General features: G+C 64.8%; 55 protein-coding genes and 1 pseudogene (2 of these 56 running past the window's edge). 32 read left to right on the top strand and 24 right to left on the bottom strand.

Going from position 1 to position 56,002, the window contains the following annotated elements:
• Both mmsB and ABLE85_RS05575 read right to left on the bottom strand, forming a co-directional pair.
• On the bottom strand, nt 1–166 hold the 5' end (the start) of the coding sequence (gene mmsB / locus ABLE85_RS05580) for a 3-hydroxyisobutyrate dehydrogenase (RefSeq protein ID WP_348791714.1). It extends 719 nt beyond the left edge of the window; only the first 166 of its 885 coding nucleotides appear in the window; it begins with the start codon at nt 164–166; its stop codon lies beyond the left edge, outside the window.
• A 25-nt stretch (nt 167–191) separates the two neighbouring features.
• Nucleotides 192–1,358, bottom strand: a complete 1,167-nt coding sequence (locus ABLE85_RS05575; protein ID WP_348791713.1) for an isobutyryl-CoA dehydrogenase — start codon at nt 1,356–1,358, stop codon at nt 192–194.
• 210 nt (nt 1,359–1,568) lie between these two features.
• Between ABLE85_RS05575 and ABLE85_RS05570 the strand changes: the two genes are divergently transcribed.
• The gene (locus ABLE85_RS05570; RefSeq protein ID WP_348791712.1) at nt 1,569–2,177 is read left to right on the top strand and encodes a dimethylsulfonioproprionate lyase family protein; all 609 of its coding nucleotides are present in this window, start codon (nt 1,569–1,571) and stop codon (nt 2,175–2,177) included.
• Nucleotides 2,177–3,646: a cobyric acid synthase gene (locus tag ABLE85_RS05565; protein WP_348791711.1), complete on the top strand. Its 1,470-nt coding sequence runs from the start codon at nt 2,177–2,179 to the stop codon at nt 3,644–3,646. The genes ABLE85_RS05570 and ABLE85_RS05565 overlap by 1 nt, the downstream gene beginning before the upstream one ends.
• On the opposite strand, the gene ABLE85_RS05560 is transcribed toward ABLE85_RS05565, so the two are convergent.
• The 7 genes from ABLE85_RS05560 to ABLE85_RS05530 form a co-directional block, all read right to left on the bottom strand.
• Nucleotides 3,647–4,081, bottom strand: coding sequence for a VOC family protein (locus ABLE85_RS05560; protein ID WP_348791710.1), 435 nt, complete (start codon nt 4,079–4,081; stop codon nt 3,647–3,649).
• Between the two features lie 102 nt (nt 4,082–4,183).
• A complete protein-coding gene (locus ABLE85_RS05555) occupies nt 4,184–4,969 on the bottom strand; it encodes a TSUP family transporter (protein ID WP_348791709.1) in 786 nt (261 codons plus the stop codon).
• 85 nt (nt 4,970–5,054) lie between these two features.
• Complete coding sequence (locus tag ABLE85_RS05550) at nt 5,055–6,680, bottom strand: dipeptide ABC transporter ATP-binding protein (protein ID WP_348791708.1); 1,626 nt, start codon at nt 6,678–6,680, stop codon at nt 5,055–5,057.
• Complete coding sequence (locus tag ABLE85_RS05545; protein WP_348791707.1) at nt 6,677–7,549, bottom strand: ABC transporter permease; 873 nt, start codon at nt 7,547–7,549, stop codon at nt 6,677–6,679. The genes ABLE85_RS05550 and ABLE85_RS05545 overlap by 4 nt, the downstream gene beginning before the upstream one ends.
• Nucleotides 7,546–8,493: an ABC transporter permease gene (locus ABLE85_RS05540; RefSeq protein ID WP_348791706.1), complete on the bottom strand. Its 948-nt coding sequence runs from the start codon at nt 8,491–8,493 to the stop codon at nt 7,546–7,548. Before ABLE85_RS05540 ends, ABLE85_RS05545 begins: the two co-directional genes overlap by 4 nt.
• 79 nt (nt 8,494–8,572) lie before the next feature.
• A complete protein-coding gene (locus tag ABLE85_RS05535; protein ID WP_348791705.1) occupies nt 8,573–10,057 on the bottom strand; it encodes an ABC transporter substrate-binding protein in 1,485 nt (494 codons plus the stop codon).
• A 133-nt stretch (nt 10,058–10,190) separates the two neighbouring features.
• Nucleotides 10,191–11,471 (bottom strand): acetylornithine deacetylase/succinyl-diaminopimelate desuccinylase family protein, encoded by a 1,281-nt coding sequence (locus ABLE85_RS05530; RefSeq protein ID WP_348791704.1) that lies wholly within the window; start codon nt 11,469–11,471, stop codon nt 10,191–10,193.
• Between the two features lie 324 nt (nt 11,472–11,795).
• On the opposite strand from ABLE85_RS05530, the gene ABLE85_RS05525 reads away from it, so the two are divergent.
• The 4 genes from ABLE85_RS05525 to ABLE85_RS05510 all read left to right on the top strand — a co-directional run bounded on the left by ABLE85_RS05525 (nt 11,796) and on the right by ABLE85_RS05510 (nt 16,908).
• Nucleotides 11,796–12,221, top strand: a complete 426-nt coding sequence (locus tag ABLE85_RS05525) for a L,D-transpeptidase (protein ID WP_348791703.1) — start codon at nt 11,796–11,798, stop codon at nt 12,219–12,221.
• A 149-nt stretch (nt 12,222–12,370) separates the two neighbouring features.
• Nucleotides 12,371–15,217, top strand: a complete 2,847-nt coding sequence (locus ABLE85_RS05520; protein WP_348791702.1) for a molybdopterin oxidoreductase family protein — start codon at nt 12,371–12,373, stop codon at nt 15,215–15,217.
• Nucleotides 15,214–15,981 (top strand): 4Fe-4S dicluster domain-containing protein, encoded by a 768-nt coding sequence (locus tag ABLE85_RS05515; protein ID WP_348791701.1) that lies wholly within the window; start codon nt 15,214–15,216, stop codon nt 15,979–15,981. Before ABLE85_RS05520 ends, ABLE85_RS05515 begins: the two co-directional genes overlap by 4 nt.
• Before the next feature lie 3 nt (nt 15,982–15,984).
• The gene (locus ABLE85_RS05510; protein WP_348791700.1) at nt 15,985–16,908 is read left to right on the top strand and encodes a DmsC/YnfH family molybdoenzyme membrane anchor subunit; all 924 of its coding nucleotides are present in this window, start codon (nt 15,985–15,987) and stop codon (nt 16,906–16,908) included.
• Nucleotides 16,909–16,926: 18 nt separating this feature from the next.
• On the opposite strand, the gene ABLE85_RS05505 is transcribed toward ABLE85_RS05510, so the two are convergent.
• The 7 genes from ABLE85_RS05505 to ABLE85_RS05475 all read right to left on the bottom strand — a co-directional run bounded on the left by ABLE85_RS05505 (nt 16,927) and on the right by ABLE85_RS05475 (nt 22,854).
• A complete protein-coding gene (locus tag ABLE85_RS05505; protein ID WP_348791699.1) occupies nt 16,927–17,094 on the bottom strand; it encodes a hypothetical protein in 168 nt (55 codons plus the stop codon).
• An 83-nt stretch (nt 17,095–17,177) separates the two neighbouring features.
• Entirely contained in the window at nt 17,178–18,158 is a 981-nt protein-coding gene (locus ABLE85_RS05500) for a lipid A biosynthesis lauroyl acyltransferase (RefSeq protein WP_348791698.1), read from the bottom strand.
• A gap of 8 nt (nt 18,159–18,166) precedes the next feature.
• Nucleotides 18,167–19,195, bottom strand: a complete 1,029-nt coding sequence (locus tag ABLE85_RS05495; protein WP_348791697.1) for a zinc-binding dehydrogenase — start codon at nt 19,193–19,195, stop codon at nt 18,167–18,169.
• A gap of 136 nt (nt 19,196–19,331) precedes the next feature.
• Nucleotides 19,332–20,603, bottom strand: coding sequence for a beta-ketoacyl-ACP synthase (locus tag ABLE85_RS05490; RefSeq protein WP_348791696.1), 1,272 nt, complete (start codon nt 20,601–20,603; stop codon nt 19,332–19,334).
• A gap of 13 nt (nt 20,604–20,616) precedes the next feature.
• Entirely contained in the window at nt 20,617–21,810 is a 1,194-nt protein-coding gene (locus tag ABLE85_RS05485) for a beta-ketoacyl-ACP synthase (protein ID WP_348791695.1), read from the bottom strand.
• Nucleotides 21,811–21,850: 40 nt separating this feature from the next.
• The gene (locus ABLE85_RS05480) at nt 21,851–22,135 is read right to left on the bottom strand and encodes an acyl carrier protein (protein ID WP_348791694.1); all 285 of its coding nucleotides are present in this window, start codon (nt 22,133–22,135) and stop codon (nt 21,851–21,853) included.
• Between the two features lie 161 nt (nt 22,136–22,296).
• Nucleotides 22,297–22,854 (bottom strand): histidine phosphatase family protein, encoded by a 558-nt coding sequence (locus ABLE85_RS05475; protein WP_348791693.1) that lies wholly within the window; start codon nt 22,852–22,854, stop codon nt 22,297–22,299.
• A gap of 144 nt (nt 22,855–22,998) precedes the next feature.
• On the opposite strand from ABLE85_RS05475, the gene ABLE85_RS05470 reads away from it, so the two are divergent.
• From ABLE85_RS05470 to ABLE85_RS05460, 3 genes are all read left to right on the top strand, one after another.
• Complete coding sequence (locus tag ABLE85_RS05470) at nt 22,999–23,949, top strand: AEC family transporter (protein ID WP_348792111.1); 951 nt, start codon at nt 22,999–23,001, stop codon at nt 23,947–23,949.
• Between the two features lie 202 nt (nt 23,950–24,151).
• Nucleotides 24,152–25,609 (top strand): NAD-dependent succinate-semialdehyde dehydrogenase, encoded by a 1,458-nt coding sequence (locus ABLE85_RS05465; protein ID WP_348791692.1) that lies wholly within the window; start codon nt 24,152–24,154, stop codon nt 25,607–25,609.
• A 67-nt stretch (nt 25,610–25,676) separates the two neighbouring features.
• Nucleotides 25,677–26,696 carry an aldose epimerase family protein gene (locus ABLE85_RS05460; protein WP_348791691.1) on the top strand — a complete coding sequence of 340 codons (1,020 nt, stop codon included), beginning with the start codon at nt 25,677–25,679 and terminating at the stop codon, nt 26,694–26,696.
• A gap of 8 nt (nt 26,697–26,704) precedes the next feature.
• On the opposite strand, the gene ABLE85_RS05455 is transcribed toward ABLE85_RS05460, so the two are convergent.
• Nucleotides 26,705–27,625 (bottom strand): sugar kinase, encoded by a 921-nt coding sequence (locus ABLE85_RS05455; RefSeq protein WP_348791690.1) that lies wholly within the window; start codon nt 27,623–27,625, stop codon nt 26,705–26,707.
• Between the two features lie 151 nt (nt 27,626–27,776).
• Between ABLE85_RS05455 and ABLE85_RS05450 the strand changes: the two genes are divergently transcribed.
• Nucleotides 27,777–28,217 (top strand): FixH family protein, encoded by a 441-nt coding sequence (locus ABLE85_RS05450; protein ID WP_348791689.1) that lies wholly within the window; start codon nt 27,777–27,779, stop codon nt 28,215–28,217.
• The gene (locus ABLE85_RS05445) at nt 28,214–29,428 is read left to right on the top strand and encodes a cytochrome c peroxidase (RefSeq protein WP_348791688.1); all 1,215 of its coding nucleotides are present in this window, start codon (nt 28,214–28,216) and stop codon (nt 29,426–29,428) included. Before ABLE85_RS05450 ends, ABLE85_RS05445 begins: the two co-directional genes overlap by 4 nt.
• On the opposite strand, the gene ABLE85_RS05440 is transcribed toward ABLE85_RS05445, so the two are convergent.
• On the bottom strand, nt 29,429–29,878 hold the full coding sequence (locus ABLE85_RS05440; RefSeq protein WP_348791687.1) for an Lrp/AsnC ligand binding domain-containing protein: 450 nt from the start codon (nt 29,876–29,878) through the stop codon (nt 29,429–29,431).
• 142 nt (nt 29,879–30,020) lie between these two features.
• Between ABLE85_RS05440 and putA the strand changes: the two genes are divergently transcribed.
• The 3 genes from putA to ABLE85_RS05425 all read left to right on the top strand — a co-directional run bounded on the left by putA (nt 30,021) and on the right by ABLE85_RS05425 (nt 34,702).
• Nucleotides 30,021–33,647, top strand: coding sequence for a bifunctional proline dehydrogenase/L-glutamate gamma-semialdehyde dehydrogenase PutA (putA, locus tag ABLE85_RS05435; RefSeq protein WP_348791686.1), 3,627 nt, complete (start codon nt 30,021–30,023; stop codon nt 33,645–33,647).
• 160 nt (nt 33,648–33,807) lie between these two features.
• Nucleotides 33,808–34,233, top strand: coding sequence for a DoxX family protein (locus tag ABLE85_RS05430; RefSeq protein WP_348791685.1), 426 nt, complete (start codon nt 33,808–33,810; stop codon nt 34,231–34,233).
• Nucleotides 34,234–34,285: 52 nt separating this feature from the next.
• Entirely contained in the window at nt 34,286–34,702 is a 417-nt protein-coding gene (locus ABLE85_RS05425) for a VOC family protein (RefSeq protein WP_348791684.1), read from the top strand.
• A 12-nt stretch (nt 34,703–34,714) separates the two neighbouring features.
• Here ABLE85_RS05425 and ABLE85_RS05420 read toward each other — a convergent pair whose 3' ends face one another.
• The 4 genes from ABLE85_RS05420 to hemB all read right to left on the bottom strand — a co-directional run bounded on the left by ABLE85_RS05420 (nt 34,715) and on the right by hemB (nt 38,208).
• The gene (locus tag ABLE85_RS05420; RefSeq protein WP_348791683.1) at nt 34,715–35,611 is read right to left on the bottom strand and encodes a DMT family transporter; all 897 of its coding nucleotides are present in this window, start codon (nt 35,609–35,611) and stop codon (nt 34,715–34,717) included.
• A gap of 55 nt (nt 35,612–35,666) precedes the next feature.
• On the bottom strand, nt 35,667–36,425 hold the full coding sequence (locus ABLE85_RS05415; RefSeq protein ID WP_348791682.1) for an arginyltransferase: 759 nt from the start codon (nt 36,423–36,425) through the stop codon (nt 35,667–35,669).
• Between the two features lie 148 nt (nt 36,426–36,573).
• The gene (locus ABLE85_RS05410; protein ID WP_348791681.1) at nt 36,574–37,044 is read right to left on the bottom strand and encodes an RDD family protein; all 471 of its coding nucleotides are present in this window, start codon (nt 37,042–37,044) and stop codon (nt 36,574–36,576) included.
• Nucleotides 37,045–37,176: 132 nt separating this feature from the next.
• Nucleotides 37,177–38,208, bottom strand: coding sequence for a porphobilinogen synthase (gene hemB / locus ABLE85_RS05405; protein WP_348791680.1), 1,032 nt, complete (start codon nt 38,206–38,208; stop codon nt 37,177–37,179).
• A 177-nt stretch (nt 38,209–38,385) separates the two neighbouring features.
• Between hemB and ABLE85_RS05400 the strand changes: the two genes are divergently transcribed.
• The 12 genes and pseudogenes from ABLE85_RS05400 to ABLE85_RS05345 all read left to right on the top strand — a co-directional run bounded on the left by ABLE85_RS05400 (nt 38,386) and on the right by ABLE85_RS05345 (nt 48,625).
• Nucleotides 38,386–39,429, top strand: a complete 1,044-nt coding sequence (locus ABLE85_RS05400; RefSeq protein ID WP_348791679.1) for an enoyl-CoA hydratase/isomerase family protein — start codon at nt 38,386–38,388, stop codon at nt 39,427–39,429.
• Nucleotides 39,426–39,857 carry a DUF6163 family protein gene (locus ABLE85_RS05395; protein WP_348791678.1) on the top strand — a complete coding sequence of 144 codons (432 nt, stop codon included), beginning with the start codon at nt 39,426–39,428 and terminating at the stop codon, nt 39,855–39,857. The genes ABLE85_RS05400 and ABLE85_RS05395 overlap by 4 nt, the downstream gene beginning before the upstream one ends.
• Before the next feature lie 166 nt (nt 39,858–40,023).
• Nucleotides 40,024–40,539 (top strand): winged helix DNA-binding protein, encoded by a 516-nt coding sequence (locus tag ABLE85_RS05390; protein WP_348791677.1) that lies wholly within the window; start codon nt 40,024–40,026, stop codon nt 40,537–40,539.
• Between the two features lie 394 nt (nt 40,540–40,933).
• The gene (locus ABLE85_RS05385; RefSeq protein ID WP_348791676.1) at nt 40,934–42,187 is read left to right on the top strand and encodes a L,D-transpeptidase family protein; all 1,254 of its coding nucleotides are present in this window, start codon (nt 40,934–40,936) and stop codon (nt 42,185–42,187) included.
• 262 nt (nt 42,188–42,449) lie between these two features.
• Complete coding sequence (gene glyA, locus ABLE85_RS05380; protein WP_348791675.1) at nt 42,450–43,763, top strand: serine hydroxymethyltransferase; 1,314 nt, start codon at nt 42,450–42,452, stop codon at nt 43,761–43,763.
• Nucleotides 43,764–44,035: 272 nt separating this feature from the next.
• Entirely contained in the window at nt 44,036–44,515 is a 480-nt protein-coding gene (gene nrdR, locus ABLE85_RS05375) for a transcriptional regulator NrdR (RefSeq protein WP_348791674.1), read from the top strand.
• Complete coding sequence (gene ribD / locus ABLE85_RS05370; RefSeq protein ID WP_348791673.1) at nt 44,502–45,623, top strand: bifunctional diaminohydroxyphosphoribosylaminopyrimidine deaminase/5-amino-6-(5-phosphoribosylamino)uracil reductase RibD; 1,122 nt, start codon at nt 44,502–44,504, stop codon at nt 45,621–45,623. The genes nrdR and ribD overlap by 14 nt, the downstream gene beginning before the upstream one ends.
• Nucleotides 45,623–46,231 (top strand): riboflavin synthase, encoded by a 609-nt coding sequence (locus tag ABLE85_RS05365; protein WP_348791672.1) that lies wholly within the window; start codon nt 45,623–45,625, stop codon nt 46,229–46,231. Before ribD ends, ABLE85_RS05365 begins: the two co-directional genes overlap by 1 nt.
• A pseudogene (locus tag ABLE85_RS05360) lies at nt 46,232–46,348 on the top strand (type II toxin-antitoxin system RelE/ParE family toxin); the annotation flags it as partial.
• 95 nt (nt 46,349–46,443) lie between these two features.
• Nucleotides 46,444–46,899 carry a 6,7-dimethyl-8-ribityllumazine synthase gene (gene ribH / locus ABLE85_RS05355; protein WP_348791671.1) on the top strand — a complete coding sequence of 152 codons (456 nt, stop codon included), beginning with the start codon at nt 46,444–46,446 and terminating at the stop codon, nt 46,897–46,899.
• A gap of 2 nt (nt 46,900–46,901) precedes the next feature.
• Nucleotides 46,902–47,402, top strand: coding sequence for a transcription antitermination factor NusB (gene nusB, locus ABLE85_RS05350; protein WP_348791670.1), 501 nt, complete (start codon nt 46,902–46,904; stop codon nt 47,400–47,402).
• On the top strand, nt 47,399–48,625 hold the full coding sequence (locus ABLE85_RS05345; protein WP_348791669.1) for an MFS transporter: 1,227 nt from the start codon (nt 47,399–47,401) through the stop codon (nt 48,623–48,625). Before nusB ends, ABLE85_RS05345 begins: the two co-directional genes overlap by 4 nt.
• Nucleotides 48,626–48,965: 340 nt before the next feature.
• On the opposite strand, the gene ABLE85_RS05340 is transcribed toward ABLE85_RS05345, so the two are convergent.
• Nucleotides 48,966–49,286, bottom strand: a complete 321-nt coding sequence (locus tag ABLE85_RS05340; protein WP_348791668.1) for a hypothetical protein — start codon at nt 49,284–49,286, stop codon at nt 48,966–48,968.
• On the opposite strand from ABLE85_RS05340, the gene ABLE85_RS05335 reads away from it, so the two are divergent.
• Both ABLE85_RS05335 and ABLE85_RS05330 read left to right on the top strand, forming a co-directional pair.
• Nucleotides 49,279–49,773: a DUF2165 domain-containing protein gene (locus ABLE85_RS05335; RefSeq protein WP_348791667.1), complete on the top strand. Its 495-nt coding sequence runs from the start codon at nt 49,279–49,281 to the stop codon at nt 49,771–49,773. The two genes, ABLE85_RS05340 and ABLE85_RS05335, sit on opposite strands and share 8 nt — an antisense overlap.
• A gap of 255 nt (nt 49,774–50,028) precedes the next feature.
• Entirely contained in the window at nt 50,029–52,173 is a 2,145-nt protein-coding gene (locus tag ABLE85_RS05330) for a sodium-translocating pyrophosphatase (RefSeq protein WP_348791666.1), read from the top strand.
• 123 nt (nt 52,174–52,296) lie between these two features.
• On the opposite strand, the gene ABLE85_RS05325 is transcribed toward ABLE85_RS05330, so the two are convergent.
• Nucleotides 52,297–52,806, bottom strand: coding sequence for an outer membrane protein assembly factor BamE (locus ABLE85_RS05325; RefSeq protein WP_348791665.1), 510 nt, complete (start codon nt 52,804–52,806; stop codon nt 52,297–52,299).
• Between the two features lie 125 nt (nt 52,807–52,931).
• Here ABLE85_RS05325 and ABLE85_RS05320 point away from each other — a divergent pair, with 125 nt between their 5' ends.
• From ABLE85_RS05320 to ABLE85_RS05305, 4 genes are all read left to right on the top strand, one after another.
• Nucleotides 52,932–53,465: a ubiquinol-cytochrome C chaperone family protein gene (locus ABLE85_RS05320; RefSeq protein WP_348791664.1), complete on the top strand. Its 534-nt coding sequence runs from the start codon at nt 52,932–52,934 to the stop codon at nt 53,463–53,465.
• A gap of 21 nt (nt 53,466–53,486) precedes the next feature.
• Nucleotides 53,487–54,047, top strand: coding sequence for a DUF177 domain-containing protein (locus ABLE85_RS05315; protein WP_348791663.1), 561 nt, complete (start codon nt 53,487–53,489; stop codon nt 54,045–54,047).
• 107 nt (nt 54,048–54,154) lie between these two features.
• Nucleotides 54,155–55,219 carry a phosphate acyltransferase PlsX gene (gene plsX, locus ABLE85_RS05310; protein WP_348791662.1) on the top strand — a complete coding sequence of 355 codons (1,065 nt, stop codon included), beginning with the start codon at nt 54,155–54,157 and terminating at the stop codon, nt 55,217–55,219.
• 8 nt (nt 55,220–55,227) lie between these two features.
• Nucleotides 55,228–56,002, top strand: the 5' portion of a protein-coding gene (locus ABLE85_RS05305; protein ID WP_348791661.1) for a beta-ketoacyl-ACP synthase III. 197 nt of this gene lie beyond the right edge of the window; the window shows 775 of its 972 coding nt (coding positions 1–775); it begins with the start codon at nt 55,228–55,230; the stop codon falls past the right edge of the window.

Raw genomic sequence — 56,002 nt, 5'->3', positions numbered from 1 at the left:
TCACCGCCGCATCGGCATCTGTCACCACAGTCACGCCATGCTCGCGCGCGGTGGTCAGGTTCTCGGCAATCAGGTCGAAACCCTGCACCTTGTGCCCCGCCTTGACGAGATTGGCGGCCATGGGGTTGCCCATATTGCCGAGGCCGATGAAGGCGATGGTGGTCATGCGTTCCTCCCGCTTTATGTGCCCGTTACCGCCCGATCAGGGCGCGTGCGATGATGACGCGCATGATCTCGTTGGTGCCTTCCAGGATCTGGTGGACACGCAGGTCGCGCACCAGCTTTTCCACGCCGTAGTCGTGCAGATAGCCATAGCCGCCATGCAACTGCAGCGCCTCGTTGGCCACGTTGAAGCCGGTGTCGGTGACGAAGCGTTTTGCCATGGCCGACCATTTTCCGGCGTCGGGCGCCTTGCGGTCGAGCTTGGAAGCGGCGGTGTAGAGGAAGATGCGCGCCGCCTGCAGCTCCGTCTCCATGTCGGCGAGCCGGAATTGCAGCGCCTGGAACTGGTTGATCGCGTGGCCGAAGGCCTTGCGGTCGGCGGTGTAGGCAAGCGCCTTTTCTAGCGCAGCCTGTGCCCCGCCCAGCGAGCAGGCGGCGATGTTGAGGCGTCCGCCGTCCAGCCCCGCCATGGCGATGCGGAAGCCCGCGCCCTCGTCGGAAAGCAGGTTCTCGGCCGGCACCTTGCAGTCGTCGAAGATCACCTGCCTTGTGGACTGCATGTGCCAGCCCATCTTGTGCTCCTGCGTGCCGAAGGAGAGGCCGGGCGCATCCTTGGGCACCACCAGTGTGGAAATGCCCTTAGGGCCTTCCTGGCCGGTGCGCACCATGGTCACGTAGATGTCGCTGTCGCCCGCGCCGGAGATGAATTGTTTGGCCCCGTTCAGCACATAGTCGCCGCCGCTTTTCACCGCGCGCGTCTTCAGCGCCGCCGCGTCCGAGCCGGAGCCCGGTTCGGTCAGACAGTAGCTTGCCAGCCACTCCATCGAGGTCAGCTTCGGGAGGAAACGCTGGCGCTGTTCCTCGTTGCCGAAAGTGTCGATCATCCACGCGCCCATATTGTGGATGGAGATGAAGGACGAAAAAGCCGGGCAGGCCTTGGACAGCGCCTCGAACACCAGCACGGCATCGAGCCGTTTCAGCGCCGAGCCGCCGACATCGTCCCGCACATAGATGCCGCCGAAGCCAAGCTGGCCGGTCTCGCGGATCACGTCGGCGGGGAAATGATGGTCGCGGTCCCATTCCAACGCGTGGGGTGCTACGCGGTCCTGCGCAAAGGCGTTCGCCATTTCCTGGATGGCGCGCTGTTCCTCGTTGAGTTCGAACTGGCCGGCGTCCGGTTCCGCAGCGGCGTCCATGGCGTGCTCCTGAAATTCCCTCCGACACCGGAAGACCGAATGGCCTGCGAGCGTCGAAAATGTTCGTTTTGCCGCGCGACCCGATCCGAAAAGTCTGCGACTTTCGCGGCCCGGGTCTAGGCATGCGGACCAATCTAGACCAATGATGCCCCCGCGCAACCCGACCTTGTGCGGAGCGGCTGTGCAGCAAATGTTCGACAGAGGGCGCGGGTGACGACGATTTTCGAAGAGCTGCTGGGCAGGTTCCGCAATGCTCTGGCAGCGGTCGAGGACGAACGCCTGCAAGACTTCAGGGCACCACTCGATTGGTCGATGCCGCAGCGCCCATTGGAGCCGCACGAGCTCGCTTGCCTGAGCCATCTCGACCGTACCGTTGAGCTGGCTCCCGAATCGTTCCGGCCGCTCGTCGCCCTTGTCGCAAAGCATCGCCATGAACTGCGCTGGGGCCAGACCTACACGCCGGCCGACTTCGGCCAGAACTTCATCGACAATTACGGCTGGCTGGAAGTGTTCGGCACGCGCGGCCACTTCGCCAACGACCAGATGGCCGGTGGGCTTCTGGTGCTGGGGGTCAACATCGTCTATCCCGACCACCATCATGTGGCCGAGGAAATCTACATTCCGCTCACCGGCGGCGCCGAGTGGCGCAAGGGCGAGGGCGGTTTTGTGCCGCGCGCGGCGGGCGAGGTCATTCACCATCCCTCCAACGTCAATCATGCCATGAGGACCGGGGCCGAACCGTTGCTGGCGCTCTATCTGTGGCGCGGGGGGCCGCTCGCCGCGCGCTCCACCATCACCGGCAAGGCGGAGTCAGCATAATGGCCAAGGCGATCATGCTCCAGGGCACGGGCTCGGATGTCGGCAAGACGGTGCTGGTCGCCGGCCTGTGCCGGGCGGCGAAGAAGCGCGGGCTGAGCGTGCGGCCGTTCAAGCCCCAAAATATGTCCAACAACGCCGCCGTGGCCGATATTCCCGGCGAGACAGGCGGCGGCGAGATTGGTCGCGCGCAGTGGCTGCAGGCGATTGCCTGCGGCGTCGCACCCTCCATCCACATGAACCCGGTGCTACTCAAGCCGCAGAGCGATGTCGGCTCGCAGGTCGTCGTGCAGGGCAAGGTGTTCGGCCAGGCCAAGGCGCGCGACTACCAGGCCATGAAGCCGCATCTGATGGGTGCGGTGCTCGATTCCTGGCAGAAGCTCGGCGAGGATGCCGACCTTATCATCGTCGAAGGCGCCGGCTCGCCCGCCGAGATCAACCTGCGCCCGCGCGACATCGCCAATATGGGCTTTGCCACGCGCGCCGACGTGCCGGTCATCCTCGTCGGCGACATCGACCGTGGCGGCGTCATCGCCTCGGTTGCCGGCACGCATCTGATCCTGCCCGACGAAGACCGGCGCATGGTCGTCGGCTATCTCATCAACAAGTTCCGCGGCGACATCACCCTGTTCGACGACGGCATAGCGGCCATCGACCGCTTCACCGGCTGGCCCTGTTTCGGCGTGGTGCCATGGCTGAAAGCGGCAGCCCTGCTGCCCTCGGAGGATTCCGTGGTCCTCGAACGCATGACGGCCGGCGAGGAGAAGGCGCTGAAGGTCGCCGTGCCGATGCTTGGCCGCATCTCCAATTTCGACGATCTCGACCCGCTGCGCGCCGAACCGCAGGTGGAAGTAATTTTTGTCCCGCCGGGTCAGAAGCTACCGGCCGATGCGGGCCTCGTGGTCATTCCCGGCTCGAAATCGACCATCGCCGATCTTTTGGCCTTCCGCGAGAACGGCTGGGACCGTGACCTGGCGGCACATCGCCGCCGGGGCGGCCATGTCGTCGGCATCTGCGGCGGCTACCAGATGCTCGGCCGCGTGGTGCGCGACCCGCACGGCATCGAAGGCTCAGTGAAGGAGGCCGAAGGGCTCGGCCTGCTCGACGTCGAAACGGTGATGGAGCCGGAAAAGACGGTACGCAACGTGACCGCGCGCTCGGTGCATTTCGATACGCCGCTCGAAGGCTATGAGATCCATCTCGGCGTCACCAGCGGGCCGGACTGTCTGCGCCCCGCCGCCATCATCAACAATGCTGACGACGGCGCCACCTCGGCTGACGGAAAAGTGTTCGGAACCTACATGCATGGGCTGTTCGGCGCCGACGCTTTCCGTGCCAGATTCCTTGAAAGCCTCGGGATCAAGGGCGCGGGGATAGATTATCGCGGCGAGGTCGAACGGGCGCTGGACGAAATCGCGGCGCATCTGGAAACGCATCTCGACGTCGATGCGATCCTTGCCGCCGCAAGGTGATCAGTCCGCCGGCTCGTAGGCCTTCGGCCAATAGGTGCCGAAGGACCAGATGTTGCCCTCCGGGTCGGCGCAAATGAATTCTTTGCTGCCATAGCTGCGCTCGACCACGCCTTCCAGGATCTTTGCCTGCGCGGCCTCGGCGCGGGCGTGCATCGCCTCGACGTCGTCCACGGCGATATAGGTCGCCTTGCCGCCATTCGGCCCCGGCGCGCCGACCAGATTGCCGAATCCGTCATCGCGCGCCGTGCCGACCATGATCATGGACGACCCCAGCGCCAGTTCGGCATGTTGCACCACGCCCTTGTCGTCATCGTAACGGGCGTGGACGATGAAGCCGAAGGCGTCGACCAGCCAGTCGATCATGGTGGCGGCGTCTCGGTAACGAAAGGTCGGATAGATGCGTGGCGGCTCGACAGGTGTCGTGGCGGCAGTCATGGCGTCCTCCGGTTGCCTATCACGGATAAGTCATGGTGCCGGAGCGTCGTTCCCCGGTCATGCGAAACGTAGCAGGCTGTCAAGCTCCTTGCCAGAGTAGGGTCAGACCCCCACCATCACCCGCAGCGGATGCGCCGGGTCCATCAGCAGCTTCACGGCGAGCGCGATGCAGGTGACGACCAGCAGCGGCTTGATCAGCTTTGCGCCGTTCCGGATGGCCATATGTGCGCCCACGCGCGCGCCCAGAAACTGCGCCACGCCCATCACGATGCCCACCTTCCACGAAATCACGCCGACGAAGGCGAAGGCGACGAAGGCGCCGATATTGGAGGCGAAGTTGAGCAGTTTGGTGTGGGCCGTGGCTTTCAGCACGCCGTAGCCGGCCAGTGCTACGAAGGCGAGCATGAAGAAGGATCCTGCCCCCGGGCCGAACACGCCGTCATAGAAGCCGATGGCCGGCACGATGACGAGGCCGAACAGGAACGGCGACAGCCGTTCGTGGCGGTCGACATCGTTCATGTTCGGCTTCAGCGCGAAATAGAGCGCTATGGCGACCAGAATGAAAGGCAGAGCGAGGCTGAGCAGCTTGCCCGGCAGGACTGTGGCCAGCAGCGCGCCCGCCACACTGCCCAGGCACGACATGAAGGCGGAAGGCAGTTGTCGGCGCAGGTCGACATGGCCCTTGGCGGCATAGGTGATGGTGGCCGAGCCGGAGCCGAACAGGCCCTGCAGCTTGTTGGTGCCCAACGCCTCGACCGGCGAAAAGCCGGCGAGCAACAGTGCTGGCACGGTGATCAGCCCGCCACCACCTGCAATCGAATCCACGAAGCCGGCAACGAAGGCGGCGGTGGCAAGGAAGGCGATGGTGTTGGTGGCGAGATCGATCATGGGACCTGTCGGTCGGGGCGGGACGATCCGGCGGTTCGACCACAGGCGGGGGCAATGCGCAAGGCGGAATTCGCGACGGCGGCCCCTATCCCTGCGCCTGCAGCCGTTTGGCAATTGCCCGGCGCAGGTCGGGTGAGGCCGAGACGAGCGCCTTGGCCGCTTCCGATTGCGGGTTGTCGAGCACGTCCGAAGTCCTGCCGCGCTCGACGATTTTGCCGTCATGCATCACCATCACGTCGTCGGTGATGGCACGGGCAACCGACAGATCGTGGGTGATGAATAGATAGGCCACGCCCAGCCGCTGGTTGAGGTCGGCGAACAGGTCGAGGATCTGTGCGCGGATCGAAACGTCCAGCGCCGAAACCGGTTCGTCGGCCACCACCAGTTTTGGGCGGGTGATGATGGCCCGGGCGATCGACAGGCGCTGGCGCTGGCCGCCCGAAAATTCGTGCGGATACTTGTCCATGTCGGCCGGCTTCAGCCCGACCTCGTGCAGGGCGCGCGCGACCAGTTCGCGGCGCTCAGGCCCTTGCGGCTGCTTCTCCAGCGTATGCAGCGGTTCTGCCACCAGCCGCTCGACCTTGTGGCGCGGGTTGAACGAAGCGTAGGGGTCCTGGAAAACCACCTGCATGTTGCGCCGCGCCGGCTTCAGCGCGGCCTCGTAGCGCCCGGTCAGCGCCTCGCCCATGAAGCGGATGGCGCCGCCGGTCGGCTGGTCGAGCGCCAGGATCATGCGCGCCAGAGTCGACTTTCCGCAGCCCGAGCGGCCGACCAGCGCGGTCGACTGGCCTTCCTTCATCGAGAAGGACACATCGTCCACCGCGCGCATCGGCTCGGGCTTGCGAAACAGGGAGGTGCGGTGGCCGGGATAGTCGCGCGTCACAGCCTCGACCTGCAAAAGGTCGTGCGTCGGCTGTTCGGTCCCACGAATCCTTGCCCGCGCCGGCACGTGCATGGAGGCTTGGGCAAGCTGGCGGGTATAGGGATGGTCCTGCGCGGAAAGCGTCGGCGCGGTCTCGCCCGTCTCCATCACCTCGCCGTGGCGCATGACCGTGATGCGGCCCGACATCTCGGTCACGACGGCCAGGTCATGCGAGATCAGGAGCAGGCCCATGCGGTTTTCGTCCACCAGATCGCGCAGCAGGTCGAGGATCTGCGCCTGCAGCACCACGTCGAGCGCGGTGGTGGGCTCGTCGGCTATCAGCAGCTTGGGTTTCAGCGCGCAGGCAATGGCGATCACGACGCGCTGGCGTTGCCCGCCCGACAGCTCGTGCGGATAACGCGATAGCGGAAATTTCTTCGCCGGCAAGCCGACGCGGTCGAGGATTTTTCGGGCGCGGTCCTCGGCCTCGGCGCGTGAGGCTCGCGCGTGCCAGCGAATGCCCTCGGCCACCTGCTCGCCGATGGTCTTCACCGGATTGAGCGCGGTCATCGGCTCCTGGAACACCATGCCGATCTCATTGCCGCGCAGCTTGCACATGGCTGGTTCGGGCGCCGCGAGGATATCGATGCCGTCGAAATGCACGCGGCCCTTGGCCTTCGCCACGCTGGGCAGAAGCTGCATGACGGTCAGCGCCGTCATCGACTTGCCAGAGCCGGATTCGCCCACCAGCCCCATCGCCTCGCCGGCGTCGAGGGTCAGGTCGACGTCCTTCAGGATCGGGACGCGGCCGATGTTCAGCGACAGCTTTTCGATTTCCAGAAGGCTCATCGCTGTCGCCTCAGCTTGGGATCGATGACGTCGCTGATGCCGTCGCCGAGCAGATTGAGGCCGAGCACGGTGATGACGATGGCGAGCCCCGGAAACAGTGCCAGGGTGGGCGCGACCATCATGCGCGTCTGGGCGTCGAACAGCATGCGGCCCCAGCTTGGCATCGGCGGCTGCACGCCGAGCCCGACATAGGAGAGCCCGGCTTCCGCCAGAACGCCGAGCGCGAACTGGATCGTGCCCTGGACCAGAAGCTGGTTGGCGATGTTGGGCAATATATGCTCGGCCGTGATCCGCGCCTTGCCCTTGCCGGCGGCGCGTGCGGCGAGGATGAATTCGCGCGGCCAGATCGCCAGCGCGCCGGCGCGCGCCACGCGGGCGAAGACCGGAATGTTGAAGATGCCGATGGCGATGATGGCGTTGATCGCGCTCGGTCCGAAGATTGCGGTGATCAGAATTGCCATGACCAGGGCAGGGAAGGCGAAGACCACGTCGTTGAAGCGCATCAGCACCTCGTCGACGATGCCGCCGCGCGCGGCCGCCCAGCAGCCCAGCGGCACGCCAATACCCATGCCGATCACCACCGCCGCCAGCGCCACCGCGATGGATGCGCGTGCGCCGACCATGATCATCGACAGCACGTCGCGCCCGAACTGGTCGGTGCCGAGCCAGTGTGCGGAGGAGGGCGGCAGCATGCGGTCGGCCACCACCAGCTTGGTCACGTCGTAGGGCGTCCAGAAGACGGACAGCAGCGCCATGCCGGCAACGAACAGCGTGAGCAGTGCGCCAACGACGAAGGAGCGGTTGCGCAGCGCCAAAGCGAGGAAGGCGGGCTGCGGCTCGGGGACGGGCTCGTCGGCAATGATCGTCATCGTCTTGTCCTCAAGCGCGGGTCGACGACCGCATAGGAGATGTCGACCAGCAGGTTGACAAGCACCACCACCGCCACCAGCAGCATCACCACGCTTTCCACCACGATCAAGTCGCGCTGGGTGATGGCCTGGAAGATCAGCCGGCCGAGGCCGGGAAGGTAAAAAACGTTCTCGATGATGATGGTGCCGGCCAGAAGGAAGGCGAATTGCAGGCCGAGGATCGTCAGGACAGGGATCAGCGCATTGCGCAGCGCGTGATGCCACAGCACGACGTTGCGCGGCATGCCCTTGGCGCGCGCGGTGCGGATGTAGTCTTCGCCCAACACCTCCAGCATGGCTGAGCGCGTGACGCGCGAGAGGATCGCGGCTTGCGGCAAGGCGAGCGCGATGGCCGGCAGTATCAGCGATTTCAGTGCTGGCCAGACGCCCGCGCTCCAGCCGGGAAAGCCGCCTGCCGGAACCATCCGCAGCCACACCGCAAAGACGTAGATGAGAAGCAGCGCGAACCAGAAGTTCGGCACGGCGACACCGATCTGCGCGGCACCCATGGAGATGGTGTCGGCCATGCGCCCACGCCGCTCGGCGGAAAAGATGCCGACCGGAATGGCGATCAGCGTCGAGAGCGCCAGCGCCATGATGGCCAACGGCAGGGAGACGACCAACCGCTCCATGACGAGGTCGCGAACCGGCACATTGTAAGTGTAGGACTTGCCGAGATCGAAGGTCAGCAGGCGGCTGACCCACTCGACATAGCGGACGAGCAGCGGCTGATCGAGACCCATCTGGTCGCGCAGCGCCTGCACCGCGTCGGCCGTCGCGTTCATGCCCAGCATCAGCCGCGCGGGGTCGCCCGGCACGATCTCGATCATCGAGAACACCACCACCGAGGCGAGCGCGAGCGTCACCACGGCAATCAGCAGCCTCTTGGTCAGGTAGGCGGTCATGGGTTGCGAGCCTGCCTAAAAAGCAACTGCCCCGGAAGCGGTTTCGGTTCCGGGGCAGCGCTTCTCAACAGATGCGTTCTCAATCCGCCCACTTGACCTTGGTCAGGTCGTTGGCCGGGATCGGCGCGTTGTCCCACAGCCCCTCGAGCTTGGCATCCCACACGCCGATCTTGGGCAACTCGAACAGGAAGCCCACCGGCGCGTCCTTGGCGAGGATCTTCTGCGCCTCGCCATAGAGTTCCTTGCGCTTGGCCTCGTCGGAAGTGAGGTTCAGCTCCTCGATCACCTTGTCGAAGTCCGGGTTGCTGTAGTTGAAGTAGTAGTCCTTGCGCGCATAGATATCGATGTCGTTCGGCTCGGTGTGCGAGACGATCGTCATGTCATAGTCCTTGTCGGTGAAGACCTGCTTCAGCCAGTCGGCCCATTCCAGCGGGATGATCTCCGCGTCGATGCCGATTTCGCGCAGCTCGGAGGCGATGACCTGGCCACCATCGCGGGCATAGGGCGGGGGCGGCAGCTTCAGCGTGGTCTTGAAGCCGTTCTCGAGGCCGGCTTCCTTCAGCAGTTCCTTGGCCTTCTCCAGGTCATGCGGATAGGTGCCGGTCAGGTCGATATAGGCCGGGTTATGCGGCGCGAAATGCGAGCCGATCGGCGTGCCCAGGCCGCCCATCCCGTTGCCGGCTATGATCTCGTCGCGATTCAGCGCATGCGAAATCGCCTGCCGCACCTTGAGATCGTCGAAAGGCGGCTTCTTGTTGTTCATGGCAAGGATGGTCTCGCCCTCGGTCGAGCCGACCACCACCTTGAAACGCGGGTCGGATTGGATCTGGGGAAGGCTGTCGCCCACCGGCATGTTCGGGAAAGCCTGCACATCGCCGGAGAGGATCGCCGGTACGGCCGCCGAAGCGTCGGGGATGATGCGGAACTCGACCTTGTCGAGATAGACCGGCTCGCCCCAATAGTTGTCGGCTTTGACCAGCTTGATCGAGGAGCCGCGCGCCCAGCTGTCGAACTTGAACGGGCCGGTGCCGATCGGCTTTTCCTTGTTGGTGTCGGCCGTCTTGGGCGACACGATCACCGCATCGCCCCAGCCCATATTGTAGAGGAACGAGCCCTGCGGATGCTTCAGCGTCACCCTGACGGTCGTCGGGTCGACGACCTCGACGGTGTCGATCGCCTCGAACAGACCCTTCTGGGCGTTGGTCGAATCCGGCGCGCGGGCGCGGTCGAGCGAGAATTTTACGTCGTCGGCGCTGAAATCGGAGCCGTCGTGGAATTTCACGCCGCTGTGCAGCTTGAAGGTGTAGACCTTGCCGTCATCGGAAACGGTCCAGCTCTCAGCCAGGGCAGGCAGCACCTCGCCCTTGGGGCCGATGCGGGTCAGGCCTTCGAAGACGTTGGCATAGACCACCTCGCGGATGGCCGCGGCCGCGCCCGCCGTCGGGTCGAGATGCGGCGGCTCCAGCACCATGCCGAGCACGAGATCGCTTCTGGCGGCCATGGCCGCGGTGCTGGAGGCCAGCGCCAAGGCCGCCGCCACCAGGATCGTTTTCCAGGATTTCATCGTTGCCCACTCCCGTTGTCTTCAATCCGCATGGATAGAAGCGTGAATCTGCCGCAGAGTAAATCCACGTTTGTTGCAGTGCAGCGAACCGGGCGGAAATTTACCCGGGAAAAGATCTGTTAGCCTCGAAAAGTCAGCCCGCCGCTGGCCCGCGCAGGAGTAAATCGAGCCCGATCGCCATCACCTTGGCCGATTGCACCATGTCCTCGATGCCCACCCATTCGTCCGGCCGGTGGGCGAGGTCGAGAATGCCGGGGCCGTAGGCGATGCAGTCGTAGATGTGGCCGATGCGGGCGACGTGCTTCTGGTCGTAGGTGCCGGGCGAGATGACATATTCCGGCTCGCGGTCGAAGATTTCCTGGATGCCGCGCGCCACCGCCTTCACCACCGGCGCATCGCGCTCTGTCATGGTCGGCTGAACTTCCATGATGTCGCGGATTTCATAGTCGAATTTCGGCCGCTCGCGCTTCAGCCGGTCTAGGATAGAGGTGACCTCGCCCTTCACATCCTGCAGCTTCTCTTCCAGCAGGAATCGGCGGTCGATGGTCACGCGGCACCAGTCCGGTACGTTGGGCGAGGGCAGGCCGGGCCGAAAATCCTCGGTCTGGCCGCCATGGATGGAGTTGATGTTCAGGGTCGAGCGCCGCGCGCCTTCCGGCACCACGGGCATGCTCGTCCGCTTCTTGTCGAGGGCCGGGAACAGCTCTTCCTCGAAGGCGGCCAGCACGGCGCCCATGTGGCGCACCGCGCAATCGCCGAGGAACGGCATGGAGCCGTGCGCGATCTCGCCCTTGGTCTCGATCTCGGCCCACCACACGCCGCGATGGCCGAGGCAGATGCGGTCCTTGTTGAGCGGCTCGGGGATGATCACGTGATCGACACGCGGCTTCGAAAAATAGCCCTTGCCCGCCAGATAGGCGACGCCGCCGAAGCCGCCCGACTCCTCGTCCACCGTGCCCGAGATTTCGATGGCGCCCGGAAAATCCGGATAGACGTCCATGAAGGCTTCGGCCGCGATGATGGATGCGGCAAGTCCGCCCTTCATGTCGCAGGTGCCGCGGCCATAGACGCGGCCGTCCTTCACCACGCCGCCAAAGGGATCGACCGTCCAGCCGTCGCCGGCCTCGACCACGTCGATATGCGAGTTGAAATGCACGGTCGGGCCGAGGCTGCGCCCGTCGAAACGGGCCACCACATTGATGCGCGGATAGCGGTCGCTGTCACCAGGCGTGCCCTCGCCACGGACATATTCCACGCCGAAGCCGCGCTTCCTCAGACGCTCGCCGATATATTCCGCGCAAGGACGGTAAGCTTCGCCGGGCGGGTTGATGGTGGGAAAGCGGATGAGGTCCGCGGTCAGCTCGACAAGGTCGTCCACGCGGTCGTCGATTGTCTCGAGGAGCTTCTCGTTCATGCGAGTGACGTGAACCCCTTGCCTTGTGGCGATGAGTTCACTCTACACGTCGTCCGGTCGAAGTCGAGCGGAGCCATTTGGGCCAAGTCAGCCGAGAATGGCCATCCGGGATCATGTGGCGCACGACGTCCTCGGCAGCCTGGTAAAGGTTCGAACAGAATCGGTTCTGACGCAAATGGCCGCGAGCCGGTGTCAGGCACGCATATTTTGGGGGAGTCATGTATTGACGGTGCTTTTTTCTGCCTAATTTACCGGAATCTGAGGGTTTTGAAGTTTTATTGCCTGAAGTACCGATATCCATCAAAGTGAAAGACGGTTGGGTTCATGCGTAAAACGGTCTTCATGGCGGCGGCGCTGGCGCTTGCCGGTGCGACGCTGCAAGCGCGGGCGGATAGTCTTGTCGCCAACATCAACATTTCCACGCAGACGATGACGGTCAGCCAGGAAGGCCGAATCATCCACAAATGGCGGGTGTCGACCGCGCGCCGGGGCTACGTCACGCCGCGTGGAAGCTGGCACCCGGTGCGGATGAATCGCATGTGGTATTCGCGCAAATACGACATGACGCCGATGCCATACTCCGTGTTCTTCCGGGGCGGCTATGCCATCCACGGCACGAATGCGGTGCGGCATCTCGGGCGCCCGGTTTCGCACGGCTGCGTGCGGCTCGCCACGCCGAACGCGGCGCGTTTCTATGCGCTGGTGCAGGAGTTCGGACCCGCCAACACGCGAATCGTCGTCTCGAACTGAACCACGCGGCTTTTCGATCAATGCTGCCAAATCGGAAGGGATTTGCGGCTGCGCCACGATTCATTGGTCGAACTTTGCCGTGAACTGAATCTTTCTGGCATTTCATTTCGAAAGAGCGCTCTGTAGGAGTCGGTTGAGGAGCAGAACCGATGAATTCCGAGCCGCGCGTCGCGTTGTCCAAACCGGTTGCCGACGAGGTCCGCAAGACGACCTGCTACATGTGCGCCTGCCGCTGCGGCATCAACGTGCACCTGAAGGACGGCAAGATCCGTTACATCGAGGGCAATCGCGACCATCCCGTCAATCGCGGCGTGCTGTGCGCCAAGGGTTCGGCCGGCATCATGCAGCATTATGCGCCGGCTAGGCTTCGCGCGCCGCTGAAGCGCGTTGGGCCGCGCGGCTCGGGCCAGTTCCAGGAAATCTCGTGGGAAGAGGCGCTATCCACCGCCACCGAATGGCTGGGCGAGGTGCGCCACACGGACCCGAAGAAGCTTGCCTTCTTCACCGGGCGCGACCAGTCGCAGTCGCTCACCGGCTTCTGGGCGCAGCAGTTCGGCACGCCCAACTATGCCGCCCATGGCGGCTTCTGCTCGGTCAACATGGCCGCTGCCGGCATCATGACGCTGGGCGGCGCGTTTTGGGAATTCGGCTCGCCCGACTGGGAGCGGACAAAGCTGTTCGTCATGTTCGGGGTGGCGGAAGACCACGATTCCAACCCGATCAAGATGGGCATCGGCAAGCTCAAGAAGCGCGGCGCGCGTTTCGTCTCGGTCAATCCGGTGCGCACCGGCTATTCGGCCGTCGCCGACAGCTGGATCGGCATAAGGCCGGGCACTGACGGTCTTCTGATCCTCTCCGTCGTCCACGAACTCTTGAAGGCCCGCAAGATCGACGTCGACTACCTCGTGCGCTACTCCAACGCCTCCTGGCTGGTGATCGACGCGCCGGGCACGGCCGAGCATGGCCTGTTCGCGCGCGACGGCGAGGGCAGGGTGCTGGTCTACGAGACCGTTACCGAGCGGCCGGTGCCCCTGGGTACGCCGGGGGCTAGGGCTGCTCTTTCGGGCCGCTTCGAGTTGGCCGATGGGCGCTTTGCCGTGCCCTCCTTCCAGCTCCTCGCCGAAAAATATCTCGACCCGAAGTATGCGCCGGAAGCGGTGGCGGAAGAGACGGGCGTTTCTGCCGATGTGATCCGCGGCCTTGCCGCCGAGATCGCGCGCGTCGCCTTCGATGAGGCCATCATCGTCGAGCAGCCGTGGACCGACGTGCATGGCGAGCGCCACCCTTATTTCGTCGGGCGGCCGGTGTCGTTCCACGCCATGCGCGGGCTCTCGGCTCATTCCAACGGGTTCCAGACAGCGCGGGCGCTGCACATGCTACAGGTGCTGATCGGCGCAGTCGATTGCCCCGGCGCCTTCCGCTTCGAGCCGCCTTACCCCAAGCCCATGACCGCGCACCCGACGCCGCACGGCAGGGCCGAGCATTTTGGGTCCGACAAGCCGCTTTCGGGGCCGCATCTCGGTTTTCCGCGCGGGCCGGAGGATCTGCTGGTCGATGCCGAGGGCAAGGCTACGCGCATCGACAAGGCGTTTTCGTGGGACGCGCCGATCGCCGCGCACGGCATGATGCACATGGTCATCGCCAACGCCCATGCCGGCGACCCGTACCCCATCGACGTTCTGTTCATGTACATGGCCAACATGGCATGGAACTCGTCCATGAACACCGCCGGCACCATGAAGATGCTGACGGACAAGGACCCGGAGACGGGCGAATACCGCATCCCGAAAATCATCTATTCGGATGCCTATTCGTCGGAGATGGTCGCCTATGCCGATCTGGTGCTGCCGGACACGACCTATCTTGAGCGCTATGACTGCATCTCTCTGCTCGACCGGCCGATCTCGGAGCCGGACGCCGTGCAGGACGCCATCCGCTGGCCGGTTCTGGAGCCGGATCGCGACGTGCGCGCCTTCCAGACCGTGCTGCTCGATCTCGGCGCGCGGCTGAAGCTGCCAGGCTTTGCCGACAATCACGGGCATCCTCTCTACAAGGATTATGCCGACTACATCGTGCGCCATGAACGCCGGCCGGGCATCGGCCCGCTGGCCGGTTTCCGTGGCACGAATGGCGACAGGGCAGGGCGAGGTGCGGCCAATCCTGGCCAGCTGGAGCGCTACATCGAGAACGGCTCGTTCTTCTCCGCGCATATCCCGCTCGAAGCCCAGTTCATGAAGCACGCCAACCAGGCCTATCAGGACTTCGCCGTGCGCATGGGCTTTTTCGACACGCCTCAGCCGGTGACGTTCCAGCTCTATCTGGAGCCGTTGCAGAAATTCCGGCTGTCGGCGGAAGGCCTGCGCGAGCCGGTGGCGCCTGAGACGCATCGCAAGCGCATATTGCAGGCTTTCGACCCGCTGCCGCACTGGTATCGGCCGTTCGGCGAAGCGATGGTCGACCGCGAAACCTATCCCTACCACGCCATCACCCAGCGCCCGGCGGCGATGTACCATTCCTGGGGCTCGATGAACGCGTGGCTGCGCCAAATCCACACGAAGAACCCGCTCTACGTTCCGGGGCCGATCTGCGGCGAGCTTGGCCTCGTCGATGGCGACTGGGTCTGGGTCACGTCGAGCCACGGCCGCATCAAGGTCGAGATCGCGCGCATGGAGGCGGTCAATTCGCGCACGATCTGGACCTGGAACGCCATCGGCAAGCGCGCCGGCACCTGGGCGCTGGACGCCAACGCGCCGGAAGCCACCAACGGCTTCCTGATGAACCACCTGATCAACGAACTGTTGCCGCCCCGCGCTGACGGCATGCGCTGGTCGAATTCCGATCCGATCACCGGGCAAGCGGCCTGGTACGATCTTCGCGTGCGCATCGAAAAGGCCGAGGCCGGCGCGGTCAGCGAGCCGCATTTCCCGACCATCGCGCAGCCAGAACCCGAGCCGCATCCTTCGGTGCTTCGCTACGGACAGGAGTGGGCGACATGACCTCACTGCCTTCGTTGCCAACACCCAAGAAGCTTGGGCTCGTCATCGACCTCGACACATGCGTGGGCTGCCACGCCTGCGTGGTGAGCTGCAAGGAATGGAACACCGGCGGCTATGGCTCGGCTCTCTCGGATCAAGACCCGTACGGCGCGGACGTTTCCGGCGCATGGCTCAACCGCGTGCACAGTTTTGAGGTGGTGCCTGAGGGTGGCGAGGTCGTGGGTGAGGCGGGGCAGGCGCGCATCGTACATTTCCCCAAATCCTGCCTGCATTGTGAGGATGCGCCTTGCGTCACCGTCTGCCCCACCGGCGCGTCCTACAAGCGCAGCGAAGACGGTATCGTGCTGGTGGCGGAAGATTTGTGCATCGGCTGCGGCTTGTGCGCCTGGGCCTGCCCTTATGGCGCGCGCGAGATGGACCTCGCCGCCGGCGTGATGAAGAAATGCACGCTGTGCATCGACCGCATCTACAACGAGACGCTTGAGGAGGAAGACCGCGTACCGTCCTGCGTGCGCACATGCCCGGCCAATGCCCGTCATTTCGGCGATCTCGGCGATCCGAACTCGGCCGTTTCCATTCTCGTTGCCGAGCGCGGCGGCATGGACCTGATGCCGGAGCAGGGCACAAAGCCGGTCAACAAATATCTGCCGCCGCGCCCGCGCAAGTCTCTGGCCGAAAGCGCGCATACGCTGCCGCTGGCTGAAAACACCGAGGGAGCAAAAGGCTTCTTTGCCTGGCTCGACGGAATGCTGGACAGAATCTGACCCATGCATCCAGCCTTTTCGATCATCATCTTCACCACGTTTTCCGGTCTCGGCTATGGGCTTGCGGCCGTGCTCGGCCTCGGCCTGCTCGATCCGGCCGCTACGGCGACCAAATGCGCGCATGCGCTGGCGCTCGCGCTCATTTCAGCGGGGCTCTTGTCCTCGACGGGGCATCTGGGCAATCCGCAGCGGGCCTGGCGAGCGTTTTCGCAATGGCGCTCGAGCTGGCTGTCGCGCGAAGGCGTGATGTCCATCATCACCTTCGTGCCGCTGCTGATATCGGCCTCAGCCTGCGTGTTCGAGGGACGCTATCTGGCGCTTCCGGGGCTCTTGGGCTCGATGCTCTGCCTCGTCACTGTCTTCTGCACGGCGATGATCTACGCCTCGCTGAAGTCCGTGCAGGCCTGGTACACGCGGCTGACGCCCGCGTGCTACCTGCTTTTTGCGGCTGCCGGCGGTTTTGCCCTTGCCAGCGTCTTCGCCTTCGCCGGCGGGGGGAACACGCGCGTCCTGCCGCTTCTCGCCGCTTTGTTCCTCCTTGCGGCCTGGGGGGCAAAACTGCGCTGGCGCCAACGCATGAAAACCCTGAAGTCGCTGTCCACACCCGAGAGTGCCACCGGCCTGGGAAATATCGGGCGCGTGCGGCTGTTCGAGCGGCCGCATGCGATGGAAAATTACCTCACGCGCGAAATGGGGTTCAAGGTCGCCCGCAAGCATGCCGAGAAGCTGTGGCGCATCGCCGTTGTCGCCGGAGGCATCGTACCGGTTGTGCTATTGCTCACGCTCGCGGCGCTGGGCGGGCAAGGAACCCTGCCGACAACGATTGCCACCCTTGCGGCGCTGGCGCACTGGGCCGGTGTTTTCGTGGAGCGCTGGCTGTTCTTCGCCGAGGCGCGTCACGCGGTGATGAATTATTATGGCGGCTGAAGGCGCCTTTGCCGGGGCCTAATCCTTCACCAGCTGCAAGGACTTGCGCTTGTCGAGCGAGGCGAGTTTTTTGAGCAGTTTGCGGATCGCGAGCTGCCGGGCATTGCGCTCGCTGCGTCCTTGCAGGCCCCAGGGCGTCCACAGTGTGGCGCCTGCCTTGTCCTGTGATTTCGTCCGCTTGCCCATGGCATTCCCTCCTACCACGGAAAGTGAACGGACGGAATCAGGCTTTGTTGCGTCCAACGCGCATTAAATCTTGGTAAGGCGGGTCAGGCCTGCGCCGGTGCCTTGCGGCGTGCTCGCCGGCGGCGGCCATTGCTCAGCATCCAGCGCTTGTGGAACCACATCCACTGGCCCGGATTTTCGCGCACCCAGCGCTCGACCACGTCGTTGAGCAATTGCGCTGTTGCCTGCAGGTCGACGCTGCCGTCGGTGTCGCGCGTCAGCTCCAGCTTGTCCTCGATTTCCAGGCGGTAGCGGTTTCCGGGCAGGCGTATGCAACGCGCCGGATAGACGTCGCATTCGTACTGGCGCACCAGCTTCGGCAGCAGCGGGCTGGTCTCGCAGGCGCGGCCGAAGAAGGTCGTGGGCATCCCGTTAGTGAATTTCTGGTCGACCAGCACGCCGATGGTGCCATTGTTGTCCAGGATGCGGGCCAGTGCGAACGATGCGCCCCTGCGCGAGGCGAGCAGGTCGCCCATCATGGCGCGTCGCGTCGAGAAGATGTAGTCGGCGATATAGGGGTTGTTGGGCGGCCTGAACAGCGCCGTCACCTTCATGCCGAAGGTGGCGCCGGCAATCGGCAGCAGCTCGAAATTGCCGAGATGCCCGGTGAAGATGATGTGCGGCTTGTCCTCGGCCGCGATCTTGTCGAACAGGCGTTCGCCGGAAACCTCGACGCGGCCGGGCTTTTCGGCATGCGGGTCGTAGTCGAAGATGGCGTCGAGGAAGATGTATTCGGCCGCCAGCCGGGCCATGTTGCCCCACATGTCGAGGGCGATGGCCTTGATTTCGTCTTCGCTCTTTTCAGGGTAGGCGTGGCGCAGATTGTCGAGCGCGACCTTGTGGCGGCCGACCAGCGGCCCGAGCCTGCGGGCGGTGCGGTCGGCGAAGTCGAGCGCGGTGTCCATGGGCAGGCGACGCAGCAGCGACAGCAGCGCCTTGGCGACCTGCGCCGTCAGCCAGTAGCGCGTCTGCGTGAGCCGCTGCGACAGGCGGTAAAGAAAACCCTTCACGGCCGTGCCCCGCATCTTCGCCCTCAACCGACGCGCAGGACGATCTTGCCGAACACGTCGCGGCCTTCCATGCGCTTGAGCGCCGCGTCGATGGAGCCGAAATCCACCTCGGTGTCGATCACGGGAGCCACGAGACCCGCCGCCATCTTCTGCATGGCGTTGGCCATGTTTTCCATGCGGCAGCCGAAGGAGCCGAGCAGCTTCAGTTGCTGCTGGAAGAGCATCATCAGGTTCACTTCGGTCGAAACGCCGGAGGTGGAGCCGCAGGTGACGAGGCGGCCGCCACGCTTGAGGCTGAACATGGATCCCGCCCATGTGTCCTTGCCGACATGCTCGAACACCACGTCCACGCCCTTCTTCTTCGTCAGCTTGCGCACGACGCCCTCGAAGCGCTCCTCGCGATAGTTGATGACGTGGTCGGCGCCGAGCGCCTTGGCCTTCTCGATCTTGTCGTCGGAGCCCACCGTGGTGATGACCGTGCAGCCCATCTTCTTGGCCAGCTGGATCGCGGCCGAGCCTATGCCTGAGCCGCCGGCATGGACCAAAATCGTCTCGCCGGGCTCAAGCTTGGCATTGTCGAACAGCATGTGCTCGACCGTGCCGAAGGTCACGGGCGCGACCGCCGCGCCTACAGCGTCGACGCCGGGAGGGGCGGGCACCAGCAGGCGCGCCGGCAGGTTGATCTTTTCCTGCGCGAAACCGTCAAGATGGAAACCGTGCACGCCGGAGACGTGCTCGCAGAGATTGTCGCGGCCTTCGCGGCAGGGGCGGCAGAGGCCGCAGGTGCGTGCGCCGTAAATCGAGACGAGTTGTCCTGGCGCCAGGCCCGTCACGCCGGGGCCCACAGCCTCGACTTCGGCCGAGGCTTCCGCGCCGACCGTGAGCGGCAGCTTGCGCTTGGCAAACGCCATGCCGCGCCAGCCCCAGACGTCGATGTGGTTGAGCGCCACGGCCTTGATGCGCAGCGTGACCTCGCCGAGGGCGGGTGCCGGCGGCTCGGGGATATCCACCGTCTCGAGCTTGCGATCCTCGATGAGTTGCAGTGCGCGCATCGGGCCTTTTCCTTCATGAAGCATGGTTCCGGAGCGCCTCCCGGCGCCCGGACAAAATCACGCGGCATAACAAAACGGAGCGCGCGGCGGCCGGTCGGGTCGCTTCATCGCACTCCGGAACCTTTTGATGGGTCGATTAGACCGGTTCCCGCGCCATGACAAGGCAGGTGTTTTGGCCGCCGAAGCCGAAGGAGTTGGAAAGCACGGTCGAAACCTGTGCGTCGCGCTTCTTGTTCGGCACCACGTCCAGTTCGATCGCCGGGTCGGGATTGTCGTAGTTGATGGTCGGCGGGATCACGCCTTCGCGCATGGTCAGAAGCGAGAAGGCCGCCTCGATGGCGCCCGCGGCCGACAGCGTGTGGCCGATCATCGACTTGTTGGAGGAGATCGGCGTGGTGCGCATGCGCTCGCCGAACACCGTCGACAGCGACATATGCTCCATCTTGTCGTTTTCTGGCGTCGAGGTGCCGTGCGCGTTGACATAGTCGATGCCGTCTTCGGCCAGGCCGGCGTCTGCAAGTGCTGCCCTCACTGCGCCGATCGCGGGCGAGCCGTCCGGTTTGGAGCGCGTGCGGTGGAAGTCGTCGGATTTTTCGCCGCAGCCGCGCAGGATGCCAAGCACGGTGGCGCCGCGCGCTACAGCGCTTTCCAGTGATTCCAGCACCAGCGCCGCCGAGCCTTCGGCGAGCACAAAGCCGTCGCGATCCTTCGAGAAGGGTTTCGAGGCCTTCTCAGGCACGTCGTTCTGGGTAGAGAGCGCCGAAAGCAGCGAGAAGCGAATCAGGGCTTCGGCAGTCGCCGAGCCGTCGGCGCCGATCGACAGTGCGCGGTCGCATTCGCCGCGGCGGATCGCCTCGACGCCGAGCTGGATGGCGGTGGCGCCCGATGCGCAGGCGGTGGAAAGCGTGATCGGCAGGCCCCGCGTGCCGAATTCGTCGGCGAGGCGGGCGGCGATGGAACCGAACTGCGAGGTTTCGAAGATGTCGAGGCTCGGCAGGTTGCGGGCAACCGTGAACAGGCGGTCGGTGGCGCTGCCCTCCTTGCCGTCGAGATAGAGGGCAAAGCGGTCATGCCAGTCCAGTTCGACCGGCGGGGAGGCGAGGAACAGCGGCCCGCCGAAATTCTCGGTGTCGAGGCCGGCTTCCTCGATAGCCTCGCGGCCGGACCGCTCGGCGAGTTCGAAGGTCAGCGCGCTGGCGCCCTTGTTGCTCGACGGCAGGAAGTCGACCGTGCCGGCGATGCGGGTGTTGAGATGCTCGATCGGAAAGCGGGTGATCGCATGGATGCCCGAGCGGCCGGAGGTGAGGGCCGCCCAGTTGTCGGCCTTGCCGACGCCGAGCGAAGTGACGACGCCAATGCCGGTGACGGCGACGATGGGCCTGCCGAGATGGTCGTTGTACTTAGCCATGTGCGTTTCCGCTTCAGTCGGGTGCGCCAACGAGCGCCATGCCCTCGAAATAATGATAGCCGATCGCGGTCGCCAGCACCGAGCGCGGCTCGCCGTCGTAGGCCTTTTCGTTCGCCGCATCGAAGGCCGGGTAGCCGGCCTTGCGGTCGACGGCCAGTGCTGCGAGCGCTACCGCGAAGGGGAACTGCGCTTCCTTCATGTGGCCGGTCAGCGTGCCGAATGCGCGCGCCACGAGTTGCGGGTTGCGCTCCAGCGCTGCCTTTTCGGCCTTTGTCGCGGCATGCGCGCCGGATGCGCCGGACATCGCCAGCAGCGGGCCGTTGGCGGGCAGGCTCGTCTTGTCGAGCAGGCCGGCGATAGCTTCGCCCAGATCCTGCTTGCGACGGCGCGTCAGGTTCGACACGACCGGGCCGAGCGTTGCATAGATGCGGCGTCCACGTGCCTCGGCATGCGCGCGCGATTCCAGCACCAGGAAGGCCGCGCCGGAGCCGCTGACCACGCCGCCGCCTTGGCCGCCCTCGCGCTGCCACACCGGCTTCCACTGGCCGCGGTGCAGATAGCCGCCGAGCTCATAGCCCAACAGCATGTCGGGATGTTCGGTCTGGAACGCGCCGCCCACCAGCACATGCGTGGACTGGCCCGAGCGGATGCGCGCCGCGGCCGTCTCGACCGCCGAGACGCCGGCGCCTTCCTCGCCCATGAAGGTGCGCGAGGAGCCGGTCACCTTGTGGACGATGGAGATGTTGCCGGCGAGCAGGTTGGAAAGCTGCGCCAGGAAAAGCGTCGGCCGAAGTTCGGTGGTCAGCTTTTCGTTCAACAGCACGTCGCGGTCGTTGCGCGTCTCGGAAGCCGCGAGGATCGCGTTGTCCACCGTCTCGTCACGCTCGCCGCCGCCGGCCGCCACCACCATGTCCATGGTGGCGCACAAGGCTTCGTCGCTCTTGATGCCTGCGTCGTCCAGCGCAAGGCCGGCCGTATAGGTGCCGAGCCGCTGCCAGGTCTCCATCTGCCGCTGGTCGCCGCGCTTGGCGATCTGCAGGCCCCAGTCGATCTCGGGCAGCGGGTGGATGGAGTAGGGCGAATAGCGTTCGGCATCCACTACCGGGGCCGCGTCGGCGGCGGTCAGCTTCTGCCAATGGGCATCGGTGCCTTCGCCCAGTGACGAGACAAGGCCGATGCCGGTGATGACGACGTCGTGGGCGCTCATGGATGGCTGTTGTCGGTCAGGCTGCCTGTCCCGTCAAGGGTCAGGCGGCAGCCTTTGCCGCGACCAGACCGTCGATCTTGGCGCAGAGGTTCTTCATCAGGAAATATTCGTCGGTCGAGGCCTTGCCGTCGTTGACGTCCTGCGTCCACTTCTCGAGCGGCACCTTGATGCCGAATTCCTTGTCGATCGCGAACACGATGTCGAGGAAATCGAGGCTGTCGATCCCGAGGTCATCGATGGTGTGGCTCTCGGGCGTGATGGTGTCGATGTCGATCTCGCTCGTGTCGGCGATGATCTTGGCTACTTTCTCGAATGTCGTGGACACGGCTTTTCCTTTGAAATGCGGGCGGATTCCTTTCCGCGCAGGGTTGTTCGGCTCTCTAATCCGTTTTTTTGGGCAGGAAAAGACCAAATCTCCCTTTCGCGGCCGGTGGCCGGCTCGCCTGGTCTTTCCGTCAGGTCATTTCATGCGGCGTTCGTGCCTCGTCAATTGAACACGATTCGGCCCAGAATATGGAGCCCTTCGCCGTCCGGCCGCACGATGATCGCCTCGCCCTCGCGGGCATTCGCGCCAGTCAGTGCCGCAATGACTTCCTGGTGCGTGACGAGGACAAGGTTGCCGGACCCGCTGAAGGCGCGAATTTCCTCCAGGATCGCCTGCTTCTGTTCCTCGCTCACCTCAGTGCCGGGCGGCGGCAGGTCGAGTGCGGCGAACGCCTCCACGACCTTGTCGTTGAAGGCGATACGGGCGGTTTCAAGCGCGTTGCAGTTGCGGCTGGACAGCACGCGTTCGACGGTTTCGGCACGCGCGGCAAACAGCGCGCCCATCTTGCGCGCCTGCTGCTTGCCGCGGTCGGACAGGTTGCGCTGGGTGGCGCAGTTTTCGATGTCGAAATTGGTCGGTTCGCCGCCGCCTCCAGGCGTGATGGCATTGCGCAGGAGCACGACATGGCCGCCGGCGCGCAGCAGCGCCCATCCCGCTTCCGTCGCCGCGGACGGCACGAGTGAGGAGAGCAGGAACAGGACGGCGATCACGATGCGCATGCAATTTTCCCAGGCGGTTCGGCGGATATAGGGATGGGAAAGCCGGATGAAAGGCAAGGGCGTGTCTTCCCTTACGCGTCGACGTCACCGATCAAGCCCGCCACCGATTGCGCGGCGCGCGCGGCTCACCTATCAACTTCGGCCATGTCTCCTCTGGTCGAAACAGTCCTGTTCGTCTTCGGTCTGGTCGCGCTCGGCTATCTGGCCGGCCTGTCCGGCTATCTGAAAGCCGAGGTCGGCGACGCGCTGTCGCAGTTCGCCGTCGGCGTGGCGCTGCCGATCCTGCTGTTTCGCACCATGGTCAATGCCGATTTCCATGGCGCGGCACCTTGGACCCTGTGGGCGACCTATTTTGCGGCGGCGGCGGTGGCCTGGACGGCCGGCCATCTGGTCACCACCCGCGTCTTTGGCCGGGATTCGCAGGCCGGCGTGGTCGGCGGCGTGGCGACGGCCTTCTCAAACCTGCTCCTGCTCGGCATTCCCTTCATGCTCGGCGTCTTCGGCCAGCAGGGGGTCGACATATTGTCGCTGATCATCTCTGTACACCTGCCGACGATGCTGGCGGCCTCCATCGTGCTGTTCGAGGTCTTCGGCGGGCGCGCGGACGCGCCGGTCCACCCATTACATATCGTGCGCGACTTCCTGCGGCGCCTCTACACCAATCCGCTGATCGTCGGCATTTTGGCGGGGCTGGTCTGGCGCTTTGCCGGGCTGCCGATGCCCGGGCTGATTGGCCGCCTGATTGACGCGCTGGGCGGCATCGCCGGACCCCTGGCGCTGTTCGGCATGGGGCTTGGCCTGCGCAAGTTCGGCATTTCGGGCAATGTCAGGCCCGCCATGGTGCTTTCGGGCCTGAAGCTCATGCTGATGCCAGCGGTGGCGCTGGCCATGGCCTGGCTGCTCGGCCTGCCGCCCCTGTCGGCCAAGGTGGCGGTCGCGGCGGCGGCGCTGCCGTCCGGCGTCAATTCCTATCTCATCGCAACCCAGCTCGGCACCGGCCAGGCGCTCGCCTCGAACCAAATGACGATCGCCACGGCCTGCGCCGTCGTCACCACCGCCTTCTGGCTTTCCGTCGCGCAGTTCGCCTTCGCCTGACGCTGGACCATACAGCTCATGGATCAAGGCGATTGATCCAGATGGGGCGGGCAGGTTAGAGGTGGCGCACTTGCCGCGAGAACCATATATTTTGGGTACATCGCGCAACATCGACGGCACGGGGCGGAGGTTTCTCCGGCCGATAACGACGAATTCCAGAGGAACCGGCGCGTCGCGGCGCGCCGCACGAGAGGCGAGACGAATGCTCCAGAAAACCAGCCATTTCATGCGCCAGGCAAACCTGATCAACGGCGAATGGGTTCAGGCCGATTCCGGCAAGACCATCGACGTGATCAACCCGGCGACGGGCCTCACGATCGGTACGGTCCCGCGCGCGGGCGCGGCCGAGACGCGCCGCGCCATCGAAGCCGCCAATGAGGCCTTCAAAACCTTCCGCAAGACGTCTGCGCTCGAGCGTTCGAAACTGCTGCGCAAGCTGCACGACGCGATCATGGACAACCAGGATGCGCTGGCCGAGCTGCTCACCATCGAGCAGGGCAAGTCGCTGACGGAGGCCAAGGGCGAGGTCGGCTCCTCGGCCGCCTATGTGCTGTGGTTCGCCGAGGAAGCGCGCCGCGCCTATGGCGACGTGGTGCCTTCGCCGTGGGCTGACCGCCGCATCCTAGTGAACAAGGAGCCGGTCGGTGTCATCGCAGCGATCACGCCGTGGAACTTCCCGTCCTCCATGCTGTCGCGCAAACTCGGCCCGGCACTCGCGGCCGGCTGCACCGCCGTCGTCAAGCCGGCCTCGCAGACGCCTTACTCCGGCCTCGCCTGGGGAGCGCTGTGCGAGGAAGTCGGCTTCCCGAAGGGCGTCGTCAACATCGTCACCGGCTCGGCCGGCGAGATCGGCGACGAAATCTGCGCCAACCCGCTGGTCAAGAAGATCACCTTCACCGGCTCGACCGAGGTCGGCAAGATGCTGATCGCCAAGTCGGCTTCGACGGTCAAGAAGGTGTCGATGGAGCTGGGTGGCAACGCGCCGTTCCTGGTCTTCGACGACGCCGATCTCGACCGCGCGGTCGAGGGTGCCATCACCGCCAAGTTCCGCAATTCCGGCCAGACCTGCGTGTGCACCAACCGTTTCTTCGTGCAGGCGGGCATCTATGACAAGTTCGTCGAGAAGCTGGCCGCCGCCTCCAACAAGCTCAAGGTCGGCTCCGGCCTCGAGGCGGGCGTGCAGCAGGGACCGCTGATCGACGTCAACGCGGTCGAGAAGGTCGAGGAGTTCATCGCCGACGCCACCGCCAATGGCGGCAAGGTGGTTGCCGGCGGCAAGCGCCATGCGCTGGGCGGCTCCTTCTTCGAGCCGACCGTCATCGCCGACGCCACGCCGAAGATGAAGTTCATGAAGGAAGAGATCTTCGGCCCCGTCGCGCCGGTCTTCAAGTTCGAGACGGAAGAGGAGGCGATCGAGCTCGCCAACGACACCGAGTTCGGGCTCGCCTGCTACTTCTACACCGGCGATCTCGGCCGCGCCTTCCGCGTCATGGAAGGGCTGAAGTATGGCATGGTCGGCGTCAACGAGGGCCTGATCACCACGCCCGAGGCGCCGTTCGGCGGCGTCAAGGAATCCGGCCTTGGCCGCGAAGGCGGCCACCAGGGCATGGACGACTATCTCGACACGAAATACGTCTGCATCGGCGGCCTCGGCCTCTGATCCTTGACACTGTCGCGGGCGTGGCCTCATGGTCACGCCCGAAACACATTTCTGGCCGGAGAGGTGCATGTCGGGTGGCAAGGTCTTCGGTACGACGGATGACGGACAGGCCGTCCGGCGCTTCGAAATTGCCGGCGGCGGCCTCTCGGCCAAAATCATCAGCTGGGGCGCGGTGGTCCAGGACCTGCGCATTTCAGGCCATGACGCGCCGCTGGTGCTCGGCTTCGAGCGCTTTGCCAGCTATCCCGCCTTCTCTCCCTATTTCGGCGCCATTGTAGGGCGCTATGCCAACCGCATCCGCGGCGGCCGCTTCACGCTCGAGGGCCGGCGCCATCTGATCGACCCCGACAGGCCGGAAAGCAACGGCCTCCACGGCGGTTCGCACGGCTTTGGTCACCGCGTGTGGGACGTTCTGGTGCATGGGCCCGATTTCGTCACGCTCGGCCTGCATGATCCCGACGGCGAGATGGGTTTTCCCGGCGCGCTCGACGTGCGCTGCACCTACCGGCTGAAAATACCCGGCACGCTGTCCGTCGAATTGACCGCCACCTGCGAGGAGCCGACGCTCTGCAATCTCGCGCACCATTCCTATTTCAACCTCGACGACGGCGGCACGGGCGACATCCTCGACCATCGACTGATGCTCACTGCCGCGGCCTATCTTCCGGTCGATGCCGACATGATCCCGACCGGCGTGGTGCAGCCGGTCGATGAAACGCCATACGATTTCCGCCATGCCCGCCCCGTGCGCATGCAGATGGACGGCGAGCAGGTCGCCTACGACAACAATTTCTGCCTTGCCGCCGCACGCGGGCCGCTCAGGCAGGCGGCCTGGCTGCAGGGCGCCAGGTCGAACCTGGAAATGGAGGTCTGGACCACGGAACCGGGCGTCCAGCTCTATATCGGCCAGCATGTCTCGACCGATGCGAGGGGATTGGGCGGCAGGCGCTACCAGCCCTATGCGGGCCTGTGCCTTGAGCCGCAGGTCTGGCCAGATTCGCCCAATCGTCCCTATTTCCCGCAGGCCACGCTGTGGCCGGGGCAGATGTACCGCCAAACGACCGAATACCGCTTCAGGGTGGGATAGGCGGCGCCTTAGAGGTCGAACGCCAGCTTCAATATGTCGAACGGCGCCAGCGCGCCGCGCACCTGCACCACTGCCGCCGCAACGCGGTGCGCGCGCTCGGCTGCTTCCTCGGGCGGCAGGGCCAGCAGCCGGGCCGCGAGATAGCCGCCGTTGAAGGCGTCGCCTGCTCCGGTGGTGTCCAGAGGGGAGGCGACATGTGTCGCCGCAACGGTGAACGTATCCTCGTAATGCGAGACCAGCGCCGCATGCTCGCCGTTCTTGACCACGATCTCGCCGATGCCGGCCTTCTGAAACCGCTGCGCGGTGGCCTCCGGCGATGCGTCGCCATAAAGCTCCTGCTCATCCGGAAACGTCGGCAGCGCGATGTCGGTCACCTGCAGCGCTTCGTCCATCGCGCTGCGCGCTGCGGCCGCGTCGGGCCACAGGCGAGGGCGGTAGTTGGGGTCGAAGGCGATGTGCGCGCCATGCGCCCGCGCCTGGGCGATCGCCTGCAGCAGGGTGTGCCGGCCGGCCGCGTCCAGAATTGCCAAAGTGATTCCGGAAAAATACACAAGTGTCCGTTGTTCAAGGCTTTTTGCCAGCGCAGCCGCGCTGCTGGCAAGCTGCCGGGCAGCCGAGTCGCTGCGCCAGTAGGTGAACGAACGTTCCGCACCGTCGAGCTTGATCGCATAGAGGCCGGGCCGCGCGCCGGGGATGATCGGGCTCCCGGCTATGCCGATGTCGTGCGCACGCAGGAAACTTATCTGTTCCTGGGAAAAGGGATCGTCGCCGAAAGCCGAGACGTAGTCGACGTTTTGTCTGGAGCTCAGCGCGCGGATGGTCCACAGCGTGTTGAAGGTGTCGCCGGCGAAGCCCATTCGCCAGCTGTGGTCGATCCGGCCCGACAGTTCGAGCATGCATTCGCCGATCGCCACGATGCCGTCCGCCATAAATTCCTCCTCTCTGCCACATAGGCAATCTATCGTCTCGCCGCTGCGCTGGCCATGTCGGGTAGAAGCGGCTTTGGTGCTTTTCGTTCCCGTCACCAGGGATTAGGTTGCCGCCTCATAAGCCCGGGGGATTCGGCAAAGGAGTGCGGAAGTGGGTTTCAACTGGCGTTATCTCGTCGCGATCGTCGGCCTGCTGGCCGTGGCGCTGATGGCATTTACCCGTATGCAGACGGCGCCGTCGCCGGAGTCCGCGCCCAGCTTCTCGCTCAGCAAGGCGAGCGAGAACGGAACCTATCTCGTCGCCATCGAGCCGGAAGCCCCGCCGGTGAAGGTCGGCGAGCTCCATACCTGGATGGTCACCGTCAAGACGCAGGACGGCAAGCCGGTCGAGGGCGCTAGCATCACCATCAGTGGCGGAATGCCGGCGCATGGGCATGGTCTGCCCACCAGCCCGGAAGTCACGGCTCAGCTTGGCGAGGGGCGCTACAGGGTCGAAGGGGTCAAGTTCAGCATGGGTGGTGCCTGGGAGTTCCGGTTCGCCGTGTCGGCTCCGGCAGGCGACGACGAGGCCGTGTTCAACCTGAAGCTATGATCGGCAGCCGCCGCATCCTGCCCATTCTGCCGGCTGCGGCACTTCTGCTTTCGGGCCTGCTCGGCTGCAAGCCGGCCCCCCTCACCGAAGCCGAACGCAAGGCGGTGGCATCTCTGTCGCTTTCGGCGCTGCCGCCGCTGCCGGCCGATCCGAGCAACCGCTATGCCGATCTGCCCGCCGCCGCCGCCTTCGGTGCCACGCTTTTCTTCGATCAGCGCCTCAGCCGCGACGGCAACGTTTCCTGCGGCACCTGCCATGTCGCCGATCGCCATTTCCAGGACGACCGGCCGCTCGGCGTCGGCATTTCCACCACCAGCCGCCGCACCATGCCGCTGGCGGATGCCGCGCGCAGTCCGTTCCTGTTCTGGGACGGCCGCCGCGACAGCTTTTGGGCGCAGGCGCTGGGGCCGCTTGAGGACGCGCGCGAGCATGGCGGCAATCGCGCGGCCTATGCTCATTTCGTGAAGGCCAATTTCGCCGGGGACTACGAAAACGTCTTCGGGCCGTTGCCCGATCTTTCCGCTGTCCCGGCCAATGCAAGCCCGCTGGGCAGCGAAACCGACAAGGCCGCATGGGCGGGAATGAGCGAGACGCAACAGGATGCCGTGAACCGCGTCTTTGCCGATGTCGGCAAGGCCATAGCCGCCTTCGAGCGCACGATCGTGCACGAAAAGACCCGGTTCGATCGCTTCGCCGATGCGCTCGCGGTCAGCCAGGAACCCACGGGCGACGCCGCGCTGTCCGACGAGGAGTTTTATGGCCTGCGCCTGTTTGTCGGCAAGGCCAACTGCGTCGAGTGCCACAACGGCCCGCGCTTCACGGACGACCATTTCCACAACACCGGCATCCCGCCGGCCGACGGCTTGCCGGAAGATCTCGGCCGCGAGGCGGCGGTGCCTCAGCTGCTTGCCGATCCGTTCAACTGCCTCGGGCACTTCAGCGACGCAGCGCCGGAAGCCTGCGGCGAGCTGCGCTTCATGGTCAAGTCCGGCCCCGAGCTGCGCCGCGCCTACAAGACGCCGTCGCTGCGCGGCGTGGCCGATCGCCCGCCCTATATGCATGCCGGCCAAATCCCGACGCTGGAGGCGGTGATCGACCACTATGTGCGCGCGCCGGCCAGCCCGGGCGGCAAGTCGGAAGTCGTGCCGCTCAAGATTTCCGAGCGCGAGCGCGCCGCGCTCATAGCCTTCCTGAAAACGCTGTCGAACTGATCAGCGGTCTTTCACCGTCTCCATCGCCACGAAGGTGGAAGTCTGCGCCACATGGGGCAGGGCGGATATGCGTTCACCCAGCACGCGGCGATAGGCGGCGATATCCTTGGTGCGCACTTTCAGGAGATAGTCGAAGCTCGCCGCCATCATGTGGCATTGCTCGATCTCGCGCACGCCCTGCACCGCGCGGTTGAAGGCATCCAGCGCGGCCGAGCGTGTGTCCGATAGCTTTACCTGCACGAAGGCGACATGACCTTCGCCCATGCGCTCATGGTCGATCACCGCCGAATAGCCGCGGATAATCCCTTCCTGCTCCAGGCGTTTCACCCGCGCCTGCACCGGCGTCTTCGAGAGGCCGACCTGCACGGCAAGCTCGGCCATGGAAAGCCGCCCGTCGCGCGAGAGGGCGGCGAGGATATTGCGGTCTATGCGGTCCAGTTGGTCTTTCATCGGATAATCTGCGCTGCAACCTGGTGAAATCGATCCTCATCTATAGGTCATTCGACCTGTCCGGTTCAATCCTTTGGGCCGCCCGGCGATGGGGTTTATGATAGGCATCGAAACAGCCCTACAACCGTTTCGTTCCAGCAGGATGTCCATGACCGCTCCATTGCTCGATTCCATCCGCAAGCAGATTCGCGCCAACTACCTCCCCGATGAAGACAAGGCCTTGGCCAGGCTTGTCGAAGCGGCGGGTTTGAGCGAGGCCGAGCGCAAGGCGATTTCCGCCCGCGCCGTCGGTCTGGTGAATGCCGTGCGCGGCTCGACCGACCCGCGCCTGATGGAAGTCTTCCTTTCCGCCTATGGCCTGTCGACCAAGGAGGGCGTGGCGCTGATGTGCCTGGCCGAGGCGCTGCTGCGCGTGCCCGACACGCAGACCATGGACGACCTGATCCAGGACAAGATCGCCCCGCACGACTGGTCGGCCCACGGCAGCAGCTCCAGCTCCATTTTCGTGAACGCCTCGACCTGGGCGCTGATGCTCACCGGCCGCGTGCTCGACGAGAGCGAGGACGGCATCGCCGGCACGCTGCATGCCATGGTTCGCCGGCTGGGCGAGCCCGTCATCCGCAAGGCGGTGGCGGCGGCCATGCGCGAGATGGGCGAGCAGTTCGTGCTCGGCCGCACCATCGAGGAAGCCGTCAAGCGCGGCCGCTCGATGATCGCCAAGGGCTACCTCTATTCCTACGACATGCTGGGCGAGGCGGCCCGCACCGAAGAGGATGCGCTGCGCTATCTGCGCGCCTATGCCGATGCCATCGCCTCGCTTTCCGCCCACTCCAAGGGGCAGGACATTCGCTACAACCCCGGCATCTCGGTAAAGCTGTCGGCCATCCATCCGCGCTACGAGGAAGCGCAGAAGGAAACCATGCTGCCGGTCATGGCCGAGCGCCTGCTGTCTCTCGCCGTCGCCGCCAAGAAGGCCCGCATGGGCCTCAACATCGATGCCGAAGAGGCTGACCGTCTCGACCTGTCGCTCGACGTCATCGAGCGCGTGCTGGCCGATCCGCAGCTGGAAGGCTGGGACGGCTTTGGCGTCGTCGTGCAGGCCTATGGCCCGCGCTGCGCCTTCGCCATCGACTGGCTTTATGCGCTGGCCCAGAAATACGACCGCAAGATCATGGTGCGCCTGGTCAAGGGCGCCTATTGGGACACCGAAATCAAGCGCGCACAGACGCTCGGCCTCGACGGCTATCCGGTGTTCACGCGCAAGGCCAACACCGACGTTTCCTATATCTCCTGCGCCAAGAAGCTGCTGTCGATGACCGACCGCATCTACCCGCAGTTCGCCGGCCACAACGCGCACACCGTTTCGGCCATCCTCGCCATGGCGCCTGACCGCACCTGCTTCGAATTCCAGCGCCTGCATGGAATGGGCGAGGCGCTGCACGAGACGGTGCGCAAGGCCGAAGGCACCCGCTGCCGCATCTATGCGCCAGTCGGCGCGCATTCGGACCTGCTCGCCTATCTGGTGCGCCGCCTGCTTGAAAACGGCGCCAACTCCTCCTTCGTCCACCAGCTCACCGATGTGAGCGTCAAGGCCGAGGACATCGCCCGCGATCCGTTCGATACTGTCGCCACGCAGGGGCCGGCCGCCAACCCGGCCATTCCGCGGCCCCTGGCCATCTTCGGCGCCGGCCGCATCAACGCCAAGGGCTTTGACATCACTGATCCGGTGACGCTGGCCGCCCTCGACAAGGCGCGCCAGGAATTCGCCGGGGCTGAGCAGTGGCACGCCAAGCCCATCACGCGCGCGGTCGGCGAGGGCGCCAGGCGGCCGGTCGTCAACCCGGCCAAGCCCGGCGACATCGTCGGCACCGTGACGGAAGCCGCGCCCAAGCAAGTCGACACCGCCGTGCGCATCGCGCTCGAGGCGCAGCCGGCCTGGGCCGCACGTCCCGTGGCCGAGCGCGCCGAAGCCTTGCGCCGCGCCGCCGACCTCTACGAAGCCAACGCCGCCGAGTTCTTCGCGCTTGCCACCCGCGAGGCCGGCAAGACGCTGGCCGATGGCGTGGCCGAGCTGCGCGAAGCGGTCGACTTCCTGCGCTACTACGCCGCCGAAGCCGCCAAGGCCGAGGCCGGCACAGAGGCGCGCGGCGTCATCGTCTGCATCTCGCCCTGGAACTTCCCGCTCGCCATCTTCACCGGCCAGATCGCGGCAGCGCTGGTCACCGGCAACAGCGTGATCGCCAAGCCGGCCGAACAAACGCCGCTGATCGCCTTCCGCGCCGTCGAACTGCTGCGCAAGGCAGGTATTCCGGAAGACGTGATCCAGCTTCTGCCGGGTGACGGCCCGACCGTCGGCGCGCCGCTGACGGCCGATCCGCGCATCGCCGGCGTCTGCTTCACCGGCTCCACCGAAGTCGCCAAGGTCATCGAGAAGCAGCTTGCCGAGACCGCGGCACCCGACGCCATGCTGGTGGCCGAGACCGGCGGTCTCAACGCCATGATCGTCGATTCCACTGCGCTGCCCGAACAGGCGGTGCGCGACATCGTCGCCTCGTCCTTCCAGAGTGCTGGCCAGCGCTGCTCGGCGCTTCGCGTCCTCTATGTCCAGAAGGACGTCGAGAAGAAGATGCTGCACATGCTGAAGGGCGCGATGGACGCGCTCAACATTGGCGATCCGTGGCAGATCTCCACCGATGTCGGCCCGGTCATCGACGAAGAGGCGCAGGCTTCCATCCGCGACTACAGCGCCAAAATGGAAGCGCAGGGCCGCCTCGTCGCCAAGCTCGACGCGCCGAAGGACGGTCGCTTCGTGGCGCCGCACGTGTTCCGCGTCTCCGGTATAGGCGAAATGGAGCGCGAGGTTTTTGGTCCCGTGCTGCATGTTGCGACGTTCGAGGCCGAGGAGATCGACAAGGTCATCGCCGACATCAACACGAAGGGTTTTGGCCTGACCTTCGGCCTGCACACCCGCATCGAGGGCCGCGTGCAGCACTTCGTCGACGGCATCCACGCCGGCAACATCTACGTTAACCGCAACCAGATCGGCGCGGTCGTCGGCTCGCAGCCCTTCGGCGGCGAGGGGCTTTCGGGCACCGGCCCCAAGGCTGGCGGCCCGCACTATCTGCGCCGCTTCCGCCGCGCTGCCGTCGCCGGCGGTAATGCGCCGGTCGCGGCCAAGCCGGTGACGGCCGCCGAGATTGCCTCGCGCTTCCCGCAAGGAGCTTTCGAATGGAGCCAGGCGAGCGACCGCATCGCGACCCTGCGCAAGCATCTGAGGGGTAAGGCTGCTGCCGCAATCGCAGCCGCTGCCGCGCTGGATTATGGCCAGGTCGACCTGCCCGGACCGACGGGTGAGGCCAACACGCTGGCCCTGACGCCGCGCGGCCGCGCGCTCTGCCTCGGGCTGGATGCGGAAACGCTGCTGGCGCAGGTCGTCCAGGCGCTTGCCGCCGGCAATGCCGTGCTGGCCGTGGCGCCCGGCGCTCCCGCCGCGCTCCATGCGCTCATCGGCAAGGGCCTGCCGATTGCTGCCATTGACGGCGAGGTACTGGCCGAGGCGCTTGCTTCGCTCGATCTTGGCGTCGTCGGTTTCTCAGGCGATGCCGGGCATGCGAAAAAGATCCGAAAGGCGCTCGCCGCCCGCAAGGGCCCGATCGTGCCCCTGGTCGGCGAGGTCATCTATCCGGCGGCCTATGCGCATGAGCGCGCCGTCTGCGTCGACACTACGGCGGCCGGAGGCAACGCCAGCCTGCTCGCAGGCGCTTCCTGATCTGCTTCGGCGCGGCCCCATCGGCCGCGCCGGCAGCTTTCCCACGGCGGCGGGAGAAAGAATTCCGGCGGGGACGTCGGCAGTCCTCCCTCTGGCGCGTCCTTGAGGCGAGTTCGAGGCGATCGAACTCGATCCGCAGGACCACCAGAGGGAGAGACCCATGCAAGCCATCTCGCAAACCGCCTACGCTGAACCAGCCTCCATCTCCACTCGGGCATACTGGGCAGGCTGGATCGTCAGCGGCCTGCTGATCCTGTTCCTCGTGTTCGACGCGGCGATCAAGCTGGTGCCGCTCGAAGTGGTCACCGAGACCATGGGCGGGCTCGGCTGGCCGGCAGATGCGGCCGTGGCCCGCACGCTGGGCGTGCTTACCCTCATCTGCACCGTTCTCTATGCAATTCCCCGAACTTCGGTTCTCGGCGCGATCCTGCTGACCGGCTATCTCGGCGGGGCGATCGCCACGCATCTGCGCATCGGCAACCCAATGCTCACCCACACGTTGTTCGGCCTCTACCTCGGCGTCATGGCCTGGGGCGGGCTCTATCTGCGCGACGCGCGGTTGCGTGCGCTTCCTTGGCGGCGCTAGGTGTGCATTATCGTCCTGTCGGGGCAACACATCCTCAACTGGAGATCAGTCGATGAAGATGAGTCCGTATCTGGCCTTCAACGGCAATTGTGAAGAAGCGTTCAAATACTACGAGAAGGTTTTGGGCGGGAAGATCGTCATCATGATGCCCCATGCCGGTAGCCCGGCCGAGGAGCATGTTCCCGCCGAGTGGCGTGACAAGATCATGCATGCGCGGCTGACCTTTGGCGACGACCAGGTGCTGATGGGGTCGGATGCGCCGCCTCAATACCGCACTACGATGAGCGGCTTCTCGGTCTCGCTTCAGTTCACCGATGTTGCCGAGGCCGAGCGCGTCTTCAACGCGCTGGCCGACAAGGGGCAGGTCAAGATGCCGATTGGCAAGACGTTCTGGGCCGAGCGCTTCGGCATGGTGATCGACCGCTTCGGTACGCCCTGGATGGTCAATTGCGAGGCTGCCGACGCCTGAGCGGCCTCAACCTCACGCCGGCTGTCGCACGGCCAATGCCGCCCGGCGCCGGCCGTCATGCAACTGCCACAGCGAATGCGCGACCAGCGCGGTGATCAGTATGGCGCCGCCGATCAGGCTGTTGCGGGTGGGAACCTCGGCGAAAATCATCCATACCCATATCGGCGCCAGCACAGTTTCGAGCAGGTAGAACATCGCCACTTCCGGGCTCGACAGATATCTCGGCCCGTTGGCAAGGCAGAAGAACGAGATCGGCATCACCACCGCGCCGTTGAAAATGATCCACCAAGGCGCGGAGACGTTGATGCCCGTCTGGGACACCATCACCGCGGCTACCGTGAACGGAAACACCACGCCGACCAGCGAGGCGAGGCCCATCTCCTGGCCGCTGGCGCGCGAGATGGTGATGGCCGAGGCGATGCAGAGCGCCGAAATCAGACCCATCAGATTGCCGAACATCTGCCCGGTGCCGATCGAATCCCAAACGATGATCAGCACGCCCATGATCATGACCACCATGGTGGCAAGCGTCACCGGCTTGGGCCGCTCCTTCAGGAACAGCCACGACAGCAGCGCCGCGAACATGGTGTTGAAGGCCAGGATGAAGACGAGGTTCGCGGTCGAGGTGTGGTAGACCCCGGTGATGAAGGCGACCGAACCCAGGCCGTAGAGCGCGGCCACCAACAGCCCTGCGCGACCGGGAATGAGCTTCGGGGCCTTACTGCTGAGCGAGCGCCAGACAGCCCAGATGATCAGCGCCATGATGAAGGTGGTGCCGGTGCGCAGGAAGAGGATCGTCCAGCTGTCGCCGCCGGCGAGACGGATCAACGGGATGTCGACGGTGAGCGTCAGGCCGCCGATCGCGGTCAGCGCAAGCCCTTTGGCATGGTTGTGGCTGGATGCAGACAAGGAAGCTTGCTCCGGGGGAAGGAAGGGATGATGTGCCGCTACGATTCGATGCCGGTCAGACGGCTTCAGGCACGTAGCGCTCCCAGCCTTTCGACCCCAGGTGCTCCTGCGGCGTGAAGCGCACCTTATAGCTCATCTTGCGCGAACCATTGACCCAATAGCCCAGATAGACATGGGGCAGCCCTGCGGCACGTGCGCGCGCAATGTGGTCGAGGATCATGAAGGTGCCAAGCGAGCGCTCGGCCAAATCCGGATCGAAGTAGGAATAGACCATCGACAGGCCGTCGACCATTATGTCCGACAGCGCGACCGCGATCAGTTCGCCCCGGCCCTTGCCGGTGATGAAGCTGTCGGGCCCGCGCCGGCGGTACTCGATGATCTTGGTCTTGACGTGGGTGTCTTCCACCATCATCGCATAGTCGAGCACGGTCATGTCCGACATGCCGCCCCGGCGGTGGCGGGCGTCGAGATATTTGCGGAAGAGGGAATACTGTTCCGTCGAGGGCTCCGCCTCGTGCAGCGAGCCGATCAGGTCGGCATTGTGGTGCAGGACGCGCCGCATGTTTCGCGTCGGCGCGAATTCGTTGGCGAGGATGCGCACCGACACACAGGCCCGGCAGGTTTCGCAGGCCGGGCGGTAGGCGATGTTCTGCGAGCGGCGGAAGCCGCCCTGCGTCAGCAGGTCGTTCATCTCCGGCGCCTTCTCGCCCACAAGATGGGTGAACACCTTGCGTTCGAACTGGCCGTCAATGTAGGGGCATGGCGAAGGCGCCGTCAAAAAGAACTGCGGGGACTGGGTCGGATGCTGAGTCATCGCGCGTCGATATCGGTCTCGAACTAAAACCCAATATTACCCCCACCTTGGCTGGACCGGCAAAAAATTCAACTGGATATTGGCCAATGGTCTCATGGCCGATCACAAATCCGCGCGGCGCGCCCGTTCGCGCCGCCAAATCCGAAAATCAGCGGTCGCTGCGCGTTACCACCGTGCCCAACAGCAGGTCGTGCAAGGTGCGCTTGCGGTCGGTGAAAAGTGTCGCCAGCAGGATGAGCGGCGTCAGCACCACGTTGCCGGCCCAGAACAGCACGGTGTGCACCACCGCCAGCAGCCCGTCGACGGGCTTGCCGTCGAGGCGGTCGAGGCGGATGCCCATCATGCGCATGCCGGTGGTGGCCTGGTTGCGGCCGCCAAGCGTGTTCCAGACATAGATCATCGCTACCAGCGGAAACAGCACGCCGAACAGGCCCCAGCCGAGGCCGAGCGTGATGATGCCGAGCAGGAACACGAGAATGGCGAAGGGGATCATCAGAAGGCCGATGATCAGGTAGTCGATGCAGAAGGCGACGACCCGGCGCGTCAGCACGCCTTCATAGGCGCGGACGTCATCCAGCCGCGTCGTGATGATTTCGCCGTCGAGAACACGCGTGGTCATATTCACCTTCCTTGTCGGGGCGGGAGGAATCCCGCCGCCACGACCCTACAAGAAATGGTGACGGGCGGCGACGATTCAAGAACCAGATCGTCCTTGCACGCGACGTGTGTCGGCCGCCCTTTTCTCTTGCAACTACCCCTTCAGCATCTCGGCCACCTGGGGCGCGAAATAGGTAAGGACGCCGTCGCAGCCGGCGCGCTTGAAGGCCAGCAGGCTTTCCAGCATCGCCTTCTCGCCGTCGAGCCAGCCGTTGGCCGCGGCGGCCTTGATCATCGCGTATTCGCCCGACACCTGGTAGGCGAAGGTCGGCACCTGGAACTCGTCCTTCAGCCGGCGGATGATGTCGAGATAGGGCAGGCCCGGCTTCACCATAAGCATGTCGGCGCCTTCGGCCAGATCCTGCTCGGCCTCGCGCAGCGCCTCGTCGCTGTTGGCATGGTCGATGTAATAGGTCTTCTTGTCGCCCTTGAGCAGGCCCTGCGTGCCGATGGCTTCGCGGTAGGGGCCGTAGAAGGCCGAGGCGAACTTGGTCGCGTAGGACATGATCGCCACGTCCTGGAAGCCGTTGGCGTCGAGCGCGTCGCGGATCGCGCCGATGCGGCCGTCCATCATGTCCGAGGGCGCGATGATGTCGGCGCCGGCGGCGGCCTGGATGACGGCGGCGGCGGCCACCTGTTCCACGGTCTCGTCGTTCACGATGATACCGTCGCGCAGGATGCCGTCATGGCCGTGGCTGGTGAAGGGGTCGAGCGCGACGTCGGTGATGATGCCGATCTCGGGCACGGCCGCCTTGATGGCGGTGGTGGCGCGGTTGATGACGTTCTGCGGGTCGAGGATGTGCGAGCCGGTCTCGTCGCGCAACGCCATGTCGACATTGGGGAAGGTGGCAATCGCCGGAATGCCCAGCTTGGCGGCGCGCTCCACCTCCTTCACCGCGAGGTCGATCGAGAGCCGGAACACGCCTGGCATGGCCGGGATGGGCTCGCGCCGGTCCTTGCCGTCGATGACGAAGATCGGCCAGATCAGGTCGTCCACGCTCAGCCGATTCTCCTGCACCAGCCGTCGCGACCAGTCGGCCTTGCGCATGCGCCGCAGCCGTCGGCTGCCGGTGATTTCGTCCACGGAGCGCGTGCCGGCAGGCTTCGGGCGGGGCATATTGTTCATCGGGGCATTCTCCAGAGCTTGGCCGCTTTTTAACATGTGGGCCGGGCGATCACCAAGCCGGACGGATGGGGCCAAGGCCTTGTTTGGCGCCTCCGGACGCGGAAACATTGACGCACCCGGCCTCGTTCCGTAGCACTTACGGTCCCGGCTGGCGGGTGAACAGGTAAGGATTCGTCCATGGATTTTGGCGGCGGCGACGAGATCCGCTTCGAGCGGCTGGGCAAGGCCGGCGTCGTCACGCTCACGCGTCCCAAGGCGCTCAACGCGCTCACCCATGGCATGGTCCAGGCGCTGGCGCGCGCGCTCACCGCGTGGGAAGCCGATCCGGCGGTGGCGCTGGTTGTCGTCAAGGCCGAGGGCAGGGCGTTCTGCGCCGGTGGCGATATTCTGGACATCTACAACGCCGGCCGCGCCGGCAATCCGCCGGTTGAGTTCTTCGTCGACGAATACCGGCTCAACGCTGCCATCGCGCGTTTCCCAAAACCCTATGTCGCGCTGATCGATGGAATCGTCATGGGCGGCGGCGTCGGGATTTCCTGCCACGGCTCGCATCGGGTGATGACCGAGAACGCGCAGTTCGCCATGCCGGAGGTCGGCATCGGCTTCTTCCCCGATGTCGGCGGCAGCCACATCCTGCCCCGCCTCAAGGACAGCTTCGGCATGTATCTGGGCCTCACCGGCAACCGCATCCGCTACGGCGACGCGCTCTGGTCCGGTCTGGCAACGCACACGGCGAAATCCGAACGCCTGGGCGCCCTGATCGAGCGGCTGGCCGAGACTGGCGATCCGGATTTGGCGTCGCGCGAGGCCTCCGAAACCGTCGAGCACGAGACCGGCCCTGATGCGCTGGACGCGATCGCCAGGTATTTTTCCAGGCCGTCGCTCGCCGAAATCATCGCTGGCCTTGAGGCGGCTGCGCCGGTGGACGAGTTCGCCGCGGCGACGCTGGCCACCGTCCGGGGCCGCTCGCCGACCAGCCTCCATGTTGCCTTCCGGCAGATCACGGCCGGGGCCGGGCTCTCGATGGACGACTGCATGCTCATGGAGTTCCGCATCCTCAACCGCATGCTGCATGGTCACGATTTTTACGAAGGCATCCGCGCCGCGCTTGTCGACAGGGACAACAAGCCGACGTGGCAACCGGCATCGCTCGAGGCTGTCGATCCGGCGGCGATCGACGCTTACTTCACGCCGCTGCCGAACGGGGAACTGGTACTGTGAGCGAGCGTCTGATCAAGCCGAACAGCATCCTGGGCTTATCCGCCGCCGAGGCCGCCTTCGCGTGGTTCCTGCGCATCATCGCGGTCTACTGCCTGCTGTTCGGCGTTCTCTACTGGGTCCGCCTGATCGGCTTTTACGACGCACCGCTGTGGCGGTTCGATCGGATGCCGGTCTACTGGCAGGTGACGGCGACCATGCTGGCCGTCTTCTATCCCTTCGCCGCGATCGGCCTGTGGATGCTGGCGTCGTGGGGGCCGGTGATCTGGTTCATCTGCGCGGCCACGGAGATGACCATGTATGCGGGCTTCCCCGAACTGTTCGGGCACCGGCTCGCCGTTGTCATTTCCCAAATCCTCGTGATGCTTCTTTATGTGGCGTTCCGGACGGTGATCTTCCTGCAGAAAAGGCAGACGGAACGACAAGGTTAACAGACCCCCATCGGGTCGCCGTTTGTTAACCTTCCGGGCAAGGTCATTCCAGGTAAGGCGTTGTTAAGCCTGGTGTTTAAGTCGAATTTTATGGGTCGGCGCTAGTCTCGCGATCAAGGTGAGAAAAACAAAACAATCACCTCGGCGACAAACGAGAGGCAAGACCATGATCAATTCCCGTCCCGCGGCGAAGACCGCCATTGTATCCGACGATCGCGCCGATGCGATCCGTTCCCTTTACATGGAATCTCTGCAGCTTGTCGAACGGCTGCACCGTCGTTTGCTTGACGTGATCAAGGACGAGTTCGACCGTAACGGCCGCAGCGACATCAACGCCGTCCAGGCTCTGCTGCTGTTCAACATCGGCAACGCCGAGCTGACCGCCGGCGAGCTGCGCTCGCGGGGCTACTATCTGGGCTCGAATGTCTCTTACAACCTGAAGAAGCTGGTCGAGCTCGGTTTCATCAACCATCAGCGCTCGCGCATCGACCGTCGTTCGGTCCGCGTCAGCCTGACGGACAAGGGTGCCGAGGTGGCGGAAGTTGTGGGCAAGCTCTACGAGCGCCACATCGGCTCGATCGAGCAGGTCGGCGGCATCAATGCCGACGAGTTCCAGCAGATGAACCGCGCCCTGCAGCGTCTCGACCGCTTCTGGAATGACACCATCGCCTACCGCATGTAAAGCAGGCTGCCTGTTCCGTCGCGCCGGACAAGGTCCGGCGGCGGTGGAGGGAAGCTCCATGCCGTCCGGACAAGCCGCGACACGTCACGAATCGCGGCACATCGCAACTCCAGTCAGGGTCAGTGTTGCCGTCGCGACACTGGCCCATCTTTTTGCTGGCGTACCCGCCGGCTCTGCTCTAAGGCCACGTTAACGCCATATTCGGATGGATACCCGGGTGGGTAACTGGACCGCCAGCGCAGAGGGATTGCTTGCGGGGGAACTCCGATCGACACAGGGCGCAAAATGCCCGCGGTGTCGGGGTTATGGTTGGCTAATTGTTAAGAGTGGCCGACATACATTGCGGACAATTTTGTCCGTTCGGTGCAATGCAGGATAGATGTCTGGAATGCCCATGAATACAACTCGCCGTTCTCTTCTCGCAACCGCAGGCGCGCTTGCCTTGACCGCGATAGCCGGTGGCGCCGGTGCGCAGAACGTCGTCGATGAAGTGCTGCAGTCCTCGCGCCGGGGCAACTGGAACGACACGTTCGACGCGCGCGCCAGTGAGGGCGGCAAGGTCGCCTCGACTCTCCCCGTTTTCAGCCCGCAGACGGTCTTCTTCGTCGAGCAGGCCATAGCCCAGTATCAGGACATCGTCGCTCGGGGCGGCTGGCCGGTCGTGCCGGCCACCAAGAAGCTGCAGCTCGGCGTCAGCGATCCGGACGTGCAGGTGTTGCGCCAGCGCCTGATGGTCTCCGGCGATCTGTCGCAGCAGGCTGGCATCTCGCCTTCCTTCGACACTTATGTCGACGCGGCGGTCAAGCGCTTCCAGGCCCGCCACGGCTTGCCTGCCGACGGCGTCCTCGGCGCTTACAGCTATGCCGCGATGAACATCAGCGCCCAGGTGCGCCTCGGCCAGCTCGAGACCAATCTGGGACGGCTGCGGACCCAGGCCGGCACGCTCGGCGAACGCTACGTCAACGTCAACATTCCGGCGGCCCAGGTCGAGGCGGTCGAGAACGACCGCGTGGTGCTGCGCCATACGGCCATCGTCGGCAAGGTCGATCGCCAGTCGCCGATCGTCAATTCGAAGATCAACGAGATCATCGTCAATCCGTACTGGAACGCGCCGGTGTCGATCGTCCGCAAGGACATCATCCCGCTGATGCGCAAGAACCCGAACTATCTCAAGGACAACCACATCCGCCTGTTTGCTCCGAATGGCGGCGAGGTCGACCCGATGACGGTCGACTGGTCGACGGAGGAAGCGGCCAAGTATCTGTTCCGCCAGGATCCGGGCGCCATCAACGCCATGGCCTCGGTCAAGATCAACTTCCCGAGCCCGGACGGCGTCTATATGCATGACACGCCGCAGCAGAGCCTGTTCGGCAAGCTGATGCGCTTCGATTCCTCGGGCTGCGTGCGCGTCCAGAACGTTCGCGACCTGGTCACCTGGGTTCTGCGCGACACGCCGGGCTGGAACCGCCAGCGTTTCGAGCAGACCATCAAGTCCGGCGTCAACACGCCGGTGCCGGTCACCAACCCGGTGCCGGTTTACTTCACCTATATCTCCGCGTGGTCGACGGGTGACGGTGTCGTTCAGTTCCGCGACGACATCTACGGCCGCGACGGGGTCCAGGAGTTGCAGATTTCGTCGGCGCAGTAAACGCGAAGGCAGAACGCCGAAAATAATGGGAGGGGCCGTCCGCTGGGCGGCCCTTTCCCTTTGCAGCTACCAATTGCCGCAAAGGGGGGATTTGCCGCAAAGGGACAACCAAATTTCGCGCCGCGTACGTGGCGACCCTGCGGCAAGTGTGCTATGGGCGCGCCTTGTGCCGCAAATCCCGGGAGGGGCATCGGGATTTCGGCGGCTATCACGGTCCAACATGCTCCACAGCCGCGCCCCAGGCAGCAAGGATTTACCCGACATGGCAAGAGACTCGGCCGAATTCCAGCACTTCGAATCCTTCTTCGGCACGACGCTTGCCGATGCCGATCCGGAGATCTTCGGCGCCATCCGCAATGAACTCGGCCGCCAGCGCCATGAGATCGAGCTGATCGCGTCCGAAAACATCGTCAGCCGCGCCGTGCTCGAGGCGCAGGGCTCGATCATGACCAACAAATACGCCGAGGGCTATCCGGGCAAGCGCTACTATGGCGGCTGCCAGTTCGTCGACGTGGCCGAGGAACTCGCCATCGAGCGCGCCAAGAAGCTGTTTGGCTGCAACTTCGCCAACGTCCAGCCGAACTCCGGCAGCCAGATGAACCAGGCGGTGTTCTTGGCGCTGCTGCAGCCGGGCGACGCCTTCATGGGCCTCGACCTCAATTCGGGTGGCCACCTGACCCACGGCTCGCCGGTCAACATGTCCGGCAAGTGGTTCAAGCCGATTTCCTATGGCGTGCGCAAGGACGACCACCTGCTCGACATGGACGAGGTGGAGAAGCTGGCGCACCAGCACAAGCCCAAGCTGATCCTGGCCGGCGGCACTGCCTATTCGCGCATCTGGGACTGGAAGCGTTTCCGCGAGATCGCCGATGCGATCGGCGCCTACCTCATGGTCGACATGGCCCACATCGCCGGTCTCGTCGCCGGTGGCCAGCATCCGTCGCCGCTGCCCTACGCCCACGTCGTCACCACCACCACGCACAAGTCGCTGCGCGGACCCCGCGGCGGCATGATCCTCACCAATGACGAGGAAATCGCCAAGAAGATGAACTCGGCCGTGTTCCCCGGCCTGCAGGGCGGCCCGCTGATGCACGTCATCGCCGCCAAGGCCGTGGCCTTCGGCGAGGCGCTGAAGCCCGAGTTCAAGACCTATGCGGCCAACATCGTCGCCAACGCCAAGGCGCTGTCCGAGAGCCTGAAGGACACCGGCCTCGACATCGTCTCGGGCGGCACCGACAACCACCTGATGCTGGTCGACCTGCGCCCCAAGAACGCCACCGGCAAGCGCGCCGAGGCCGCTCTCGGCCGCGCCAACATCACCTGCAACAAGAACGGCATTCCCTTCGACCCGGAAAAGCCCTTCGTCACCTCGGGTGTCCGTCTCGGCACGCCCGCCGGCACGACCCGTGGTTTCGGCCAGGCCGAATTCCGCGAAATCGGCAATCTCATCGCCGAGGTGCTGGACGGTCTGAAGGCAGCGAACTCCGATGAAGGCAACGCCTCCGTCGAGGCTGCGGTGAAGCAGAAGGTGGTTGCGCTGACCGATCGCTTCCCGCTCTATCCGTATCTCGGATAAGTCCATATCGAGCGTGTTTCGGAACGGCTGTCGCGTTGAGTTCGCGGCAGCCGTTTTGTTTATGGCGGGGTGGGGCATGGAGTGTGCGGAAGCGCCCGTTTTGCCGCTGAGGCATGGCCGACACACAAGCGGTGGCGACAATTTCCTGCACAAAGACAAGATACGGACCGTTCACCGCGTAACAGCATTGGATTTCCGCCTTCTTGCTTCCTACTTGAACGGAAAGCCACTAGCTTCGGGGCCTGAAAGAATCGCGAGCGAGCGGGATATCCATGCGCTGCCCTTACTGCCAATCGGAAGACACCCAGGTCAAAGACTCCCGCCCCGCCGAAGACGGCGCGGCGATCCGCCGCCGGCGGGTTTGCCCGGATTGCGGCGGTCGCTTCACCACCTTCGAGCGCGTGCAGCTTCGCGATCTCGTGGTGGTCAAGAAGTCGGGCCGCAAGGTGCCGTTCAGCCGCGACAAGCTGCTGCGCTCGATGGAGATTGCCTGCCGCAAGCGCAATGTCGATCCCGAGCGTATCGACCGCGCCGTCACCGGCATCGTTCGTCAGCTCGAAAGCTCGGGCGAGACCGAAGTCACCACCGGCGAGATCGGCCGGCTGGTCATGGAGGCACTGAAGGCGCTCGACGACGTCGCCTATGTCCGCTTCGCCTCCGTCTATCGCAATTTCCGCGAGGCCAAGGATTTTCATGACGTCCTCGGCGAGCTGAAGGGCGAGGACGAAGAGGAGCAGCATGGCGAGCAGTAACGCGGATCAGACGGTAATCGACCGCCGGTTCATGGCGGCGGCGCTGCGGCTGTCGCGCAAGCATGCCGGGCTCACCGGCACCAATCCGGCTGTCGGCACGCTGATCGTCCGCGACGACGGCAACGGCCCGGTGATCGTCGGGCGCGGCGTGACCGCTCTCGGCGGCCGGCCGCATGCGGAAGCCGAGGCACTGGCGGAGGCCGGCGAGAAGGCGCGCGGCGCCACGGCTTACGTCACGCTCGAACCCTGCGCCCACCACGGCCGCACGCCGCCTTGCGCTAACGCACTCGTTGCTGCCGGAGTGACCCGGGTCGTCGGTGCGGCCAGCGATCCAGACCCGCGCGTTGCGGGCAAGGGCTATGCCATCCTGCGCGCCGCCGGCATCGAGGTGGTCGAGCGCGTCATGGCCGATGAGGCCAGCGACCAGCTCTCCGGCTATCTCAGCCGCTCCGTAAGGATGCGCCCGCAAGTCACGCTAAAGCTTGCGCTTTCGGCCGATGGCATGATCGGCCGGCCAGGCGAGGGGCAGATCTCCATAACCGGGCCGATCTCGCGCCGGCAGGTCCATCTCATGCGCGCCGAGGCCGACGTCATCGTCGTCGGCATCAACACTGCTCTCGCCGACGACCCCGAACTGACCGTGCGTCTGCCCGGCCTGGAAAGCCGTTCGCCGGTGCGCCTCGTGCTCGACCGCCAGGCGCGGCTGTCGCCGCAAGGGCGGTTGGCGCGCTCAGCCGAGGCCGTGCCGGTCTATCTCGCTGTCGGGCAGGAGGCGGATGCCGCCCGCAAAGCCGTGCTTGCTGCGATGGGCGTGAAGCTTCTGGCCACCGACACTTTTGAAGGCCGCATCGCGCTGCCGGAACTGCTGGAAGACCTTGCCGCCCAGGGCATGATGAACGTCATGGTCGAGGGCGGGGCCGAAACGGCCCGCAATCTGCTGGCCGATGACATGGTCGACCGCATCGTCATCTTCCAGGGGCCGGGCTGGCTCGGGACGGATGGCATTGCGGCTCCGATCGATCGAGACCATATCCCTGCCGGGTTTCGGCTGGTGCGCGAGGCGCGCTTCGGCGACGACACCTATGCCGAATGGACGAGAGGTTTTTGATGTTTACTGGAATTGTCACCGATGTGGGCGCCGTCGCCTCCGTTTCGCCGCTGCGTGAGGGCGTGAGGCTGCGCATCGACACGGTTTACGACCCCAAGACCATCGCCATCGGTGCATCGATTGCCTGCAGCGGCATCTGCCTGACCGTCGTTTCCCTGCCTGAAGCGGAGTCGAACAGCCGCTGGTTCGAGGTCGAGGCCTGGGAAGAAGCGCTGCGCCTCACTACAGCCTCCGGCTGGAAGGCCGGCACGCGGCTGAACCTCGAGCGGGCGCTGAAGATCGGCGACGAACTCGGCGGCCATATCGTGTCCGGCCATGTCGACGGCATGGCCGAGATCGTGGCGCGGCAAGACGAGGGCGACGCCGTGCGTTTCACGCTGGAAGCGCCGCGCGAATACGCCAAATTCATCGCGCCCAAGGGCTCGGTAGCGCTCGACGGCACCTCGCTGACCGTCAACAAGGTGGATGGCACGCGCTTCGACGTGCTGCTCATCCACCATTCACTGCAGGTCACCACCTGGGGCGAACGCCAGGTTGGTGACCGCGTCAATCTCGAGGTCGACACCATGGCCCGCTACGCGGCGCGGTTGGCCGAGGCTGCCGAGTAAGAGTTTGCGCCGCGCGAGGTTCGACGCGTTCTGGTCGGACGCTATGAAATGCGCTACGAGATCCGGGGTTCGACCATTTTCGTGTTGCGCTTGTGGCATGCGCGGGAGGATCGTTAGGAACGATGCAAGTGCGACCCTATCGCCGATCCGTCAATCTTGCGCTTGCGAAGTCGGCCGCTTCGGCCTAAGTCACCGCCTTTCCGGAGACTAACATGGCCAGCACTAGACCACCCCACCTGCTCATCGTCGAAGCCCGTTTCTATGACGACCTGGCCGACGCACTGCTCGAGGGCGCCAAGGCGGCGCTCGACGAAGCCGGCGCCACTTATGAGGTGGTCACGGTTCCGGGCGCGCTGGAAATTCCGGCGGTGATCTCGTTCGCGCTGGACGGTGCCGAGAATGGCGGTACGGACTATGACGGTTTCGTCGCGCTGGGCACCGTGATCCGCGGCGAGACCTATCACTTCGACATTGTCGCCAACGAGTCGTGCCGGGCGCTGATGGATCTGGCGATCGACGAATCGATTGCCGTTGGCAATGGCATCCTCACCGTCGAAAACGACGAGCAGGCCTGGGTGCGTGCCCGCCGCCACGAAGGCGACAAGGGCGGCTTCGCGGCGCGCGCGGCGCTGACGATGATCGCGCTGCGCGAGCGTCTGGGAGCCTGATCTTGACCGAGCCTACCGAAAACGCGCGTCCGCAATTGCGACAGGCCAACAAGCGCGGCGCGGCTCGTCTGGCGGCTGTGCAGGCGCTTTACCAGATGGATGTGGCCGGCAGCGGCCTGCTTGAAACCACTGCCGAATACGAGGCCTTCCGCCTCGGCAAGGAAGTCGACGGCGAGCTTTATCGCGAGGCGGACCCGCAGTGGTTCCGCGCCATCCTGGCCGGCGTTGTCGAGAACCAGAAGACGGTTGATCCCGTCATCCGCCAGGCGCTGACCGAGGACTGGCCGCTGTCACGCCTCGACTCGACGCTGCGCGCCATCCTGCGCGCCGGCGTCTACGAGCTGATGCAGCGCGCCGACGTGCCCGTCGCCGTCATCGTCTCGGAATATGTCGACATAGCCAAGGCATTTTACGTCGAGGACGAGCCCAAGCTTGTGAACGCGGTGCTCGACCGCGTGTCGCGCCGCGTGCGCGGCGAAGGGCGGGGCAAGAACGCATCGTGAGTGGGGCGGCCGAGCGCAGCGCCCGGCGAACGGCGGTCATTCTGGCCGCGGCGCAGGCCATCATCGGCTCGGCCACACCAATTTGCATCTCACTGGGCGCATTGGCCGGCCACTACCTCCTCGACGCGGACAAGTCGCTCGCTACCGCTCCCGTGACTGGCTTCAATGTCGGCACGGCAGTGGGGGCGCTGCCCGCCGCAGTCATCATCCGCTGGCTGGGCCACCGCTACGGCTTCATGACGGGCACGCTCGTCACCGCGCTTGGTGGCTTGATTGCCACGATGGCCCTCTTCCAGATGAATTTCTGGCTGTTTGCAGCTGGCCTCATGGCTGTCGGCATCGGCAATGCCTTCGTCCAGCAATTCCGCTTCGCGGCGGCCGACAATGCGCCGAGCGAGTTCAAGGCGCGCGCCATCTCCTTCGTGCTCGCCGGCGGCATCATCACCGCCATTCTGGGGCCGCAGATCGTCATCTTTACACGCGAACTGCTGGCGCCGGTGATGTTTGCCGGCTCCTTCGCGGCAATCCTGGGGCTTGCGGCCATCGGCGCCGTCATCCTGTCGTTCCTGAAGGTGAAGCCGCGCGCGCAGGGCCACGCCGACGCCCAGGACACCGGCCGCCCGCTTTTGCAGATCGTGTCGCAGCCGCGCTTCATGGTGGCGCTTCTTTGCGGCGTCGGCTCCTATGCCCTCATGACCTTCGTCATGACCGGCGCGCCGCTCGCCATGGTCGGTTGCGGCTTCTCGCCCGACGAGGCGACGCTGGGCATTTCCTGGCACGTCATGGCGATGTTCGGGCCGAGTTTCTTCACCGGCCGGCTGATCCACCGCTTCGGCGCCGCCACCATCGTCTCCACGGGCTTCGTGTTGCTGGTTGGTTGCGCGCTCGTGGCGCTGTCGGGCATCGAGCTATGGCAGTTCTGGACCGCGCTGATCCTGCTCGGGCTGGGCTGGAACTTCGGCTTTATCGGCGCGACCGCGCTGGTGGCCGAGACCTACGAACCCGCAGAAAAGGGCAAGGTGCAGGGTTTTCATGATTTTGTCCTCTTCAGCAGCGTGGCCTTCGCCTCGCTGATGTCGGGCAAGGTCTACAACGCCCATGGCTGGGAGATGCTGAACTGGGTGGTCTTCCCGGTCACGGTCGTCTGCCTGGGAACGCTTGGCTGGCATCTTGCCTCGCGCAGAAGGCTTGCAGCGGCGACGAGTTCGGTCGGCGATTCCTGATCTTTTGGTGAAATCCGGGTGCGCTGCGAGAGAGCATCTGCGCCCCTGGCTTGCTTGACCCGGACTGGTCCCTGAGAGTTCGAGGAATGGATCCCCGCGATCCTGACCTTTCTCGCCGCTCGCCATGCTCACGGCTCGGCGGTCAGGCCGCGAGGATGACGGAGGCGTGGGCGTTCGCGACACGCCCCCGTGCAAAATCTTCGCCGGAAGCAATAATAATCCGTCGTCCTCGGGCCCCGAGCGCGAGCGAAGCGAGCAGTCGAGGGGTTCCGGGGACCCATGCCTCGATCGCCGCGTAGCCAGAGCCGTTTCCAGAATTATCGACTGACGTGGAGACGCCTTAGCGCGGCCCATGCGCCGGATAATCGAGCGTTATCTCCAGCCGGCTGCCTTCGTCGCCTACTATCCAGCGCCGGCGCAGCAGGGCAAAATCGTGGTCGGCGCCTTGAACCCGAACCGTAACCACATCGCCGACCTGGCATTCCGCGGGCAGGGCGGTAGCCAGAACATTGTGTAGAATACCCATCTGCACGGCATAGCTCTTGGCCGTGACGGTCAGGGCGATCACGACACGAGCCGAGATTGCCTTGTCGGGGGGACTCAGTGACTGATGGGGCGGGTTCTTCGAGGACCCGGTCTCAGGAGCTTTTGACATGATCATCCGCTATTCCAAAATAATCATGTGTCTGTGCCTGGGCGTGTTCGCCTTTCTCGTGACTTTCGGAAACATAACCGATTACGGCTCGAATTTCGCCTTCGTCCAGCATGTGCTGAGCATGGACACCACCTTCCCCGGCAATGCGCTCATGTATCGTTCGATCACCAACCCGGCGCTGTGGGCCGCCGGCTACTGGCTGATCATCTTCGGCGAGGGGCTCACCTGCATCATGTTCCTGGCCGCGGCCTGGAAGTTGTGGGAGGCGCGTAACCTGCCGGGAGCCGACTTCAATCAGGCGAAGCGTTTCGTGGTCATCGCCGCCACCATGGGCTTCCTCGTCTGGTACTTCGGCTTCATGGTCGTCGGCGGCGAGTGGTTCGCCATGTGGCAGTCGCAGACCTGGAACGGCCAGGATGCGGCGTTCAAGTTCTACATCACCATCCTAGCGGTGCTGATCTACGTCAACCAACCGGACGGCGATATAGCCTGACACAGCCTGCAAGTGATTCGCCTGCGGCGGGCGCGCATCGCCCCCGCCGCGGGTGTTTGCCGTGCCCAAACGCGGGCAAGACGGCGATTCCCGATCAAATTCCCGATAGCACCTGACGTTCGGTAACCCGACCCTTGACGTTCGGTAACCCGTTTCGCACAACTTGTCACAGACCGTGCGACGTATGGTCGCCGGTCTCAAACGCGTGGCCCGGGGGGAGGTTCTGCTGGGCCCATAATCAGGGAAGATCGGCATATGACCATGCTTTACGTCGTCATTGCCTGCGGCTTGCTATCTGTCCTCTACGCCATCTGGGCGACACGGTCGGTACTTGCATCTGACCAGGGCAGCGCACGCATGCAGGAAATTTCTGCTGCCATCCGGGAGGGGGCACAGGCATATCTTGCGCGTCAATACACCACCATCGCCATGGTTGGCGTGGTGGTTTTCCTTCTGGCTTGGTGGCTGCTTTCGGCTACGGCAGCGATCGGTTTCCTGATCGGCGCGGTGCTTTCGGGCACGGCCGGCTTCATCGGCATGCATGTGTCGGTCCGCGCCAATGTGCGCACCGCGCAGGCGGCCTCCAACAGCCTTGCGGCGGGCCTCGACATCGCCTTCAAGTCCGGCGCCATCACCGGCATGCTGGTGGCGGGCCTCGCCCTGCTCGGCGTCTCCGTCTACTATTGGGTCCTTACCGGCCCGATGGGCCTTGCGCCCGACAACCGCACTGTTATCGACTCGCTGGTCTCGCTCGGCTTCGGCGCCTCGCTGATCTCCATCTTCGCACGCCTGGGCGGCGGCATCTTCACCAAGGGTGCGGACGTCGGCGGCGATCTCGTCGGCAAGGTCGAGGCTGGCATTCCCGAGGATGATCCGCGCAATCCGGCCACCATTGCCGATAATGTCGGTGACAATGTCGGCGACTGCGCCGGCATGGCCGCCGACCTATTCGAGACCTATGCAGTGACGGTCGTCGCCACCATGGTGCTCGGCGCCATCTTCTTCGGCGGCACCGCCGTGCTCGACAGTGTCATGCTCTATCCGCTGGCAATCTGCGGCGCCTGCATCGTCACCTCGATCATCGGCACCTTCTTCGTCAAGCTGGGGGCCAACAACTCGATCATGGGCGCCCTCTACAAGGGCATGATCGCCACCGGCCTGTTGTCCATCCTCGGCCTTGCTGTGGCCACTTCGCTCACCATCGGCTGGGGCGAGGTCGGCACGGCCGGCGGCGCCACCGTGACCGGCAGCCACCTCTTCGTCTGCGGTCTGGTCGGCCTCGTCGTCACCGGCCTAATCGTCGTCATCACCGAATACTACACCGGCACCGGGAAGCGCCCGGTGGTGTCCATCGCCCAGGCGTCGGTCACCGGCCACGGCACCAACGTCATCCAGGGCCTTGCGGTATCGCTGGAATCGACCGCGCTGCCGGCGATCGTCATCGTCGCCGGCATCATCACCACCTATCAGCTTGCCGGCCTCTATGGCATCGCCATAGCGGTCACGACCATGCTCGGCCTCGCCGGCATGATCGTGGCGCTCGACGCCTTCGGCCCGGTCACAGACAATGCCGGCGGCATTGCCGAGATGGCGGGCTTGCCCAAGGAGGTGCGCCAGTCCACCGACGCGCTCGACGCGGTCGGCAACACCACCAAGGCGGTTACCAAGGGCTATGCCATTGGCTCGGCGGGCCTCGGCGCGCTGGTGCTGTTTGCCGCCTATTCGAATGACCTGCGCTACTTCGCGGCCAATGGCGACAGGTTCCCCTACTTCCAGGGCATGGACGAGGTCTCCTTCGACCTTTCCAACCCCTATGTCGTTGCCGGCCTGATCTTCGGTGGCCTCATCCCCTACCTGTTCGGGGGCATCGCCATGACGGCGGTGGGGCGCGCGGCCGGCTCGATCGTTGAGGAGGTGCGTCGCCAGTTCCGGGAAAACCCGGGCATCATGGCCGGCACGCAGCGGCCGGATTACGCGCGCGCGGTCGATCTCCTCACCCGCGCCGCGATCAAGGAGATGATCATTCCCTCGCTGCTGCCGGTGCTGGCGCCTCTCGTCGTCTATTTCGGCGTGCTGCTCATCTCCGGCTCGAAGGCGTCGGCCTTCGCCGCGCTCGGCGCCTCGCTGCTAGGCGTCATCGTCAATGGCCTGTTCGTCGCCATCTCCATGACTTCGGGCGGCGGCGCGTGGGACAACGCCAAGAAGTCCTTCGAGGACGGCTTCACCGACAAGAATGGCGTCAAGCACCAGAAGGGCTCGGAGGCGCACAAGGCCTCGGTGACCGGCGACACGGTGGGCGATCCCTACAAGGACACCGCGGGTCCGGCGGTGAACCCGGCGATCAAGATCACCAACATTGTCGCGCTGCTGCTGCTGGCGGTGCTGGCACACAGCATGTGATCCGATTGGTCGGGATCGCCAACTGGTGAGTCGGCGCGCCTTGCGCCGGCGTCCCAAAGAAAAAACCGCGGAGCGATCCGCGGTTTTTTATTGGATAAGTCGTGCGGCGAGCGGGGCGGGCGTTTATCCGCCCATGCCCGGAAGTGTGGGCTTCGCGGCACCCGGGCCTGCGATGAGCTGGCCGATGAAGGTCTGGTCCTTGCCGCCGGTCGGCGTGGTGCGCGAGATGAAGTCGAACACCTTCCCGTCCTTCAGGCCGTAATTGGCGATCTGGGTGACGCGGCCATCGGCGCCGAAATAGACGGCCAGGATGCGCTGGTCGACCAGATGCGCCTTCATGAAGGCCACCGGGCGCTTTCGCGTCTGGGAGATGTAATAGAACACCTCGTTGTCGAAGGTCGCCGTGGTCGAGGGGCTGCCGAGCGTCAGGAGCACCTGCTCGCGGCTGGAGCCGACCGGAACCATGTCGATCTGCTGCTGGTCGATGACATAGCCCTGGGTCAGCGTCTCGCCGGGGGTCAAGCCGTCGAGGGACTTGGACGCGTTGCAGCCGGACAGCATCGCGGCGGCAAGCATCGTTGCCGCGCCGAGGAGGGCAGGCGAATGGATGGTCTTGAATTTCAGCGAGTCCAACAACAACTCCTTCAAATCAGTCTTGGCGCCCGCACCTTGCACAGAGCCGCAAAACGGGTAAACCAGCTTGCGCCCCGATGCAACAAGGCCACGCGGCGAAACCGTCCCCGAGGAGGCTGCCCGCCATGTTCCAGCGCCTGTTTGGCCGTGAACGCAAAAATCGAACAATAACTGACGCGCTCTATGCCGAAATCGTGGCGGCGGCGCGGCAGCCCTGGTTTTATTCCGAATGGGAAGCGCCCGACACCCCGCTCGGCCGCTTCGAGATGCTGTCGCTGCACATGTTTCTGTTCCAGCACCGCATGCACGACGAAACCGGCGCATCGCGCGAGATCGCGCAGACGCTGATCGACGATTTCTTCGCCGATGTCGAACAATCGCTGCGCGACCTGGGAATCGGCGACATGGGCGTGCCCAAGCGCATGAAGAAGCTGGCGCGCATGCACTACGGGCGCACTGCCGCATACGCTGATGCGCTGGAGCGCGGCGACAAGGCGGCGCTGGCCGCGGCGCTGGAGCGCAACATCCGGCCCGACAGCATGCCCTGGCCGCAGGCCGAGTCACTGGCCGCCTATGTCATCGAGGCCGACAAGGCGCTTGCCGCCCAGTCGTCCGAGAGCATCTTGTCGGGCACCATCCGCTTTCCGGCCGCGGCCTAAGAGAAAACCAAGGAGGCCGTCATGAAAGACTCCCATATCGTTACAAGTCCGGTGTCCTTCCCGGTCCACGTCACGCGGCTGCCGCAGAAGGGCCTGCCGGTGGTCATCGAGGCCAACGAGAAGCAGCGCGCGGCACTCGCCGAGGCTTACGGCCTCGATGCCGTGGAACGCTTCCGCGCCGAGCTTCTGGTCACAGTCTGGAAGCGCAACGGCGTGAAGGTTGCGGGCCAGGTCGAGGCCGACATCGTGCAGAGCTGCGTGGTGACGCTCGAGCCGGTCGAAAACCACATCGACGAAGAGGTTTCGTGCCTCTTCCTGCCGGAGGATTCCAAGCTCGGGCGGTTGGGCTTCGAAGGCGGCGGTGAGATCATGCTCGATGTCGAGGGCCCTGACAGCCCGGAGACCTTTTCCGGCGACACCATCGACGTCGGGCACCTTGCGGAGGAATATTTCGGTCTGGCGATCGACCCGTATCCGCGCAAGAAGGGCGCCGCGTTGTCGCAGAAGACGGATGAAGCAGCCGACGAACCGGCCGAGGGCGAATTGCAGAAAAAGCTGCGCGCACTCATCGATAAAACCTGATAACTCTCCGCATCGTTGCGAATGCCGGTTGTGTGCTGCCTCAAAACCGCTATTTTCGCCAAGCTTCAGAAAGCCTCGCCTTTCGATCAATGAGAGATAAAGACCGCGTGATCAGGATTTCCATCGATGCCATGGGCGGCGACCACGGACCCGCGGTCATCATTCCCGCTCTTGTGGCCGTCGCGACGCGCCGCAGCGATGTGCGTTTTGTTGTTTACGGACGCGAGGATGTCGTTCGCCCGGAACTGAACAAGCATCCGAAACTTGCCGAAATCACCGAATTCCACCATTGCGACTTCGCGGTGCGGATGGATGACAAGCCAAGCCAGGCGCTGCGCCACGGCCGCCGGCATTCGTCCATGTGGCGGGCGATCGAGGCGGTCAAGAACGGCGACGCCGACGCCTGCGTATCGGCCGGCAACACCGGCGCGCTGATGGCGATGTCGAAATTCTGCCTGCGTACAATGGCCACCATCGACCGCCCGGCCATCGCCGCGATCTGGCCGACGATGCGCGGCGAAAGCGTGGTGCTCGATGTCGGCGCCACCATCGGCGCGGATTCGCACCAGCTCGTCGATTTCGCTATCCTAGGCACCGGCATGGCGCGCGCCCTGTTCGGCATGGAACGTCCGACGGTCGGCCTGCTCAATGTCGGCGTCGAGGAGATCAAGGGCCAGGAAGAGGTCAAGGACGCCGGCCGGCTGCTGCGCGAGGCGGGCAAGATGGCGATGGATTACCGGGGCTTCGTCGAGGGCGACGACATCGGCAAGGGCACCGTCGACGTGGTGGTCACCGAAGGATTTGCCGGCAACATCGCGCTCAAGACCGCCGAGGGTACCGCGCGCCAGATCGCCGAATATCTGCGCGCCGCCATGAGCCGCACGCTGATGGCCAGGATCGGCTACCTTTTCGCCAAGGGCGCCTTCAAGCGCCTGCGTGAGAAGATGGATGTGCGCCGGGTCAACGGCGGCGTCTTCCTCGGGCTCAACGGCATCGTGGTGAAGAGCCACGGCGGCGCCGACGCTGAAGGATTCGCCGCAGCGATCGAACTCGGCTACGACATGGTGCGGAACCGGCTGCTGGACCGGATCGAGGCCGACCTCGATCTTTTCCATGCGCGGCGTCCGCCGTCGTCCAGGCCGACCGAGCTCGCGGACGACAATAACGAATAGGATTTTCAATGATCAGATCGATTGTGCGTGGCATCGGATCCGCGTTGCCGCGCCGCATTATGAAGAATGCCGATTTCGAAGGCGTGGTCGAGACCTCGGACGAGTGGATCGCCCAGCGCACCGGCATTCGCCAGCGTCACATCGCGGCCGATGACGAAACCACCGCCTCGCTCGGCGAAGCGGCGGCGCGCGCGGCTCTCGACAATGCCGGACTGACGCCGGCCGACATCGATATGATCGTGCTCGCGACCTCCACGCCCAACAACACTTTCCCGGCAACGGCCGTCGAGATTCAGAACCGGCTCGGCATGCATCACGGCTTTGCCTTCGACATGCAGGCCGTGTGCTCGGGCTTCATCTATGCCATCACCACCGCCGATCTCTATATTCGCGGCGGGCTCGCCAAGCGTGTGCTGGTGATCGGCTCGGAAACCTTCTCGCGTATCCTCGACTGGAACGACCGCTCGACCTGTGTGCTGTTCGGCGACGGCGCCGGCGCGCTGGTGCTGGAGGCCGGCGAAGGGCAGGGCGCCATCGCCGATCGCGGCATCCTGGCGGCCAGCCTGCGCTCCGACGGCGCGCACAAGGACAAGCTTTTTGTCGACGGCGGCCCCTCCACCACCGGCACCGTCGGGCATCTGCGCATGGAGGGCCGCGAGGTCTTCAAGCATGCGGTCGGCATGATCACCGACGTCATCGAGGCGGTCTTCGCCGAGACCGGCGTCGGCGCCGGCGACATCGACTGGTTCGTTCCGCACCAGGCCAACAAGCGCATCATCGACG

The sequence above is a fragment of the Mesorhizobium sp. KR1-2 genome (genome assembly GCF_040045035.1).
Taxonomy (GTDB): Bacteria; Pseudomonadota; Alphaproteobacteria; order Rhizobiales; family Rhizobiaceae; genus Pseudaminobacter.
The sequence above is the reverse complement of the archived record's forward strand: the minus strand, read 5'-3'. Positions and strand labels throughout refer to the sequence as shown.

Bases quoted from the DNA above. Each gene is read 5' to 3' on its own strand.
- ABLE85_RS05575 (WP_348791713.1), bottom strand. From the start codon at position 1,358: ATGGACGCCGCTGCGGAACCGGACGCCGGCCAGTTCGAACTCAACGAG.
- ABLE85_RS05565 (WP_348791711.1), top strand. From the start codon at position 2,177: ATGGCCAAGGCGATCATGCTCCAGGGCACGGGCTCGGATGTCGGCAAG.
- ABLE85_RS05560 (WP_348791710.1), bottom strand. From the start codon at position 4,081: ATGACTGCCGCCACGACACCTGTCGAGCCGCCACGCATCTATCCGACC.
- ABLE85_RS05555 (WP_348791709.1), bottom strand. From the start codon at position 4,969: ATGATCGATCTCGCCACCAACACCATCGCCTTCCTTGCCACCGCCGCC.
- ABLE85_RS05550 (WP_348791708.1), bottom strand. From the start codon at position 6,680: ATGAGCCTTCTGGAAATCGAAAAGCTGTCGCTGAACATCGGCCGCGTC.
- ABLE85_RS05545 (WP_348791707.1), bottom strand. From the start codon at position 7,549: ATGACGATCATTGCCGACGAGCCCGTCCCCGAGCCGCAGCCCGCCTTC.
- ABLE85_RS05540 (WP_348791706.1), bottom strand. From the start codon at position 8,493: ATGACCGCCTACCTGACCAAGAGGCTGCTGATTGCCGTGGTGACGCTC.
- ABLE85_RS05535 (WP_348791705.1), bottom strand. From the start codon at position 10,057: ATGAAATCCTGGAAAACGATCCTGGTGGCGGCGGCCTTGGCGCTGGCC.
- ABLE85_RS05530 (WP_348791704.1), bottom strand. From the start codon at position 11,471: ATGAACGAGAAGCTCCTCGAGACAATCGACGACCGCGTGGACGACCTT.
- ABLE85_RS05525 (WP_348791703.1), top strand. From the start codon at position 11,796: ATGCGTAAAACGGTCTTCATGGCGGCGGCGCTGGCGCTTGCCGGTGCG.
- ABLE85_RS05520 (WP_348791702.1), top strand. From the start codon at position 12,371: ATGAATTCCGAGCCGCGCGTCGCGTTGTCCAAACCGGTTGCCGACGAG.
- ABLE85_RS05515 (WP_348791701.1), top strand. From the start codon at position 15,214: ATGACCTCACTGCCTTCGTTGCCAACACCCAAGAAGCTTGGGCTCGTC.
- ABLE85_RS05510 (WP_348791700.1), top strand. From the start codon at position 15,985: ATGCATCCAGCCTTTTCGATCATCATCTTCACCACGTTTTCCGGTCTC.
- ABLE85_RS05505 (WP_348791699.1), bottom strand. From the start codon at position 17,094: ATGGGCAAGCGGACGAAATCACAGGACAAGGCAGGCGCCACACTGTGG.
- ABLE85_RS05500 (WP_348791698.1), bottom strand. From the start codon at position 18,158: ATGCGGGGCACGGCCGTGAAGGGTTTTCTTTACCGCCTGTCGCAGCGG.
- ABLE85_RS05495 (WP_348791697.1), bottom strand. From the start codon at position 19,195: ATGCGCGCACTGCAACTCATCGAGGATCGCAAGCTCGAGACGGTGGAT.
- ABLE85_RS05490 (WP_348791696.1), bottom strand. From the start codon at position 20,603: ATGGCTAAGTACAACGACCATCTCGGCAGGCCCATCGTCGCCGTCACC.
- ABLE85_RS05485 (WP_348791695.1), bottom strand. From the start codon at position 21,810: ATGAGCGCCCACGACGTCGTCATCACCGGCATCGGCCTTGTCTCGTCA.
- ABLE85_RS05475 (WP_348791693.1), bottom strand. From the start codon at position 22,854: ATGCGCATCGTGATCGCCGTCCTGTTCCTGCTCTCCTCACTCGTGCCG.
- ABLE85_RS05470 (WP_348792111.1), top strand. From the start codon at position 22,999: ATGTCTCCTCTGGTCGAAACAGTCCTGTTCGTCTTCGGTCTGGTCGCG.
- ABLE85_RS05465 (WP_348791692.1), top strand. From the start codon at position 24,152: ATGCTCCAGAAAACCAGCCATTTCATGCGCCAGGCAAACCTGATCAAC.
- ABLE85_RS05460 (WP_348791691.1), top strand. From the start codon at position 25,677: ATGTCGGGTGGCAAGGTCTTCGGTACGACGGATGACGGACAGGCCGTC.
- ABLE85_RS05455 (WP_348791690.1), bottom strand. From the start codon at position 27,625: ATGGCGGACGGCATCGTGGCGATCGGCGAATGCATGCTCGAACTGTCG.
- ABLE85_RS05445 (WP_348791688.1), top strand. From the start codon at position 28,214: ATGATCGGCAGCCGCCGCATCCTGCCCATTCTGCCGGCTGCGGCACTT.
- ABLE85_RS05440 (WP_348791687.1), bottom strand. From the start codon at position 29,878: ATGAAAGACCAACTGGACCGCATAGACCGCAATATCCTCGCCGCCCTC.
- putA (WP_348791686.1), top strand. From the start codon at position 30,021: ATGTCCATGACCGCTCCATTGCTCGATTCCATCCGCAAGCAGATTCGC.
- ABLE85_RS05430 (WP_348791685.1), top strand. From the start codon at position 33,808: ATGCAAGCCATCTCGCAAACCGCCTACGCTGAACCAGCCTCCATCTCC.
- ABLE85_RS05425 (WP_348791684.1), top strand. From the start codon at position 34,286: ATGAAGATGAGTCCGTATCTGGCCTTCAACGGCAATTGTGAAGAAGCG.
- ABLE85_RS05415 (WP_348791682.1), bottom strand. From the start codon at position 36,425: ATGACTCAGCATCCGACCCAGTCCCCGCAGTTCTTTTTGACGGCGCCT.
- ABLE85_RS05410 (WP_348791681.1), bottom strand. From the start codon at position 37,044: ATGACCACGCGTGTTCTCGACGGCGAAATCATCACGACGCGGCTGGAT.
- hemB (WP_348791680.1), bottom strand. From the start codon at position 38,208: ATGAACAATATGCCCCGCCCGAAGCCTGCCGGCACGCGCTCCGTGGAC.
- ABLE85_RS05400 (WP_348791679.1), top strand. From the start codon at position 38,386: ATGGATTTTGGCGGCGGCGACGAGATCCGCTTCGAGCGGCTGGGCAAG.
- ABLE85_RS05390 (WP_348791677.1), top strand. From the start codon at position 40,024: ATGATCAATTCCCGTCCCGCGGCGAAGACCGCCATTGTATCCGACGAT.
- ABLE85_RS05385 (WP_348791676.1), top strand. From the start codon at position 40,934: ATGAATACAACTCGCCGTTCTCTTCTCGCAACCGCAGGCGCGCTTGCC.
- glyA (WP_348791675.1), top strand. From the start codon at position 42,450: ATGGCAAGAGACTCGGCCGAATTCCAGCACTTCGAATCCTTCTTCGGC.
- nrdR (WP_348791674.1), top strand. From the start codon at position 44,036: ATGCGCTGCCCTTACTGCCAATCGGAAGACACCCAGGTCAAAGACTCC.
- ribD (WP_348791673.1), top strand. From the start codon at position 44,502: ATGGCGAGCAGTAACGCGGATCAGACGGTAATCGACCGCCGGTTCATG.
- ABLE85_RS05365 (WP_348791672.1), top strand. From the start codon at position 45,623: ATGTTTACTGGAATTGTCACCGATGTGGGCGCCGTCGCCTCCGTTTCG.
- ribH (WP_348791671.1), top strand. From the start codon at position 46,444: ATGGCCAGCACTAGACCACCCCACCTGCTCATCGTCGAAGCCCGTTTC.
- ABLE85_RS05335 (WP_348791667.1), top strand. From the start codon at position 49,279: ATGATCATCCGCTATTCCAAAATAATCATGTGTCTGTGCCTGGGCGTG.
- ABLE85_RS05340 (WP_348791668.1), bottom strand. From the start codon at position 49,286: ATGATCATGTCAAAAGCTCCTGAGACCGGGTCCTCGAAGAACCCGCCC.
- ABLE85_RS05330 (WP_348791666.1), top strand. From the start codon at position 50,029: ATGACCATGCTTTACGTCGTCATTGCCTGCGGCTTGCTATCTGTCCTC.
- ABLE85_RS05320 (WP_348791664.1), top strand. From the start codon at position 52,932: ATGTTCCAGCGCCTGTTTGGCCGTGAACGCAAAAATCGAACAATAACT.
- ABLE85_RS05315 (WP_348791663.1), top strand. From the start codon at position 53,487: ATGAAAGACTCCCATATCGTTACAAGTCCGGTGTCCTTCCCGGTCCAC.